General features: G+C 72.5%; 35 protein-coding genes and 3 pseudogenes. 8 read left to right on the plus strand and 30 right to left on the minus strand.

The window, feature by feature from the left end:
* From AB0D08_RS22185 to AB0D08_RS22285, 21 genes and pseudogenes are all read right to left on the minus strand, one after another.
* A pseudogene (locus AB0D08_RS22185) lies at window positions 1–447 on the minus strand (hypothetical protein); the annotation flags it as partial.
* Window positions 448–513: 66 nt separating this feature from the next.
* Entirely contained in the window at window positions 514–3,987 is a 3,474-nt protein-coding gene (locus tag AB0D08_RS22190; RefSeq protein ID WP_359890929.1) for a hypothetical protein, read from the minus strand.
* Between the two features lie 38 nt (window positions 3,988–4,025).
* Entirely contained in the window at window positions 4,026–6,260 is a 2,235-nt protein-coding gene (locus AB0D08_RS22195) for a hypothetical protein (protein ID WP_359890931.1), read from the minus strand.
* 71 nt (window positions 6,261–6,331) lie between these two features.
* Window positions 6,332–8,860, minus strand: a complete 2,529-nt coding sequence (locus tag AB0D08_RS22200) for a DUF6603 domain-containing protein (RefSeq protein WP_359890934.1) — start codon at window positions 8,858–8,860, stop codon at window positions 6,332–6,334.
* Window positions 8,861–9,262: 402 nt separating this feature from the next.
* The gene (locus AB0D08_RS22205) at window positions 9,263–9,529 is read right to left on the minus strand and encodes a hypothetical protein (RefSeq protein ID WP_359890936.1); all 267 of its coding nucleotides are present in this window, start codon (window positions 9,527–9,529) and stop codon (window positions 9,263–9,265) included.
* Between the two features lie 47 nt (window positions 9,530–9,576).
* Window positions 9,577–11,106: a hypothetical protein gene (locus tag AB0D08_RS22210; protein WP_359890939.1), complete on the minus strand. Its 1,530-nt coding sequence runs from the start codon at window positions 11,104–11,106 to the stop codon at window positions 9,577–9,579.
* 281 nt (window positions 11,107–11,387) lie between these two features.
* Entirely contained in the window at window positions 11,388–12,062 is a 675-nt protein-coding gene (locus tag AB0D08_RS22215) for a response regulator (RefSeq protein WP_359890942.1), read from the minus strand.
* Window positions 12,059–14,650: an ATP-binding protein gene (locus tag AB0D08_RS22220; protein WP_359890944.1), complete on the minus strand. Its 2,592-nt coding sequence runs from the start codon at window positions 14,648–14,650 to the stop codon at window positions 12,059–12,061. Before AB0D08_RS22220 ends, AB0D08_RS22215 begins: the two co-directional genes overlap by 4 nt.
* A gap of 144 nt (window positions 14,651–14,794) precedes the next feature.
* Window positions 14,795–15,424, minus strand: a complete 630-nt coding sequence (gene kdpC / locus AB0D08_RS22225; RefSeq protein ID WP_033822607.1) for a K(+)-transporting ATPase subunit C — start codon at window positions 15,422–15,424, stop codon at window positions 14,795–14,797.
* Window positions 15,425–15,443: 19 nt separating this feature from the next.
* Window positions 15,444–17,552 carry a potassium-transporting ATPase subunit KdpB gene (gene kdpB / locus AB0D08_RS22230; protein ID WP_033822606.1) on the minus strand — a complete coding sequence of 703 codons (2,109 nt, stop codon included), beginning with the start codon at window positions 17,550–17,552 and terminating at the stop codon, window positions 15,444–15,446.
* Window positions 17,552–19,213 carry a potassium-transporting ATPase subunit KdpA gene (gene kdpA / locus AB0D08_RS22235; RefSeq protein WP_359890947.1) on the minus strand — a complete coding sequence of 554 codons (1,662 nt, stop codon included), beginning with the start codon at window positions 19,211–19,213 and terminating at the stop codon, window positions 17,552–17,554. The genes kdpB (AB0D08_RS22230) and kdpA overlap by 1 nt, the downstream gene beginning before the upstream one ends.
* Window position 19,214: 1 nt before the next feature.
* Window positions 19,215–19,304: a K(+)-transporting ATPase subunit F gene (gene kdpF / locus AB0D08_RS22240; RefSeq protein WP_033822604.1), complete on the minus strand. Its 90-nt coding sequence runs from the start codon at window positions 19,302–19,304 to the stop codon at window positions 19,215–19,217.
* A 331-nt stretch (window positions 19,305–19,635) separates the two neighbouring features.
* Complete coding sequence (locus tag AB0D08_RS22245) at window positions 19,636–21,615, minus strand: APC family permease (RefSeq protein WP_149038374.1); 1,980 nt, start codon at window positions 21,613–21,615, stop codon at window positions 19,636–19,638.
* A gap of 266 nt (window positions 21,616–21,881) precedes the next feature.
* Window positions 21,882–23,759 carry an APC family permease gene (locus AB0D08_RS22250; protein ID WP_359890950.1) on the minus strand — a complete coding sequence of 626 codons (1,878 nt, stop codon included), beginning with the start codon at window positions 23,757–23,759 and terminating at the stop codon, window positions 21,882–21,884.
* A 244-nt stretch (window positions 23,760–24,003) separates the two neighbouring features.
* Window positions 24,004–24,816, minus strand: a complete 813-nt coding sequence (locus AB0D08_RS22255; protein WP_359890953.1) for an SDR family NAD(P)-dependent oxidoreductase — start codon at window positions 24,814–24,816, stop codon at window positions 24,004–24,006.
* A 349-nt stretch (window positions 24,817–25,165) separates the two neighbouring features.
* Entirely contained in the window at window positions 25,166–25,597 is a 432-nt protein-coding gene (locus tag AB0D08_RS22260; protein ID WP_359890955.1) for a hypothetical protein, read from the minus strand.
* A 119-nt stretch (window positions 25,598–25,716) separates the two neighbouring features.
* Window positions 25,717–27,849, minus strand: coding sequence for a potassium-transporting ATPase subunit KdpB (kdpB, locus tag AB0D08_RS22265; protein ID WP_359890957.1), 2,133 nt, complete (start codon window positions 27,847–27,849; stop codon window positions 25,717–25,719).
* 185 nt (window positions 27,850–28,034) lie between these two features.
* Entirely contained in the window at window positions 28,035–28,259 is a 225-nt protein-coding gene (locus tag AB0D08_RS22270; RefSeq protein WP_149038368.1) for a hypothetical protein, read from the minus strand.
* 433 nt (window positions 28,260–28,692) lie between these two features.
* Entirely contained in the window at window positions 28,693–29,196 is a 504-nt protein-coding gene (locus AB0D08_RS22275) for a universal stress protein (protein ID WP_359890960.1), read from the minus strand.
* A gap of 799 nt (window positions 29,197–29,995) precedes the next feature.
* A pseudogene (locus tag AB0D08_RS22280) lies at window positions 29,996–30,178 on the minus strand (hypothetical protein); the annotation flags it as partial.
* Window positions 30,109–30,480 carry a hypothetical protein gene (locus AB0D08_RS22285; protein ID WP_233289189.1) on the minus strand — a complete coding sequence of 124 codons (372 nt, stop codon included), beginning with the start codon at window positions 30,478–30,480 and terminating at the stop codon, window positions 30,109–30,111. The gene AB0D08_RS22285 and the pseudogene AB0D08_RS22280, both read right to left, overlap by 70 nt.
* A gap of 283 nt (window positions 30,481–30,763) precedes the next feature.
* Between AB0D08_RS22285 and AB0D08_RS22290 the strand changes: the two genes are divergently transcribed.
* The 3 genes from AB0D08_RS22290 to AB0D08_RS22300 all read left to right on the plus strand — a co-directional run bounded on the left by AB0D08_RS22290 (window position 30,764) and on the right by AB0D08_RS22300 (window position 32,234).
* Window positions 30,764–31,030: a hypothetical protein gene (locus AB0D08_RS22290; protein ID WP_082526825.1), complete on the plus strand. Its 267-nt coding sequence runs from the start codon at window positions 30,764–30,766 to the stop codon at window positions 31,028–31,030.
* Window positions 31,031–31,095: 65 nt separating this feature from the next.
* Entirely contained in the window at window positions 31,096–31,515 is a 420-nt protein-coding gene (locus tag AB0D08_RS22295) for a winged helix-turn-helix domain-containing protein (RefSeq protein ID WP_051813327.1), read from the plus strand.
* Between the two features lie 197 nt (window positions 31,516–31,712).
* On the plus strand, window positions 31,713–32,234 hold the full coding sequence (locus AB0D08_RS22300) for a universal stress protein (protein WP_051813324.1): 522 nt from the start codon (window positions 31,713–31,715) through the stop codon (window positions 32,232–32,234).
* Window positions 32,235–32,261: 27 nt separating this feature from the next.
* Here AB0D08_RS22300 and AB0D08_RS22305 read toward each other — a convergent pair whose 3' ends face one another.
* Window positions 32,262–32,678, minus strand: a complete 417-nt coding sequence (locus AB0D08_RS22305; protein WP_033822598.1) for a DUF3592 domain-containing protein — start codon at window positions 32,676–32,678, stop codon at window positions 32,262–32,264.
* 145 nt (window positions 32,679–32,823) lie between these two features.
* Window positions 32,824–34,788 (minus strand): amino acid transporter, encoded by a 1,965-nt coding sequence (locus AB0D08_RS22310; RefSeq protein ID WP_359890964.1) that lies wholly within the window; start codon window positions 34,786–34,788, stop codon window positions 32,824–32,826.
* A 259-nt stretch (window positions 34,789–35,047) separates the two neighbouring features.
* On the opposite strand from AB0D08_RS22310, the gene dnaE reads away from it, so the two are divergent.
* From dnaE to gnd, 3 genes are all read left to right on the plus strand, one after another.
* Window positions 35,048–38,602: a DNA polymerase III subunit alpha gene (dnaE, locus tag AB0D08_RS22315; RefSeq protein ID WP_033822596.1), complete on the plus strand. Its 3,555-nt coding sequence runs from the start codon at window positions 35,048–35,050 to the stop codon at window positions 38,600–38,602.
* A 601-nt stretch (window positions 38,603–39,203) separates the two neighbouring features.
* On the plus strand, window positions 39,204–40,652 hold the full coding sequence (locus AB0D08_RS22320) for a glucose-6-phosphate dehydrogenase (protein WP_359890967.1): 1,449 nt from the start codon (window positions 39,204–39,206) through the stop codon (window positions 40,650–40,652).
* Between the two features lie 4 nt (window positions 40,653–40,656).
* On the plus strand, window positions 40,657–41,673 hold the full coding sequence (gene gnd, locus AB0D08_RS22325) for a phosphogluconate dehydrogenase (NAD(+)-dependent, decarboxylating) (RefSeq protein ID WP_082526826.1): 1,017 nt from the start codon (window positions 40,657–40,659) through the stop codon (window positions 41,671–41,673).
* 239 nt (window positions 41,674–41,912) lie between these two features.
* On the opposite strand, the gene AB0D08_RS22330 is transcribed toward gnd, so the two are convergent.
* Complete coding sequence (locus AB0D08_RS22330; RefSeq protein WP_359890992.1) at window positions 41,913–43,373, minus strand: ice-binding family protein; 1,461 nt, start codon at window positions 43,371–43,373, stop codon at window positions 41,913–41,915.
* A gap of 593 nt (window positions 43,374–43,966) precedes the next feature.
* Here AB0D08_RS22330 and AB0D08_RS22335 point away from each other — a divergent pair.
* Together AB0D08_RS22335 and AB0D08_RS22340 are read left to right on the plus strand one after the other, a co-directional pair.
* On the plus strand, window positions 43,967–44,371 hold the full coding sequence (locus AB0D08_RS22335) for a hypothetical protein (RefSeq protein ID WP_359890969.1): 405 nt from the start codon (window positions 43,967–43,969) through the stop codon (window positions 44,369–44,371).
* Between the two features lie 728 nt (window positions 44,372–45,099).
* A complete protein-coding gene (locus AB0D08_RS22340; RefSeq protein WP_359890972.1) occupies window positions 45,100–46,191 on the plus strand; it encodes a glutamate--cysteine ligase in 1,092 nt (363 codons plus the stop codon).
* A gap of 80 nt (window positions 46,192–46,271) precedes the next feature.
* Here AB0D08_RS22340 and AB0D08_RS22345 read toward each other — a convergent pair whose 3' ends face one another.
* The 6 genes and pseudogenes from AB0D08_RS22345 to AB0D08_RS22370 form a co-directional block, all read right to left on the minus strand.
* Window positions 46,272–47,579, minus strand: coding sequence for a PP2C family protein-serine/threonine phosphatase (locus tag AB0D08_RS22345; RefSeq protein WP_359890975.1), 1,308 nt, complete (start codon window positions 47,577–47,579; stop codon window positions 46,272–46,274).
* A gap of 155 nt (window positions 47,580–47,734) precedes the next feature.
* A complete protein-coding gene (locus AB0D08_RS22350; protein ID WP_359890978.1) occupies window positions 47,735–48,445 on the minus strand; it encodes a glycosyltransferase in 711 nt (236 codons plus the stop codon).
* Complete coding sequence (locus tag AB0D08_RS22355; RefSeq protein WP_359890981.1) at window positions 48,442–49,101, minus strand: SAM-dependent methyltransferase; 660 nt, start codon at window positions 49,099–49,101, stop codon at window positions 48,442–48,444. Before AB0D08_RS22355 ends, AB0D08_RS22350 begins: the two co-directional genes overlap by 4 nt.
* Entirely contained in the window at window positions 49,098–49,922 is an 825-nt protein-coding gene (locus AB0D08_RS22360; protein WP_359890984.1) for a PIG-L family deacetylase, read from the minus strand. The genes AB0D08_RS22355 and AB0D08_RS22360 overlap by 4 nt, the downstream gene beginning before the upstream one ends.
* The gene (locus AB0D08_RS22365) at window positions 49,919–50,980 is read right to left on the minus strand and encodes an acyl-CoA dehydrogenase family protein (RefSeq protein WP_359890987.1); all 1,062 of its coding nucleotides are present in this window, start codon (window positions 50,978–50,980) and stop codon (window positions 49,919–49,921) included. The genes AB0D08_RS22360 and AB0D08_RS22365 overlap by 4 nt, the downstream gene beginning before the upstream one ends.
* 219 nt (window positions 50,981–51,199) lie before the next feature.
* Window positions 51,200–51,322, minus strand: a pseudogene (locus tag AB0D08_RS22370) (ribonuclease BN); the annotation flags it as partial.

Below are 51,322 nucleotides of genomic sequence, written 5' to 3' on the forward strand. Positions count from 1 at the left end.
GGAGTTCCCGGTGCGGGAGCGCTCGGTCACGGTGACAGGCGCTGTGCCGACCTTCCGGCTGACCGGGATGTCGGACAGCTGGATGGTGAACCCGCCGTCCGGGCCGATCGGCGCGTGACTGCCGGCGGGCGCGCAGACGAACTCCTTTGCCGTCGCGTCCAGACGAACGGTCCAGCCGGTGAGGCTGATCCTCGGGGTGATCTTGTTCAGGTCGGTGGCGAGATCGGGGGCCATCGTCCCGGCCGGGACCTTCACCTTGATCCACTCCACATCGGCCGGGGTACCGCTCTGCCGGGCCACCGCGATGACGACCTCCCCGATCTCCTCGGGGACCTGCGGGTTCTCCGGTGAGGCCTTGAGAGGGCTCGGGGTGGTGGTGATCTGGTAGGTCAGCAGCGGATCGTCGGCGGCGGCATCGGTGTTCCGGGTCTGGATCACGACGGACACGGGGCTCTCCTTCGGATTCGTGGGCCGCGCCGCCCCGTTCCCGGGACGGCGCGCGGCGCAGTGGCGTCAGTGCTCGGCGCGGCTGTGCGCGACGGCGTCGTCCAGGGTGAGGAAGCCGGAGCGGATCTCGGGTTCGGCGAGCGGGAGGTCGTACTGGTCCTGGGTGAGGATCGGCAGCTTCTGCCAGTCGCCGCCACGGTTCTCGGACCAGGTCCAGGTGCCGAGGACGCCGGCCGGGGCCGGCATCAGGACGGTCTCCTCGCTCTCGCCCTGCGGGCCGCGAAGCGCCGTGGTGGCGGCCAGCAGCGGGCCGGTGCGGAAGTTGACGGACATCCGGGCGATCGCCTGGTCGGTGAACTCCTGCGGGACGAAGACCCGCTTCGTGGCGAGGATGTCGGTGGTGGCGTGCACGGCCGCCCGGGGGTCCAGCAGCACGGTGGCGACCGCGGTGCTGTGGTCGCCGAAGTCCAGCTCCAGGCTGGGCAGGTCGCCGATCGGCCGCAGGTAGTCGCCTCCCCCCGTGGCCGGGTCGATGACCGTCTCGAAGTGCTCGTAGTCGTCGTCGAGGACGTACCCGACCAGGCCGTCGTCGCTCTGCTGCGCCTCGCCGAGGCGGATCGCCCACGGGTAGGTGGGAAGTCGGGAGGGGGACGGCTCGAAGAGGTTCTGCCAGCTGACGTCGGCGCGCAGCGGGCCGCGCAGGTTCATGGTGAGGCGGGTGCGGACCAGAGCGAGCGGGCGGCCGAGGAGGAAGCCGAGTCCGGGGTCGGCCGGGCCGTCCGGGTCGATGGTCTGCAGGGCGCGGTCGACGGTGGCGCGGAAGGCGTCGAAGGTCTGCGGGCCGCGGGCCTTCACCGCGTTGAGCAGCCGGTACGGGTGGGGGGCCAGCGCCTCCAGCTGTTCGAACCGGGTCACCTCGGAGCCGGGCAGGGCGGACCAGGACACCTCCCGCGTGCCGCCGGCGTTCAGGGTGACCCGGAGTTCGCCGAGTGCGGCTCCCTCCGGGGCGTACACGACGAGCGACTGGTCGAGGCGGTTGTGCAGCAGCCAGGCGCAGACGGGGTTGGTGCCGGGGGTGAGGTCGGTGTCCTCGTCGGTGGTGGCGGCGAGGAAGTCGAAGCCCAGCCGGGCCGGCTGGAGCAGGCGTGGGCCGAGTTCGACCAGGCGGTCGGAGTCGTAGTCGCTGACGGGGTGGGCCGGGCGCATGGTGTCGGGCATCTCGGGCGCGAAGTGCGCCGGGTTGGTGATGAGGTTGACGGAGCGTCCGAAGCGGTCGACGACGGCCAGGTCGAGGAAGGCGAGCTGTCCGGCGCGCAGTTCCTGGAAGGCGGAGACGGGGTCCGGGTCCCAGTCGCTGGCCTTGAGGGGGCCGGGGTCCGGCGGGGGGTAGTCGCCGTTGCCGATGAGGTCGGCGAGGTCGCCTGCGGGCTGGAGGCCGGCCAGGGGTTGGCGTTGGGCGAGGGCGGCGCCGAAGCCGTCGAGGGTCTGGGAGAGGTAGTCCGCCCCGCGGGCCTGGGACCGGACCTGCCGGACGGCGTCGGTGGGCAGCTGGTCGCGCACGCGGGCGTAGCTCTGCAGGGTGCCGTCGACGATGTGGCCGGCGCTGGGGGCGAGGGTCTGACGGCCGGAGACGACCAGCGGGGTACCGGGCTCTCCGGTGCCCTTCCAGCGGTAGCGGGAGCCGTCGATGAACTCCCAGTGCGCCGTGTCGCCGTCGCGCATCGGCAGCGGGAAGTACTCGGCCTTCCAGAGCAGGTACAGCGGCTGCCAGGGCATGGTCCAGGGGGCGGTGCCGTACTCGGGCAGGGTGCCGGTGACATCGCGGATCGCGCCGGTCTTCAGGGCGCGGTCGAGGATGAGGAACTCGGTGAGCAGTGCGGGGAAGCTCGCCGGCTGCTGCCCGGTGAGGTCGAGCTGGGCGGCGACGGCGGCGACGTCGGTGGTGCTGATGCCGGAGGCGCGGGTGACGACCCGTTCGGGGGTGCGGCAGGGCAGGGCGGTGTCGCGGGTGAGCGGGGCGTGGAGGTTGGCGCCCTCCAGGGTGAGGACGGGGTCGGCGCTGTACTCGAAGTCCTCGGCGGGCACCCGGATCAGGCGGCGGGCGGCGCGGGCGCCGTAGGCCGGGTAAAGGGCGTCGATGCGGGCGGCGAGGTCGGCTTCGCTCTTGCCCCAGGGCAGTTCGGCGCGCTGCCGGGCCACTTCGCGGGCGAGGGCGACGACCCGGCCGGCGGCGCCGTCCGCGTTGCCGGGGTCGAGTTCGTCGTCGATGCGGCCGGTGAACTCGTCGGACTTCTTCTGCAGGTGGTCGAGCCACCACAGGTGGTAGAGGTGTTCGCGGGCGGTGTCGAGTTCGGCTTCGGTGGTGTCGTGGGCGGCTTGGCGGCGGTTGAGGTCGGCGACGGTCTCGGCCTCCGCGGCGCGGGCCGCGCCGGAGATGCTGCGGCCGGTCTCCTCGCCTCGTTCGCCGATGAACCAGCGGTACCCGCCGGCCACCGGGCCGAAGGCGCTGTCGTGGGCGCGGCGGTCGGTGAGGATGTCGGCCTCGGGCCGGTCGCGCTCCTCCAGGGCGTCGATGCCGCCGAGCAGGAACGCCCGGAACAGCTCGGCCTCGTCGGTGGACAGGGCGCCCTGGCCGTCGGAGCGGGCGCCGAGTTCGGCGACGGCCTCGGCGATGCTGTTGGACACGATCGCGGTGACCTCGGCCGGCTTCGGGCAGGGCGATTCGGGGACGGGTCCGTTCAGGTCCCAGTCCAGGCCGAGCGCGGTCCCGGTGTGGACGGAGGTGCGGATGCCGCTGCCGGAGCCGACGGGCGGTGTCCACTGCAGGCGCTCCAGCAGTGCGGCGAGGTCCTCGGTGCCGGCCAGGATGTCGCTGCCGGGGTCCGCGTACCAGCCGGCGACGAAGTAGCTGAGCCGCTCGCGCGCCGGCAGTTCGGCCCCGGGGGTGTCGAGGAGGGTGTCGTGGAGGGAGAAGACGTTGCTGTTGTAGGGCTGGAACACCGAGAAGGTCGGCAGCCCGGGGCCGATCGCGGTGAGGAACGGTGCGTGGGCGTCGGCCGGTTCCTGCCAGGGGCCGGTGAGGTGGTGGCACTTGCCGATCAGGGTCGCGACGGGTTCTTCGCCGTCGGGGCCGGGGACGAAGTCGGGGTTCTGGAAGGAGACGGTGCCGTCCATGGGGTCGAGGTAGTCGCTCTCGACGATCCAGGCCTTGAGCTTGCGGGTGCTGTCGGCGTGGCGGACGACCAGCCACCGGTTGGGCACCAGGGGGAAGCCGCCGATGCCCTCCTCCTCGTCGTGGCTGCCGCGGGTGAGGGCGGCGGGCAGCTCCCACTGGAGGTAGACGCCGAGGCGGTCCTCCCGGCCGGTCCACTCCTCGGGGCTGGAGAACGGGGTGGGCTCGGGGGCGACGCCGTCGCCGATGTCCTTGTAGTTGGTGATCCAGCGGTGGAACACGTGCGGGGTGCCGGTGTCGCGGGTCTGCCGGTTCACGGCGAGGGCCGCGACCTCGACCGGCACGATGAGGGTGTTGTCCACGGACATGGCCCGGGTCCTTTCGTCGGTGCGGGGGCGGGCGGGGCTCAGGGCCGGGAGAAGGTCTGTGCCTGCGGCGCGTTGATCATCTGCAGGGCGAACTGTGCGGAGGAGATCCGGGGCACCCCGTGCGCCTGGGACAGCGCGGGCAGCAGCGCGTCGCCGGTGCCGTCGACGTTGAGGACGTCCCGGCCCCCGGGGCGCAGGAAGCGGGCGAAGCCGGCCGGTTGCGGGAACTCGCCCTTGGGGTGGCCGATCCGGTCCCCGGTGATCTCGCGGAGCTCGATGGTTCCGACGTCGCCGATGCCGAAGCACAGGCCGCGCGGCGGTTCGGCGAGCTCGAAGCGGTCGATCACCTCCGGGTAGAGCAGCAGGCGGGTCTCCAGGCCGAACACCGCGTCGCGGACGGGCTCGACGGCGCCGGTGCCCTGATAGGCGGCGACGATGGTGTTGGGCCAGTTCGGGACCAGACTGGAGTTGATCAGCACCGCGCACTTCGGGACCGGCCCGCCGCCGGTGGCGAGCGCGTTGAGGTCGGCGTCCAGGGTGTGGCCGACGCCGACGCTCAGCGCGCCGTCGACGGCCGCGCGCACCCAGCCGGGGTCGAGGTAGGCGAAGCGGATGCTCTCCGCGGGCAGGGCGCGGGGGTCGGGGACCAGGTGGGACAGGCTGAGCAGTTCCAGGCGGCGCAGCGCGTCCAGCCAGGCGGTGACCTTCGCGAACTCGTCGGGGGCGGCCTGGGTGAGCAGCGCGGCGACGCCCGGTTGGGCGAGGACGGCGCGCGCGTCGCCGATGCTGCGGCGGGTGCGGGCGGCCGTCCGGGCCGCGGTGCGGCGGCGGCCGGCGCGCAGCTGCGGTCCTGCCTGGTTGAGGGCCTGGACGAGGCGGGCGCCGCCGGCGCGCTCGTCGCCGTCCAGCAGGAGGCGGTCGAAGGCCTCGAAGGCGAGCGGTGCGGTGAGGTGACGGCCGGTCAGAGCGGTGACGGTACGGGTGGCGAGTCCGGGGTGGGAGGCGAGGCGGCGGGCCGCGCTGCGGGCGGCGGAGCGGAACGCCAGCAGGGCGGTGCGGAAGTCGGCGTCGGCGAGGGCGAGGGTGCGGCCGGTGGTGAAGGCGGCGGCGTAGGTGGTGTCGAAGACGCCGTAGTGCTGGAGGTAGATCAGTGCCTCGCCCGGGGAGTCCAGGCGGGTGGCGGCCGGGTCGGGGAGCTTCCGGGCGGGTTGGGCGGTGAGCGGGCCGCGGTAGAAGGCGAGGGTGCGTTCGCCGGTCTCCAGGCGTTGCGGCAGGGCGACGGCGCCGCCCGCCATCCGGTCCAGGGCCTCCTTCTGCGGTCCGGCCGGGTTGGCGGGGGCGGTGGTCGGGACGCGAAGGCGTAGGTCGTCGGCGGGGCGTGCGGTGACGCCGTCAGCGGTGGCCAGGTGCTGGGCGAGGTCGCCGAAGCCGATGCCGGAGTCGGGTTCGGTGGTGAAGGACCAGGAGGCGAGGGAGACCAGGCGGACGCCCTCTGCGGGGGCGGGGGTGGTCAGGTGCCGGTCGAAGCCTTCGAGCGAGACCAGGTGCACGACGTGGCGTCCGCCGGTGGCGGCGGGGAAGCGGTTGGCGACCAGGACGGCGTTGAGTTCGCCCTCGTCGGGTTCGGGGTCCGTACCGGCCCGGGTGGCGTCGGGGCGTCCGCCCTCGCGCAGGTGGGCGAGGTAGCCCATCTCGGCGGGCAGCGGCTTCACCGCGTCGAACAGGTCCTTGGGGACGAGGACGGTGGCGCACTGCTCCTCGTACTCGTCGGGGCGCAGGCTCTCCGGTGGGAGAGCGGGGGGCTTGCCGGCGCCGTGGCCGCCGTCGAGGAGCTGGCGTACGGTGCCGGTCTTGACGAGGCCCACGGCGTCGGGGTCCTCGGGCAGTTCGTCCTCGCGGAACAGCAGCAGGGCCATCCAGGGGACGGCGGGCGGCTGGTCCGGGCCGAGCGGGCGGTTCCAGGGCAGGCCGGGGGCGTCGAGGTTGATGTGGGCGAGGGTCTGGCTGTAGGTGCCGACGGCGTCGGGGACGGGGAACTGCGCGTTGATGCCGGTCGGGTCGAAGCTGAAGCGCGGCTGGACGACGTCGAAGGGCTGCGGGGTGGCGTCGATGACGCGGTCCGCGCCGTCGAGGTCCTCGAGCACCTGACGGTTGTCGATCCGGTACCGGCCGGCGTAGAGCGACGGGATGCGGTGGTCGAAGAACCGGGTGCGGTGCTCGGCACCCGGCGCGGTGGTGCGCGGCTGCGGGGCGGGTTCGGAGGTGGTGGTCACAGGGCGTGCCTTTCGACAGGACGCGGCGTGGGGCGAGGGGACCGGTCGGCGAGGGGTCGGCCGGGGGGCTGTCAGCCGGCGACGAGCATCGGCTCGGCGGTGAACGCGGTGCCGGCGGCGTTCGCGTAGGCGCTCAGGTCGGTGTCGAGCGCGCCGAGGTCGGTGTCGAGGGCGGCCAGGGCCTGGGCCAGGGCGGTGCGGTTGCCGCGGGTGGCGGCGGTGTCGATGCCGCTCTGGATCGTGGCGATGACGCCGCCGGGACGGGTCGGCGTCGGGCCGGTGGCCGCCTCCGCGGAGAGCGGCTGGTTGCCGTCGGGCCTGATCGGGTCGAAGGAGATGGCCTGCTCGTCGAGGAACCCGGTGGAGGTGCCGTGGTCGACCGGCGGCGAGGTCAGCCGGATCCCGAGGATCCGGTCGGGGATGATCCCGTCGTTCGGGGCGTCGGGCTGCCGGCCCCACAGGCCGTTGGGCACGTTGCCGCGCAGGACGGCGCGGCCCCAGGGGGTCAGGCTCGCGGCCTGGCCGTTGTAGGTCAGCCAGACGCGCAGTTCGCTGCCCTTGCCCCGGACGTGCATGGGCAGGATGTCCACCGCACTGTCGGTGGCGACCGGTGTGGTGCTGCTCCGGTCGAGGTAGACCTTGCTGACGGGGGCCTGGGTGTCGGCGGTGAAGGTGAAGCCGCCGTTGCTGACCAGCCACGGCTTGAGGTCGCCGCGGGTGGCCGGGGCGCCCTCGCCGGTGTACCCGGCGATCGCGGTGGTGCGGACCATGTTCTCCGGCGGCGGCAGCATGCCCTGGAAGCCGCCCCAGTCCAACGCCGGGGCCTGATTGCGGCGGCCGGCGCCGAACCCGATGGTGAAGGAGATGAACCAGAGGTGCACGGTGGCCTCGCCGCCGACCGCGGGGCCCCAGACCCGGACGCTGACGCCGACCTCGATCGAGATCCTGATCTTGACGAACCAGACCTTGATGGTCGCGGAGACCCCGACCCGGATGCCCATGCCGACGTCGAAGTAGAAGGGGTTCCACTCCAGCAGGGCGTCCACCCGGGCGGTGAGCCAGGCGCGCAGCATGCCGGACTGGAAGACGACGTCCAGGGAGCCGCCGGCCATCAGGGACTTGGGAGTGAACGCGGCGTAGGCGTTGCCGGTGATGTTGACGGTGGAGCCGACGCCCCAGGTCAGACCGGCGGGCTGCTGGCGGGGGTAGCGGGCGGGTAGTTCCCGGCCGGCCGGGATCGCGCCGAGCATGAATGCGAAGTCGCCGGCGTGGGCGTGGTTTCCGAACCAGAACTTCATGCCGACGCCGCCGCGCAGCTTGCAGTTCGGGTCGATCAGGAAGGTCTTCTCGGTGAAGGCCGCGCCGATGCTCAGCTCCCCGGCGGTCGGGCGCAGGGTTGCCTCGATGCCGATCTCCACCCGGGCGATCTTCTTGTCGCTCTTGGTGGGCAACTGCATCCCCGCCGCGCCGAGCAGGCTGATCGTCAGGTCGGAGCCGGTCTGCACCAGGGCCATGGCCCGGCCGCTGAAGGTCTCGAAGCAGTCGAAGGCCAGGCCCGCCGCGAACCAGAGGTCGCCCTCCTGCGGCCGCACCCACGGGTTGGAGCCGCCGATCAGCTCGCCGAGGACCTTGAGCGGGTCGACCTCGTCGTCGTCGGCGCCGATCTCGCCGGGGTTGTCGAGCGCGACCAGGAACGGGAAGCTGCCCAGCGCGTCAGCGGCCGGGACCCGTACCCGGCTGTTCCAGCCGAACCCGGCCGAGATGCCCCGCACCTGGAACAGCGGCGGCCCGAAACCGACCTGGCTGCCGAGCGAGCCGTACGCGAAGAGCGACGGATCGGCGCCGGTGCCGTCGGGCACGACGTACGCGCCCATCGCCGAGCCGTTGAACGCGCCAGTGTCGACCAGCAGGACACCGCCGACCACCGTCTTGTACGGCGGGGAGGCCGGGAGCGCGGTCAGCGCACCGGCGATCCGCAGCGGCGGGTTGTAGTAGTCGACGCTCAGGCCGTTGTCGCCGCCGGGCGTGCCGATCGGCGACCAGCCCCGCACCGACGGCGCCTCGAGGACCTTCATACCGTTTCGGCGGTGCGGGCCGGGGCGCGGGGTGAGGATGCCGTGCTCGGTGACCAGCGCCTGCGGGGTGCGGTCGCGGGCGCCGGCGTCCCGGTGCTTCACGTCGGGCAGCGCGCGGCCCAGGCCGTCGAGGCGTCCGGGGTCGGTGGGCGGCGCGGGCGTGCGCCTGGTCAGTCGCAGCGCCCGGCCGTCCGTCAGCGCCCAGGCCCCGGCGGGCAGTTCGATGCCCGCCGGGGTGCCGTCGACCAGGACCAGGCTGCGGCCCTCGCCCAGGTCGACGGCGGCCACCGTCCCGGTCACCCACTCGCCGTCGACGGTGAACGCGACGTCCACCGGCGCCGAGGACGCGGTCACCTTGGCCCGCCCGCCGACCGACAGGGCCCGCGGATCGCTCACCGCGCCGTCGATCCGCACCGTGCCGCCCGGGAAGACGAGCGCCGCGGCATCGGGGTCGGCGAACACGGACGCCGGGATCTCGACCGCACCACCCGCCGCCCGGTCGAGGAGTTTCCGAACGTCTTCCACGCGTGCTGTCACAGCGATCCCGCCCTCGGCTCGTGGGAAAGGGGAATGGCGGACACACGCACCGGCCTCGGTAACGGGCCTGACGTGTCCGCAGCCACGAGCCTAGCCAGGGCGGACACTTGAAGTAGCGGCATACATACCCACAGTGACCAACATGGCCGAAAGGTGGTGCACAAACTTCACCGGAGGCCGGAACCGCCCCTGGCCGTCCCCCGGTCTGCAGAAGCGTTTCAACCGGGCCCGGAAAAGGATCCGCGCCCACGGCCACCCGCCCTCGCAGGCTGCCGCCGCCCACCCGACACGAGACACGGCACCGGAATCCGGCCAATCAACGGACCCACCCGAGGGCGCATCGGCCGAGGTACCCACGCCCGGAACTCCCGAGGACCCGCCGAGCACCGATCACTCGGCCCGGCGTCTCCTCAGCTCATCGAGCCAGCCACGCACCTGCTCGTCGTCGGGGAGAAAGCCGCCCTCGGGGCCGGCCGGCAGGTCGATGCCGTGGAGCACTTCCAACGCCCATCGGGCCGGGTCGTCCCAGCTGAGATCGTCATCGGCCAGCCATCGGGCCGCCCACCGGTCGACGGCGTCCCGGCTCGTCCGCGCCTCGACGAGCGCAACAAACCGTGCCTCGATCTGGTCCAGGTCGGGCTGTCTGCCATGGGTCACGGGTCGACCGTAGCGCGCTCCGCCAATCGCCCCCGGCCCGGTTCCGCTCAGCGGTACTCGCGCAGGCGCGGGCGGACCCCCAGCACGCTCAGGGCGAGCGCCAGGACGAGTGCCAGGCCGCCCGGTGCCGCGGTGCCGGCCCCCAGATCGGCGTCGGCGTCGGCCACCGCCGTGTCGAAGGCCCGCTGGTTGACCGCCAGGACATCACCCAGGGCTGTGCTGAGGAGCTCGAAGTCCGCGTTGGACTGGCCGGGCGCCGTACCGGTGTTGAACGTCACCGCGGCTTTGAGCTGCCCCTGGTTTCGCAGGCCGCGCATGGCACGGTCGTCCTGCTGGTAGCGCTGGAACGCCGTCAGGGCGCGTTCGGCCGCGTCCTGCTCGCCCGGGAAGGTGATGTTGCGCAGTTCCGTCCCGAGGAAGCCGTCGAACGGGACCACCCGGTGGTCGGCCCGGTGGGCGTCGGCCCGGCGTGACAGCTCGTCGTTGTAGCTGTCGAGGGTGGCGCCCGGGAGGTGGGCGACGGCCTGGGTCTTGTCGAGGAAGGACTGCTGGTACGCGGCGGCCCGGGCCGGGTCGGTGAGGTAGCGGCTCTCGTCGGCGTTCATGTCGTAGGCCACCGCGCGGGCGCGGCTGAGGGCGATGACGGAGTCGTAGGCGTTGCGCTTGGCGACGACCAGGTGGCCGTCGGCCGCTGCGGAGAGGTGGAGGCCGGTCGCCAGTCCGAGGACGGTGAGCAGGGTCGTGGCGGCCAGCGGGAGGTTGATCCTTCGGCGGAAGCGGGCGGTCAGGGTCCGTTGCAGCGCGGCAAGCGCGGCGAGGGCGGCTGTTCCGGTGGCCAGGATCCACCACCGGCCGGCCGCGAGGTCGCCGCGTCGGGCCGAGTAGATGCGGTCGACGGTCGCGGAGTTGGCTGCGGCGACCTGGTCGGCGGCGGGCAGCAGTTGCTGGCGGAGCAGGTCGGTGGCCTGGCGGTAGGTGTCCAGGGCGTCCGGGGAGGGCTTGCCGGCCGGGGCGTGTGCCTGGTCCTCCAGCAGCTGGGCGCGCGCCACCAGGGCTTCGTAGCGGCCGAGTTCGCCGATGACGGTCTGGACGGCGCGCTGCCCGGCCGGGTCGCCGGCGGCGGCCTCGGCGGCGCGCTGGAGGTCGGTGCCGGCCTGGTTGCGGCGCTGCTCGTAGGTGTCCAGCGTCTGCTCGCGCAGTGCGGTGTAGTCCGGGTCGGCGCCGATCAGCAGGAGGTTGGCGGCCTGGGCGTCCATGTCGCTGAGTGCGAAGGCCAGGTCGGCGGCCCGGGTGGCCTGTGGGGCGGCCCGGTGGCCGATGGTGTCGGTGCCGTCGCGGGCGCCGCCGAGCACCGAGGCGGTGGCCGCGGCGAGGCCGAGCAGGGCGGCCAGGCAGAGGGCGGTGAGTGCGCGGACCAGGCGGGGCGTGTTCCACCAGGAGCCGCTCAGCGCGGGGATCCGGGCGCGGATGCCCGGCCCCTGGGCCGGGGCGCCCGCGGGATCCTCGTGGCCCTGTGCGGTGGTGGTGCGGGGGGCGCGCGGCCCGGGTGCCGGTCCGGCCGTACCCGAGTTCGCCACCCCGGGCGAACCCGTCTTCCACGGTACGGTCGTTCTCTCCGGTGCACCCGCTGTCATGGCCGCGCGTCCCCCTACCCTTTTCACCTGGCCGCCGGATGGTCATCGGTGGAAACCCACCTCGGGATGACAGCCACCGGCGTGGTCACGGCCCGCACCCCCCACGGAGCGGAGCCGATCCCTCGTCGCCGACGCTATGCCGCCGGAGATCGGCTTCCGGGTTCCCTGACGCTTCCTTGGCGCCGGGGGCAGTGATCTTGACGGCTCGTTGGCACCCGGCTGGTTCAGGGCCGGTACCGGTAGCCGATACCGGGCTCGGTGATCAGATGGCGGGGCCGGGCCGGGTCGGTCTCCAGCTTGCGGCGCATGTTGGCGAGGTAGACCCGCAGGTAGTTGCCGTGCTCCTGCTGGTCCGGTCCCCAGACCTCGCGCAGGATCTGCCGTCCCGGGACCAGCTTCCCCGGGTGGGCCAGCAGGATGGTGAGGATCTTCCACTCGGTCGGGGTGAGCCGTACCGGGCCGCCGGGGCCCGTGACGGCGCCCGCGACCAGGTCGACCTCGTGGTCGCCGATCACGGCCCGGGGCGGCGGCGTCTCGGCCGGCGGGCGGCGCAGCACGGCGCGGAGGCGGGCCAGGAGTTCGTCCATGACGAAGGGTTTGGTGAGGTAGTCGTCGGCGCCCGCGTCGAGCGCCCTGATCTTCTCGGTCGCGGTGTCGCGGCCGGACAGGACGATGATCGGTACGGCGCTCCAGGCGCGCAGGCCGCGGATGATGTCCATGCCGTCGAGGTCGGGCAGGCCGAGGTCGAGCAGGACCGCGCCGGGCATCTCGCGGCTCGCGAGGTCCAGGGCTTCGGCGCCGGTGGCGGCGGTGAGGACGGAGTAGTGGCGTGCGTGGAGGTTGATCTTCAGGGCGCGTAGGAGCTGGGGTTCGTCGTCCACGACCAGGATGTGGTTCATGCCGTCACCTCTCCGGGGTCCACGCCGCTCTCGGTCTCCGTCCCGGCCTCCGCCGCGCTCTCGCGGTCGGTCTCGCTCTCGGCCGCGGGAAGGGTGAGCAGCATGGTGGTGCCGCCGCCCGGGGTGTCCTCGACGTCGAGGGTGCCGCCCATGGCTTCGGCGAGGCCGCGGGAGAGGGCGAGGCCGAGGCCGACGCCGGCGGTGTTGTCGGTGTCGCCGAGGCGTTGGAACGGCAGGAAGACCCGGTCGCGTTCCTCCGCGGCGATGCCGGGGCCGCGGTCGATGACGCGGATCTCGACGCGGTCCAGGTGCCCGCTGGCGGTGACCAGTACGGGGGCGCCGGGGGCGTTGTGGCGCAGGGCGTTGGTGATGACGTTGGCCAGGACGCGTTCCAGCAGCGGCGGGTCGGCCAGGACGGCCGGGGCGGTGTCGAGGTCGAGCGGCTGGACGGGGGCGTCGGGGTCGGCGAGCGAGTCCATCGCGCGGGGCAGGACCTCGTCGAGGTGGACCGGCGCCAGGTGCAGGGTGAGGGCGCCGGCCTGGAGGCGGCTCATGTCGAGCAGGTTGTCGACCAGGCGGGTGAGTTTGACGAGCGACGCGTCGGCGAGGTCGAGGAGTTCGGCCTGGTCCTCGTCAGAGAACTCGACGTCGGGGCTGCGCAGCGAGCCGATCGAGGCGAGTGCGGCGGCGAGCGGGGTGCGCAGGTCGTGGCTGACGGCGGCGAGCAGGGCGGTGCGCATCCGGTCGGCGGCCTTGATCGGTTCGATCTCGGCGGCGACGGTGGCGAGCCGGTCGCGTTCGAGGGCGGCGGCGACGTGGGCGGCGAAGGCGGTGAGCACCCGCATGTCGGCGGCGGGCAGGCGTCGGCCGGTCAGGACCAGCAGCGCGTCCGGGCCGACGGGTACTTCGGTGCTCTGGCGGTCGGGCGCGGGTTCGCCGCCGGCGTCGCTGCGGGCGAGGACTTCGCCGCCGGCGCGGTCGAGCAGGGCGACGGACTCCATGCCGAAGGCGGTCCTGGACTTCTCCAGCAGGGCGGGCAGGGCGTCGGCGCCGCGCAGCACGCTGCCCGCGAGGGTGGAGAGGGTCTCGGCCTCGGCGGTGGCGCGGGCGGCGCGGCTGGTGAGGCGGCCGGCGTGGTCGACGACGGTGGAGACGGTGAGGGCGACGACGGCGAACACCACGAGGGCGATGACGTTGTTGGGTTCGGCGATGGTGAAGGTGTGGACGGGCGGGATGAAGTAGTAGTTGAGCAGCAGTGAGGCGATGAGGGACGCCATCAGGGCGGAGAACGCGCCGCCGAGCAGGGCGACCGCGACGACGCCGAGCTGGAAGATCAGCGCGACGGTGGTCAGGTTCAGCGAGTGCGGCTGGGAGAGCCCGGCGGTGAGCAGGAACGGCAGTACCAGGCCCGAGGTGAAGCCGGCGGCGGTGCGGCGCCTGGAGTGGCGCCGGCCGAGGGTGGGCAGCCGGCCGCGGCCGGTGAACTCGTGGGTGACCATGTGGACGTCGATGTCCTCGGAGGCGTCCACGGTGGTCTCGCCGATGCCGGGGCCGGTGAGGAAGCGGTTGATCCGGCCGCGGCGGCTGGTGCCGAGGACGAGTTGGGTGGCGTCGTGGGCGCGGGCGAAGGCGAGCAGGGCGGTGGGGATGTCGTCGCCGACCACCACGTGGTAGCTGCCGCCGAGCGTTTCGACGAGTCGGCGCTGTTCGGCGAGGTTGCCGGGTGAGGCGCCGGCGAGGCCGTCGCTGCGGGTGATGTGGACGGCGAGCAGGTCGCCGCCGGCGGTGCGGTCGGCGATGCGGGCGGCGCGGCGGATCAGGGTCTCGCCCTCGGGGCCGCCGGTGAGGGCGACCACCACGCGTTCGCGGGTCTCCCAGACCCGGTCGATGTGGTGGCTGGCGCGGTAGTCGCGCAGTCCTTCGTCGACCCGGCCGGCGACCCAGAGCAGGGCGAGTTCGCGCAGGGCGGTCAGGTTGCCGACGCGGAAGTAGTTCGAGAGTGCGGCGTCCACTTTCTCCGCCTTGTAGACGTTGCCGTGCGCCATCCGGCGCCGGAGGGCCTGCGGGGCCATGTCGACCAGTTCGATCTGGTCGGCGCGGCGGACCACCTCGTCGGGGACGGTCTCGCGCTGCGGGATGCCGGTGATCTTCCGGACCACGTCGTTCAGCGACTCCAGGTGCTGGATGTTGACGGTGGTGATGACGTCCACCCCGGCGGAGAGCAGTTCCTCGACGTCCTGCCAGCGTTTGGCGTTGCGGCCGCCGGGGACGTTGGTGTGGGCCAGTTCGTCGACCAGGGCCACGGAGGGCTTCCGTTCCAGGATCGCGTCGACGTCCATCTCGGTGAACTCGGTGTCCCGGTAGGTGCGGGTGAGCCTGGGCACCACGTCCAGTCCCTGGAGCATGTTCTCGGTGTGCCGGCGGCCGTGGCATTCGATGAAGCCGACCACCACGTCCGCCCCGCGTTCCTGTCTGCGCCGGGCCTCGTCGAGCATCCGGTACGTCTTGCCGACGCCCGGAGCCGAGCCGAGGTAGACCCTCAGCCGGCCGCGCCGTACGCGGGTGCCGGGGGTGAGGTCGCGAGACATGGGCGCTGCTCTTTCCTACGAGGGCGGCCTGGGGTGTGGTGGGTGGTGCGGTTGGGGCGGGCGGACATGCGGGTGACCGGCCCGGGGACGGGGGTGGTCCCCCGCTCCCGGGCCGGTCCTCCTATGCGGCCGGTCGGCGTGCGGTCACTTCTGCTCGCTGAGCGCCTTGTTGAGCAGGACGACGTTGACGCCGTCCTGGCCGAGGAAGCCGAGCGAACGGCCCTCGGTGTACTTCGCGACCAGCTTGTCCACCGTGTCCGCGGACAGGTTGCGGGCCTTGGCGACCCGGGCGACCTGCTCCTCGGCGTAGGCGACCGAGATGTGCGGGTCGAGACCGGAGCCGGAGGCGGTGAGCGCGTCCACCGGGACGGTGGCCGGGTCGACGCCGTCGAAGGCGGCGACGGCCGCGCGGCGGTCCTCGACGTTCTTCAGCAGGTCCTCGCTGTTGGGGCCGAGGTTGGAGGCGCCGGAGCTCTTCGGGTCGTAGTTGTAGGCGGACGGCCGGGGCTGGAACCACTGGGGGTCCGGCTGGGCCTGCTCGTCCGCGTCGTCGGGGTTCTTCTTGGGCAGGTTGTAGTTCTGGCCGAGGAGGCTGGAACCGATCTCCTTGCCCTGCGAGCTGACGATCGAGCCGTTGGCCTTGTCGCTGAAGGCGACCTGGCTGATGCCGGTGACCAGCAGCGGGTAGGCGATGCCGAGGATGACGGTCATCACCAGGAGCATCCGCAGCGCGGTGAAGTGGGTGCGTACGGAGGTGGGCAGTGGCTTGGGCATGGTTGCTGTTTCCTCCGTCTCAGCTCAGGCCGGGGATGAACTGGATGATCAGGTCGATCGCCTTGATGCCGATGAACGGCACCACGAGACCGCCGAAGCCGTACACCCCGAGGTTGCGCCGGAGCAGCGAACTGGCGTCCGACGGGCGGTACTTGACGCCGCGCAGGGCGAGCGGGATCAGGCCGATGATGACCAGGGCGTTGAAGATGATCGCCGAGGTGATCGCCGAGGTCGGGCTGTGCAGGCCCATGATGTTGAGGTGGCGCAGGCCCGGGTACACACCGGCGAACATGGCCGGGATGATCGCGAAGTACTTGGCGACGTCGTTGGCGATGGAGAAGGTGGTCAGGGCGCCGCGGGTGATCAGGAGCTGCTTGCCGATCTCGACGATCTCGATCAGCTTGGTGGGGTTGGAGTCCAGGTCCACCATGTTGCCGGCCTCCTTGGCCGCCATGGTGCCGGTGTTCATCGCCACGCCGACGTCGGCCTGGGCCAGCGCGGGCGCGTCGTTGGTGCCGTCGCCGGTCATCGCGACCAGCTTGCCGCCCGCCTGCTCCTTCTTGATCAGGGCCATCTTGTCCTCGGGGGTGGCCTCGGCGAGGAAGTCGTCCACGCCGGCCTCGTCCGCGATCGCCTTGGCGGTCAGCGGGTTGTCACCCGTGATCATGATGGTCCTGATGCCCATCCGGCGCAGCTCGTCGAAGCGCTCCTTCATCCCCTCCTTGACGACGTCCTTGAGGTGGATGACGCCGAGGGCCTTGGGGGCGGCGGTGCCGACCCGGGAGGCGACCACGAGCGGGGTGCCGCCGGCTGCGGAGATGCCGTCGACGAGGGTGGCGATGTCCTGGCCGACCGTGCCGCCGTTCTCGGTGACCCAGCTGGTCACCGAACCGGCTGCGCCCTTGCGGACGGCGTGCACGCCGTCGGCCTCGTCGAGGTCGACGCCGGACATCCGGGTCTGGGCGGTGAACGGGACCCAGGTGGCGTGGGTGAGCTCGCCCTGCGCGCGGGCTCGCAGGCCGTACCCGGTCTTGGCGAGGACCACGATCGAGCGGCCCTCGGGGGTCTCGTCGGCCAGCGAGGAGAGCTGGGCGGCGTCCGCCAGTTCCTCGACGGTGACGCCGGTGGCCGGCTGGAACTCGGCGGCCTGGCGGTTGCCGAGGGTGATGGTGCCGGTCTTGTCGAGCAGCAGGGTGTTGACGTCGCCGGCGGCCTCGACGGCGCGGCCGGACATGGCGAGCACGTTGCGCTGCACCAGGCGGTCCATGCCGGCGATGCCGATCGCGGAGAGCAGGGCCCCGATGGTGGTCGGGATCAGCGCGACGATCAGGGCGACCAGGACGATCATCGACTGCGGGGCGCCGGCGAAGGTCGCCATCGGCTGCAGGGTGACGACCGCTATCAGGAACACGATGGTCAGCGAGGCGAGCAGGATGTTGAGGGCGATCTCGTTCGGCGTCTTCTGCCGGGCGGCACCCTCGACCAGGGCGATCATGCGGTCGATGAAGGACTTGCCGGGCTCCGAGGCGATCTTCACCACGATCCGGTCGGAGAGCACCTTGGTGCCACCGGTGACCGCGCTGCGGTCACCGCCGGACTCGCGGATCACCGGCGCGGACTCGCCGGTGATCGCCGATTCGTCGACGGAGGCGACACCCTCGACGACGTCGCCGTCACCGGGGATGATCTGGCCGGCTTCGACGACCACGTGGTCGCCCAGCTGGAGGGCGGTGCCGGAGACCTCCTCCTCGGCCTGCGAGGCGGGCCAGTTCACCAGGCGGCGGGCCATGGTGTCGGTCTTGGTCCGGCGCAGCGTGTCGGCCTGCGCCTTGCCGCGGCCCTCGGCGACGGCCTCGGCCAGGTTGGCGAAGACGGTGGTGAGCCAGAGCCAGACGGTGATCGCCCAGGCGAACACCGAGGGGTCGGCGATCGCGGAGACGGTGGTGACCACCGAGCCGACCTCGACCACGAACATGACCGGGTTCTTGATCATGACGCGCGGGTCGAGCTTCTTCACCGCGTCGGGAAGGGACTTCACGATCAGCTGGGGATCGAGCAGACCGCCGGATACTCTGTGCGGAGCCTGCTCCTGCTCGACGGGAGCGGGCGGGGTGAGGGTGGACGACATCAGTGGAGACCTTCCGCGATCGGCCCGAGGGCCAGGGCCGGGAAGTAGGTGAGGCCGACGACGATCAGGACGACGCCCGACAGCAGGCCCACGAACAGCGGCTTGTGGGTGGGCAGGGTGCCCGGGGTGGCAGGGACGGGCTGCTGCTGCGCGAGCGAGCCGGCCAGCGCGAGCACGAACACCATCGGCAGGAAGCGGCCGAGCACCATGCACAGGCCCAGCGCGGTGTCGTACCACGGCGTGTTCACCGTGATACCGGCGAACGCCGAACCGTTGTTGTTGCTGGCGGAGGTGAACGCGTACAGCACCTCGGAGAACCCGTGCGGTCCGGAGTTCAGCATCCCGGCCCGCTCACCCGGCAGCGCCATAGCGACACCGGTGCCGATCAGCACCAGCGCGGGCGTGGTGAGGATGTAGAGGGAGGCGAACTTCATCTCCCGGCCGCCGAGCTTCTTGCCCAGGTACTCCGGGGTTCGGCCGACCATCAGGCCCGCCACGAACACCGCGACGATCGCCAGGATCAGCATGCCGTACAGGCCGGAGCCGGTACCGCCGGGCGCGATCTCGCCGAGCATCATGTTGAAGATCGTCAGGCCGCCGCCGAAGGGCGTGAACGAGTCGTGGAAGGAGTTCACCGCGCCGGTCGAGGTCAGCGTCGTGGACGCCGCGAACAGGCCGGAGGCCGCGATGCCGAACCGCTGCTCCTTGCCCTCCATCGCCCCGCCGGCCGCCTGGAGCGCGGTGCCGGAGTGCTGGGACTCGGCGAAGGTGATCAGTGCGGCCGAGGCCACCCAGAACAGGCCCATCACGGCCACGATCGCGTAGCCCTGGCGGTTGTCGCCGACCATCTTGCCGAAGGTGCGGGGCAGCGAGAAGGAGATCACCAGCAGCAGGAAGATCTCCAGCCAGTTGGTGAAGCCGGTCGAATTCTCGAACGGGTGGGCCGAGTTGGCGTTGAAGAAGCCGCCGCCGTTGGTGCCGAGCTCCTTGATGACCTCCTGCGAGGCCACCGGGCCGCCCGGGATCGACTGGGTGTCGCCGCCCAGCGTCACGATGTCGTGGAAGCCGTGGAAGTTCTGGACGACACCGTTCGCGACCAGGACCAGCGCGAAGACGATCGAGATCGGCAGCAGCAGGCGCAGGCAGATCCGGGTGAGGTCCACCCAGAAGTTGCCGACCCGGTCGGTGCGGTTGCGGGTGAAGCCCCGGATCAGGGCGGCCACGATCGCGATGCCGACGGCGGCGGAGACGAAGTTCTGCACCGCCAGGCCCGCCATCTGCACCAGGTGGCCCATCGCGGACTCGCCGCTGTAGGACTGCCAGTTGGTGTTGGTGGTGAAGGAGATCGCGGTGTTCCAGGCCTGGTGCGGCTCCATCTCGGGGACGCCGAGGCTCAGCAGCAGGTGGCCCTGGAGCCGGATCAGGCCGTAGAGGAACAGGATCGACAGGGCCGAGAAGGCGAGTACGGAGCGGAGGTAGACCGGCCAGCGCTGGTCGGCGTCACCGTCGACGCCGACCAGCTTGTACAGGCCGCGCTCGACTCTGAGGTGCTTGGCGGAGGTGAGGAGCTTGGCGATGTAGTCGCCGAGGGGGCGGTAGCACAGGGCCAGCGCGCCCACCAGGGCGAGGGCCTGCAGCCAGCCCGCGAGAGTGGAGCTCATGTCAGAACTTCTCCGGGTAGATCAGCGCGACGACGAGGTAGCCCACCAGGGCGACGGCGACGATGAGACCTGCGATGTTCTCGACGCTCACAGCTTCTCCACCCCCCGCGCTACCAGGGCGATGACGGCGAACACGGCGACCGTGATGCCGACGAAAACGAGATCGAGCATGGGCTCCACCAACGTGGTTCAGGACTTGGCCGTGACACACCCCGAGGGCCCGCACGACGCCGGCGGCAGACCGGCCATGTCAGCAAACCAGCCGGTCACAGCGGTGTGAGCGGCCCTGACGCGCTCCATACGGCCGGGTCGGCAACCTTGACGCGGCATTGACGCCCGTCCTACACCGGTCGGCCCCGATCTGGCCGGAACGTGCCGCCGGCCCCGGGCAGCGGTGCTGTCCGGGGCCGGCGTTCAGGGGGTCAGACCTTCTCGGTGACGGACCCGGAGCGGGCCGGCTCGCCCCTGCGGACGGCGCCGGGGGCGCGGCGGGCGGGGTGGTCGGCGCGCGGCGCGGAGGCGAGCTGCCAGGGCACGCTGATCACCATCACACCGGGCGTGAAGAGCAGCCGGCTCTTCAGCCACAGCGCGGACTGGTTGTGCAGCAGGTGCTCCCACCAGTGCCCCACCACGTACTCCGGGATGAACACCGCGACCGCGTCGCGGGGGCTGGTGCGGCGCACCGTGCGGACGTAGGAGACCACCGGCTTGGTGATCTCGCGGTACGGCGAGTCCAGCACCTTCAGCGGGACCTGGACCTCGTACGCGTCCCACTGGGCGCGCAGGTCGGCGGTGGCGTCCTTCTCGACCTCGACGGTGACCGCCTCCAGGGTGTCCGGGCGGAACGCCTCGGCGTAGCCCAGCGCCCGCAGGGTGGGCTTGTGCAGCTTGGAGACCAGCACGATGCCGTGCACCCGGGACGGGCGCACCGACTCGGCGTTCGGGTCCTCCACCGCAAGCTCCGAGGCGACGGCGTCGTAGTGCCGCCGGATGCCGCGCATCATCAGCCACAGCACGATCGCGGCGACCACCGCCAGCCAGGCACCCTGGGTGAACTTGGTGGCCAGCACGATCACCAGCACCAGGGCGGTGGTGACCGCGCCGAGCCCGTTGATCACCCGGGAGCGCTGCGCGGCGCCGCGCACCGCGCCGTCGCCCTCGCCGGCCAGCACCCGGTTCCAGTGCTTGACCATGCCGATCTGGGAGAGCGTGAAGGAGGTGAAGACACCGAGGATGTAGAGGTGGATCAGGCTCGTGACGTCGGCGTCGTAGAGCCAGAGCAGGCCGCCGGCGACCACGGCGAGCGCGATGATGCCGTTGGAGAAGGCCAGCCGGTCGCCGCGGGTGTGCATCTGCCGGGGCAGGTAGCGGTGCTCGGCCAGGATCGAGGCGAGCAGCGGGAAACCGTTGAAGGCGGTGTTGGCGGCCAGGATCAGCACCAGCGCGGTGGCGGCCTGGACTACGTAGAACAGGATGCTGTCGCTGCCGCCGAAGACCGAGGCCGCGAGCTGGGCGATCACGGTCTGCTGGCTGTACGTGGCGCAGTCCCCGGCGAGGCCGGTCAGCTGGCAGGCGTCGTCGACGTAGTGGACCTTGGCGATCAGGGCGAGCGCGGTGACGCCGACGAACATCACCACCGCGGTGATGCCCATCACCGCCATGGTGGTCGCCGCGTTGCGCGACTTGGGAGCGCGGAACGCGGGCACGCCGTTGGAGATCGCCTCGACGCCGGTCAGCGCCGTGCAGCCGGAGGCGAACGCCCGCAGGCCCAGGATCAGCAGGCCGAGGCCGGCCAGCGTGTCACCGCCGTGCTCGGGGGCGATCCCGAACGCCGCGCTCTCGGCCACGGGGGTGTCGCCGAACACCATCCGGACCAGGCCGGTGGCGATCATCAGCAGCATCGCGCCGATGAACAGGTAGGTGGGGGCCGCGAAGGCGTTGCCCGACTCCCGGACGCCCCGCAGGTTCATCGCCATCAGCAGGGCCACGAATCCGACCGCCATGGCCACCCGGTAGTCGGCCAGGCCGTTGAACGCCGAGATGATGTTGTCCACCCCGGAGGCGACCGACACCGCGACCGTCATCACGTAGTCGACGAGCAGCGAGGCGGCGACCACCAGCCCGGAGTTCGGGCCGAGGTTGCGGGACACCACCTCGTACGAGCCGCCGCCGCTCGGGTAGGCATGCACGACCTGCCGGTACGAGGCGACGACGACGACCATCAGCGCCACCACGCCCGCCGCGACCCACGGGGTGAGGTAGAGGAACGCGGTGCCGCCGACGGTGAGCACCAGCAGGATCTCCTGGGTGGCGTAGGCCACCGAGGAGAGCGGGTCGGACGCGAAGATCGGCAGGGCCAGCCGCTTCGGGAGCAGGGTCTCGCCCAGCTCCTCGCTGCGCATGGCCCGGCCGATGACGAGGCGCTTCAGCGCCTGGGGCAGATTGAACACACGGGCGAGCGTAGGGCTCCCGCGCGTGGCGGCAAGGCCGCCCGAAACGCCCCCGGTACGCTGTCGGCGCTTGGCATATCCGCAGGTCAGATGGGTTGACCTGGGCGCGCTACCGGAGCGTATCGGGGGCGTCAAGGGAGCCGTTAAGGGATCGTCAAGATATGCCGATCGGATCGGCGATATCTTATGAAATCGGGCAAATCACCCCGCGTGTGGCGCTACATCCGCAGCCGCAGCCGGCAGACCACCGCGTCGCTGTGCCGGCGCAGCGCCCGGTCGATCACCGCTCCGCGCTGGTTCTGCAGGGCCCGCTGCCACAGCCGGGCCGGCTCCACCTCGGGGATCAGCACGGTGATCCGGTCGTAGGCGTGCTCGGCGGCGAGCTCGTTGACGAAGGCCGCGATCGGCCGGCCGAGCCGGCGGTGGGCGTCGGGGACCTCGACCAGCGGGACACCGGGCTGCCACAGCTCCCAGTCCCGGCGCAGCGCCTCGGCGGCCCTGCGGTCCTCCGGGTCGGGCGCGGTGTGCACCACGGTGACGGCGAGCACCTCGTCGCCGAGCGAGACCGCGGCGCTCAGTGCGTCGCGGGTCAGGCGGGTGATGGCGTGCACCGGGACGACCACCAGCGAACGCTGCCGGGTGACCGGGCCGGGGACCTGGCCGACCTCCAGCCGGGCGCCGATCCGGACGTAGGTGCGGTGGATCAGCTCGAACAGCAGGACCAGCAGCGGCAGCGCCAGGCAGATGCCCCAGGCGCCCTCGGTGAACTTGGTGCCGGTGACCACCAGGGTGGCGACACCGGTGAGCAGGGCGCCGAAGCCGTTCAGCAGCGCCTTGCCCCGCCAGCCCGCGCCGCGTTCCCGGTTCCAGTGCCTGACCATGCCGACCTGGCAGATGGTGAAGCCGACGAAGACCCCGATGGCGAACAGCGGGACCAGGCTGTTGACGTCGCCGCCCGAGCCGACCAGCAGGGCGCCCGACACCACGGCGAGGAAGATCACCCCGTGCCGGTGCACCTGGTGGTCGGCGCGCAGGGCGAAGACGTGCGGCAGGTGGTTGTCCCGGGCGAGCAGGCGCATCAGCACCGGCAGACCGCCGAACGAGGTGTTGGCCGCCAGTCCGAGCAGGATCACGGTGGCGAACTGGACGAGGTAGAAGCCGAAGCCGTGGCCGAGCGAGGCGTCCGCGAGCTGCGCGAGCACGGTGACGCCCTCGACCGGCTGCAGGTGGAAGCGGCCGATCAGGACGGCCAGGCCGATCAGCATCACGCCGAGCAGCGCGCCGAGCGCGACCTCGGTGTGCTGGGCGCGCCTGACCCGCGGTGTCCGGAAGGACGGGACGGCGTTGGCCACCGCCTCCACCCCGGTCAGCGCCGAGCAGCCGGCGGCGAAGGCCTTGAGCAGCAACAGCGCACCGACCGTGGTGGCGCTCCCGGCCAGCGCGGAGGCGTGCCCGGCGGCGGCCTCGGTGCTGGCGGGCGCGTCCCGGAACAGGCCGACGACGATGATCGCCAGGATCGAGAGCACGAAGACGGCCGTCGGCGCCATGAACCAGCGGGCCGATTCGGCGATGCCGCGCAGGTTGACGGCGGTGACCAGGGCGAGGACACCCAGGCAGAGCCAGACCCGGTCGCCGTAGAGGCCCGGCACGGCCGAGGTCAGCGCGGCCACGCCGGCGGTGACGGAGACCGCGACGTTCAGGATGTAGTCGATCACCAGCGAGGCGGCGGCGGTCAGCGCGGCCCGCCGGCCCAGGTGCGCCTTGGCGACCGCGTACGAGCCGCCGCCGTCCGGGAACGCCGCGATCACCTGGCGGTACGAGGCCACCAGGACCGCCAGCAGTACGGCGATGGCGGCGGTGACGGGGAGGGTGAAGCCGAGGCCGTACCCGCCCGCGGCGGCCAGCACCAGGACGATCGACTCGGGACCGTAGGCGACGGAGGCCACCGCGTCGAGCGAGAGCGCCGCGAGGCCGCCCAGCGCGGTCAGCTTGTCGCGCTGCTGCTCGGGCTGCTGCTCGGGCCGGCCGCCGGTATCGGGCGGTTCCTCCCCGCCGACGGCTATGGCCGACTGCTGCGCATCGGTGGCACCGGACATCGAATGAACCTCCGTGGATCGAATGTGCTCCACGGATGCTGTCCCACCCGGGACGCCGCCTCCATCGGCCCATACGCGACCCTGACGCCCGCGAGTGGGCCCCTGACACGGTCTTGACACGCCCGGGTGCGCCGCTGCCCCGGGGCGCCGTCGGCCTTGCGGCCGTGAACGGACAGCGCCCCGGGGCAGCGACTTTCCCGGGCACCCGATGCCGGTGGCACACGGCACCGGGTGGATCATGGAACTACCGGCTGACGAGCTGGTCGGCGAGCTTGACCAGGCGGCGCAGCGAGCGCTCCTCGGTGGCCACCAGGGCGGTCGGGGCGATGTCGCCGCCGTCGTAGTACGCGCCGTTGGTGAGGCGGAAGTCCGGCAGGCAGAGCTTCGCGACCGCCGCCGCGCCCTCGGCGGCCGGGGCGCCGACCCGCCCGTACAGCGGCAGCAGGGCGGTGTCGCACAGGCCCGGGTTGACACTGACGGCCGTGATGCCGGAACCCTCCGGGGCCATCTCGCGGGTGCCCATGGTCAGCGCGAGCTGGGACTGCGCGTACGCGGCGACCCTGGAGTACTTCTTGACCCGGTTGGGGTCGTTCCAGTTCATCGACGCGGTGCGGTGCAGGGAGGAGGAGACGTTGACGATCCGCGCTCCGCCGGCCGCCGAGAGCGGCGCCCGGAGCAGCTTGGCGAGCAGGTGCGCGGCCAGGAAGTTCACCTGGAGCGAGATTTCGTGGCCGTCCTCGGTGAGGGTGCAGCGCTCGGGCGCCATCACCGCGGCGTTGTTGACCAGCAGGTCGAGGGCCGGGAACGCGGTCGTGACGGTGCCGGCGAGCACGGCGACGTCCGCGAAGCGCGTGAAGTCGGCCGCGAGCATGACGAGTTGGTCGCGGGAGGCGCCCGCGTCGACCAGCCGGTCCAGGGCGCGCTCGCCCTCGTCGGCGGTACGGGCGTGCACGATGACCGTGGCGCCGTGGGCGGCGAGCAGCCGGGCGGTCTCCCAGCCGATGCCGGAGGAGGCTCCGGTGACCAGGGCGGTGCGTGCGGAAAGGACTGCGGACATGACCCATCCAAGGGTTGCGAGGCACCCCGGGCGCCGGGCGCAGGCATGCGCCACCGGGGACCGGGAGTGCGGGAGGTGTACTGCGACTGACCCGTCGGGCCCGCGCCGGAAGCGGTGGCCGGACGGAGACGGCGCGGGCGGACATCGGTGGCCCGCCCGCGCCCGGCCGGGTCGACTGCGGGGAGGCAGGGCTACCGGACGGCGGGGATGAGCGCGACAGTGGCCGGCGCCCGCAGATGCGGCGGGCGGTCGTGGTGGCGTGTCGGGCGGTTCATGACGTTCATTCAAATGCCCCTGCTCCGGGCGGGCAAGGCCGGCCCGCCCGCTCTGACGCATCCTTGATGCACCGTCAGCCCTTAGGCCTCGGCACGCCGACCGGCACGGCCAGCACCGCTGTGCGGACCCGGTGCCGCGGCCAGGCGGCGGGCAGCGAGGCGGCCAGCGCCGCCGCGGCGAACACGCCGAAGCGGGTGGCTTCGACACCGGCGCCGGCCCACTCCAGCGTCGCGAAGCGGTGGACGACGAAGCCGTTGAAGAACAGCCAGCCCGCCCCCGCGACCAGCGGCGCCGCCACGGGACGGGAGACCGCACCGAGGACGGCGCACAGGGCGGCGAAGGCGCCGAGCGCGAACCCGGTGGGGTGCCGCTCCCCGACCACGGACAGGGCGAGCGTCATCAGGGCGCAGGCCACCAGCGCGACGGCGCCCGACATGCTGACCGCCAGGCGGTCCACCACCGGCCGGAAGGTGGACCGGCCCGGGCGGGAGTGATAGAGCCTCATGACCGAAGCCAAACCCACGTGCCGACGCGTGCCACCCTTCGTTGACGGTTCCCTGATGGCCGGGACGGGGATTCCAACGCGTCCCTGACGGGGCGCGGGGCGGCAGCGGGACCGCCGCGTCACAGGCCGGGGACGAACTGGACCAGCAGGTCGATGACCTTGATGCCGAGGAAGGGCAGCACCAGTCCGCCGAGTCCGTAGATCCGCAGGTTGCGTCCGAGCAGCTCGGAGGCGGACGAAGGCCGGTAGCGCACGCCGCGCAGGGCGAGCGGGATCAGCGCGACGATGATCAACGCGTTGAAGACGATCGCCGAGGTGATCGCCGAGGTCGGGCTGTGCAGGCCCATGATGTTGAGGTGGCGCAGGCCCGGGTAGGCGCCGGCGAACATGGCCGGGATGATCGCGAAGTACTTGGCGACGTCGTTGGCGATCGAGAACGTGGTCAACGCGCCGCGGGTGATGAGCAGTTGCTTGCCGATCTCGACGATCTCGATCAGCTTGGTCGGGTTGGAGTCCAGGTCCACCATGTTCCCGGCCTCCTTCGCGGCCGAGGTCCCGGTGTTCATCGCCACCCCGACATCGGCCTGGGCCAGCGCGGGCGCGTCGTTGGTGCCGTCGCCGGTCATCGCGACCAGTCTGCCGCCGGCCTGCTCCTGCCTGATCAGCGCCAGCTTGTCCTCGGGGGTGGCCTCGGCGAGGAAGTCGTCCACCCCGGCCTCGGTGGCGATGGCACGAGCCGTCAGCGGGTTGTCGCCCGTGACCATGACCGTCCGGATGCCCATCCGCCGCAGTTCCGCGAAGCGCTCGGCGATGCCCTCCTTGACCACGTCCTTGAGGTGGATCACGCCCAGTGCCCGGGCGCCGTGCCGGTCGTGGACCGCGACCAGCAGCGGAGTCCCGCCGCCCGAGGCGATCGCGTCGACGACCTCGAAGGCCTGCGGCGGGACCAGGCCGCCGTGGTCGTACACCCAGGCCGTGACCGCGGCCGCGGCTCCCTTGCGGACCAGGATCGCCGGGCTGCCGGGCCAGGTGAGGTCGACGCCGCTCATCCGGGTCTGCGCGGTGAAGGGGACGAACTCCAGCTGCCCGAGCTCGCCCTCGGCGCGGGCGCGCAGCCCGTACCGCTCCTCGGCGAGGACCACGACCGAGCGGCCCTCGGGCGTCTCGTCGGCGAGGCTGGACAGCTGAGCCGCCTCGGCGAGCTGTCCGTCCGCCACACCGTCGAGCGGGAGGAGGCGGACGGCCCGGCGGTTGCCGAAGGTGACGGTGCCGGTCTTGTCCAGCAGCAGAACGTCCACGTCGCCGGCCGCCTCCACCGCCCGGCCGGACATCGCCAGCACGTTCCGCTGGACGAGGCGGTCCATGCCGGCGATGCCGATCGCGGAGAGCAGCGCACCGATGGTGGTGGGGATCAGCGCGACCAGCAGGGCGACCAGCACGGCGGTGCTCTGCTCGGCGTGGGCGTGGATGGCGAGCGGCTGGAGGGTGACGACGCTGAGGATGAAGATGACGGTGAGGGAGGCGAGCAGCAGGTTGAGGGCGATCTCGTTCGGGGTCTTCTTCCGCTCGGCGCCCTCCACCAGGGCGATCATGCGGTCGATGAAGGTCAGCCCGGGCTTGGAGGTGATCCGCACGACGATCCGGTCCGAGAGGACCTTGGTGCCGCCGGTGACGGCACACCGGTCGCCGCCGGCCTCCCGGATCACGGGGGCGGACTCGCCCGTGATGGCGGACTCGTCGACGGCCGCGATGCCGTCGACCACGTCGCCGTCACCGGGGATCGTCCCGCCGGCCTCGACCACCACGAAGTCGTGGAGGACCAGCTTCTCGGCGGGCACCGACTCCTCCCGGAACTGCCGCAGGCCCACCCGCCAGGTTCGGAGCCGACGGGCCACCGTCCCGGCCCTGGCCTTGCGCAGGGACTCCGCCTGGGCCTTGCCGCGGCCCTCCGCCACTGCCTCCGCCAGGTTGGCGAACACCACGGTGAGCCAGAGCCAGAGGCCGATCAGCCACGAGAACACGCTGGGCGAGACGATCGCGGACAGCGTGGTCAGGGCGGAGCCGGCCTCGACCACGAACATCACCGGGTTCCTGACCATCACCCGGGGATGCAGCTTGCGCAGCGCCTCGGGGAAGGACATCACCAGCTGCTTCGGGTCGAACAGACCGCTCGCCGCCCGGTGGCGGCGGGCCGGGGGCGACGGTGGGGCAGGGCGGGTGGACTGGTCCCTCTCGGGAGCCGGAGCAAGCATGCTGGGAGCCTTCTGCGAGCGGCCGGTGGCGGGTCGGGCAGTTCGGCCCCAGCCAACAGGGCGACCGCGCACCGGATCCCGCCCCTGACACCTTTCTGACGGTCCGCCAGGAGGTGTTGACGCGGTCTTGGCGGGGGGCCGCCCGCCCGTCCGGTACAGGTGGGCCCGTCATCGCAGCAACGGAGTCAGTCCAGGTACCCCATGGACATCCGGCAGTGGCCTCCGGACGCGCGGCGCCCCTCCGCCTCGTCGGTCTCCGGGGCGCCGGTGCCGGCGGGCTGCGGTACGGGGACCACGGGCAGGCGCAGCAGGTCGCGCGGCCGCGTCGCCGACAGCAGTGCGGGCCCCGGCGTCGGGAGGCTGCCGGACGAGCCGTTGACCTCGACGGTGTCATACGTGCCGATGCTCATGGTCATTCGCTTCCTTCAGAACGCGGTCCCGCACTCCGGGCCGAGCCGGGCGGCCACGGCCCTGTTCCAGGGCTACCGGGCAGTATCTGCCGCTTCCAGTGGAGTCCCGATCCTCCCCCGCCGCAACGGGCATTGACGTGCGGGCTACGCCGATTCCCCCCGCCTTGACGACTCCTTGACACGGCGTCCTTCCGGCCCGGGCGGCATCGCTCCTGACCGGTGTCAACACGGTGTCAGAACCACAGTCATAGAGGTCGGGGAGCTGTCAGGCCCCGTCCCGGCCGGACGCCTGCCGCTTCCCGTCCGGCCGCACCATCCTGGTGGGCCACTGGTCCCGGCCGATCGCCACGGCGACGGGGACCCGCCCCCTGGCGGCCGTGCGGCCGTTGGGGGCGGGTCCCTGCCTCGATGTGGACGATGTGGGAGGTCGGTGTCAGGCAGCCAGGGACGTCACTCGCGACCGCTCGCCCGCCACGGCCTTCAGGGCCGGTGCCTCGGACGGCGGGACGGCGGTCACCGTGCAGGCGGCGCGCGCCACGCAGTGCCGGCCGACCGACGCGTGCAGGAACCGCCGCAGCCCGCCCCGGCGGCCGGTGCCGACCACCAGCAGGTCGTCGGGCCGGTCGGCGATCTCCACGAGTGCCGGTCCGGCCTCGCCCCGGATCACCACCGGTTCGACCCGCAGGTGTGCCGGGTAGCCGCCGAAGGCCCGGGCGAACGCGGCGTCGAGCCGGTCCGCCGCCGCCCGCTCCCACAGCTTCGACAGCGGCGGGCAGGGCCGGGTCCGGTAGGCGGCCTCGCCGCCGGGCGGGGTCCAGGCGATGACCGGGACCAGGACGGCGTCGCGGCGCTCGGCCTCCGCCACCGCGCGGCGCAGGGCCGCCGCGTTGCCCAGCGATCCGCTGACTCCGACGATGACGCGCGTGTCCTCGGCCATGATGCTTCGCTTCCCTCGGTCTTCGATGCAGGCCACCGGACCTGCGATTCGTTGGCACGGACCTCGGATTTCCGATGGACCTATTGATCGGCCCGGCCCGTTCCCTCGGATCCAGTAGACGCCCACGGTCGGCGAACGCCAGCGTCCTTAACGCCCCGGCTACGCGGCACCGGCCGTCCTTGACGCCCTCTTGACGCCCTCCCCACCCGCTCCCCCGGCGGTCGGGGCCATCGCGGCGGCGCTGATCACGACCGTCGCCCCGCCCCTGGCATCGGACCGTGCGGCTTGCCTTCCGGGCAGGTCGCCACAAGGGCGAGTAGGTCCGGTACTCGCCCTGCAAGGACGAGGTGGCTGCATCGGCCACGTCAGCCCGGGGGCCGTCTGCGCACTCCCGGAGGAAGTCGCTGACCCGAGTCCCCGCCCATCCCGCGGCGGCGGCCGCAGCCCAGAACCGCAGGCCGTCGTGGGGGTCCAAGGGACCGAGGAAGTCGAGAACGTGGTCGATCGTGGCCGCGTCCAGGGAGAGTCGCTGCATGGCCACGGCACGCAGAGCGCCGTCGACGAGCAGCGGCGTGCCGGTGTCCAGGCACCACCGCAGCGAATCGGCCGCGCCCCCGGGAGTGCTCAGCCGGACGATGGCATCGCCGAGCGCGACGTACACCGCCGTGGCCTCGAAAGGGCGCCGGGCGAGGTCCCGGAGCAGGCCGAGAGCGGGCCGGTGACCGCACGTCCCGAGCGCCATGACCATCTGGTACTGGGTCTCCCAGGTACGGGCGTCTCGAACCTCCGTCTGAAGAGCCTCCAACAGCGCAGGGCCCGCTGCGGGGTCGGCGAGCCGACGCAGGCGTGATGCGGCTGAACGCCGCTTGGGTGAGAGCCGGTGCCCGAGCTGCACCACGGCTTCATCAGGAGTCAGTGCCACTTCGGCCCCTTTGGATCTCCTGCTTCGTCGTGGCCGAACTGCTCGGCGATGTTGTTCCACATGAAGCCGTCCCGCCAGCCCGGCTTCCCGCCGGCCCAGCCGAGCAGTGCCCCGAGGACCTTCTCCTGAGAGACCGTCAGAGTCTGGTAGTGCAGCCCGGGCACCCCGTCCCGGAATTCGAGTTGGAAGGTGTTGTTCTCACGCAGCAGGACCTGGATGTACCAATTGCCGGGCTCCTCCTCGTTCATCCGCTCCAGGACCAGGTGAGCGTTCCCGCGTTGCAGGTTGGCCAGCATGGCCCCGATGGCCGGGTTGGACGGGCGTTTCACCACATGGCCGCGCTCGTCGGTCGCAATCAGCATGGCCGGATCCTCCAGCAAGGGTCTGACAGCGCCCAGCTGCAGGAGGCGGCTCCTCTCGGCCGGCACCTCGACGCCGGGGCGAAGTCGCGCGGCCGATGTCAAGGAGCCGTCAGGGGTTGTCCCGGGGCAGTCAACGAGCCGTCAGGACCACTCCCCCGCGCGCATCAACCGGCCTAACGTCGGCGGGAGGGGCACCAATCCGATCGCCCACGACCGCCCCTCCCGAGCCTCACCGTGTACGGCACCACCACACCTGACGGCTCTTCACCGAGGGGGGACTCCCATGGCAGTTCTCGGCGCCTCTCACACCCACGCGCCAAGGGCCTCCACCAGGGCGCGCAGCTCAGCGCTCGCCCTGCTCACGGCCGTCCTGCGACGGCTCGCCGACGGCCCGCTGGACAGTCCGGTGCTGCTGGCCATCGGCGGCCCCGCCGGTGGCGGAAGTGACGGCCGGGCCCGCCCGACGGTCCGTATGCGGGCGAGCTGGCGTACCGTCACCGCGGCGGACGGAACGCACCGGCTCGAAGCCCACTGGCGCCCCGACCGCTGAACTGCCCAACTACCGAGCGCACTGCCGGCACCTCGCCGTGTGGACGAAGCCGTAAGGAGGACGAGATGTCCCTGTACTACCCCCGGGTCTCCCACATCCACTCGACCTGGCCGGCCGTCACCGCCGCCGCGGCCACCGTCCTGCGGGCCGGCGGCGGTCCCGGGCCCGACCGGCCGCGGACCGCGGTGGCCGGTGTCGTCGTCGATCCCGTACGGCGCACCGCGGTCGCCGGCGGACGGCTGCTGAAGCTCACCTTCATGGAGTTCGAACTGCTCGCCCACCTGGTGGCGCACCCCCTGCGGGTCTACAGCCGCCGCCAGCTGCTGACCGGCGTCTGGGACCAGGAGCCGTTCGGCGACACCCGGACGGTCGACGTCCATGTGGCCCGGCTGCGCCGCAAGCTCGGGCCGGAGCTCCGGGACACCATCGCGACCGTCCGGCAGGTCGGCTACTGCTACGACCCCGGCAGGCAGGGACGACGGTGATCGACCGCGTCCGCTTGCCGCCGGGCGCCGCACCGGACGGGCGCCGCACCGGAGGTATCAAGGCCGCGTCAAGGACGGCGACCGGCGCGTAGTGCGTACGTCAAGGACCGCTGCCCTGGCGGGGCGGCAGGCGTCCAATGGGGGTGTGGGCCGGCGGAATCCCGCCGGCCGGAGAGCGGAAGAGGGAGCGGACTGCCATGGTCGAGGGCATTCGGGTCGTCGTCGGGGTCAACGGCTCGCTGAGCAGTCTCGCCGCCGTGTACCGGGCGGTGGAGGAAGCGGGCCGGCGCGATGCGGTGCTCGTTCCGGTGATCGCCTGGTCGGACACCGACCGCGACCGTCTGCGGCCGCTCTCCGAACTGGAGCATGCGGCGCGCAAGCGGCTGGACACCGTGTTCGAGCAGGCTTTCGGCAGCTACCCCAACGACGTGGTCATCCGTCCGCTGGTGGTCCGCTCCGAGCCCGGCCGCGCATTGGTGGCGGCAGCCGACCGGCCGACCGACCTGCTGGTGCTCGGCAGTGGCCACCGCGGCCGCGTCCAGCACGCCCTGCGCGGTTCGGTGACCCGCTACTGCCGCGCCCACGCGGTCTGCGACGTGCTGGTGGTCTCCCCGTCCGAGCTGCTGGCGAGCATGGAGCTCACGGCGCGCAGCGGGGCACCGCTGCCTTTCCTCGCCGGCCACGGCCGGGCTCCGCGGCACTCCGCCGTGTCCGCCTGAGTGCTCGGTGCTCTCCCCGGCAACGCGTCACACCGCCAGCAGGAACAGCACCAGGGCGCCGAGCAGCACCGCGGCGCCGAGAGCGACGAACGAGAGGTCCAGCCAGGCGCGTTCGCGTCCGCGGACCACGACCTGCCGGGGGTCGGCGGGGTCGTAGCTGATCCACACCTGCCCGCCGTCCGTCAGCGGCTGCGAGCGGCCCGCGGGTACCGGCGAGAAGACCTCCATGACGGTCTCGTCCGCGGTCACGAACTGCAGCAGCGGTCGCGCGGCCCCGGCGAGGTCCCCCGCCTGCGTCGAGCGGTACTTGACCAGGGCCTGCACGGGAATGCCGACGCGGCGCAGCCGGCGGGTGTCGCGCAGGCCCACCGCTCCCGCGAGGTAGGCGGTCAGGCCGCCGATCGCGGCGAACACGGCGAGCGGCGCCAGCAGGGCTGCGTCCATCGCGGGCCCCTCCCCGGTCGGGCGGTCGGACGGGTCGGACGGGTCGGACGGTGCGAGTCACCGCCTCTTCTCCCCAGTCTGCACCGGCGCGCGGCCCGGTGTCGTCGCCGGACGGTCCTCACGGCGGCGTCCGCCCAGGGTGCGGTCAGCCGACGTGCACGCGGGGGCGGCGGCTGCGGTCGGGCTCGGCCTCCCGCAGGACCTCCCGGGTGACCGGGGCGACCTCGCCCTGGCCGAACAGGAAGAACCGTAGGAACTGCGCGAACGGGTTGCCCTCGGTCCACTCGAAGTAGATGTGCGGCTGCTGCCCGGTCACGTCCCGGGCGTGCAGCAGCAGCGCGGCGAGCGCGTTCGGGATGCTGGAGTGTTCCAGGGTGAGGACCCGGTAGCGGTCGTGCAGCACCTCGCCGTGGACCTTCAGCTCGGCCTCGAAGTCGGACGGGTCCCGGACGGTGACCTCGACGAAGACCAGGTCGTCCTCGGGCGGGATGTCGTTGTCGGTCCGGATCTGCTGGAGCTTCTCCCGGTACTCGGTGAGGTCGCGCCGGTCCGGCTGGTTGGCGATCAGCCGCAGGGTCCGGTTCGAGCAGTCCCGCACGAACCGCTCGGCGACGTGGTCGAGGACCACGTCGGTGACCCGGAGTTCGAAGGCGCGGGCCAGTCGGGAGGCCAGCGAGATCAGCACGATGGCGGCGATGAAGCAGGCGCCGATCTTCACGCCGTCGGGCCGCTCGGCGATGTTGTCGCCGGTGGTGTAGACGAAGACCGCCGCGATGATCGCGAAGCCGATGGTCCAGCCGCGCTCGCCGGCCTTGTGCGCGGCGATGGTGACGGCGATGGCGGCCGAGGTGATCAGCACCAGGACGCCGGTGGCGTACGCGCCGCCCTGGGCGTCGACGCTGGCGTCGAAGATCCAGGTGATCAGGAAGGCGACCCCGGTGAGCACCAGCACCATCGGGCGCACGGCCCGCGCCCAGTGCGGCGCCATGCCGTAGCGCGGGAGGTAGCGGGGCAGCAGGTTGAGCAGGCCGGCCATCGCGGAGGCGCCGGCGAACCAGAGGATGGCGATGGTGGAGAGGTCGTAGACGGTCCCGAAGGCGCCGCCGAGGTACTCGTGGGCGAGGTAGGCCAGCGCCCGGCCGTTGGCCGCGCCGCCCGGCTCGAACGCGGCGGGCGGGATCAGCAGCGTGGTGATGAAGCTGCTGGTGATCAGGAAGATGCTCATGATCACGGCGGCGGTGGTGAGCAGCTTGCGGGCACCGCGGATCCGCCCGGTCGGCTGCTCCTCGGTGTCGCCCTCCTCGCCCTCGATGTGCGGCATCACGGCGACGCCGGTCTCGAAGCCGGACAGGCCGAGGGCGAGCTTCGGGAAGACCAGCAGGGCGACGCCGATCATGGCCAGCGCGTTGCCGTGCTCGGCGGTCAGCGCGTCGGTCCAGTCGGTGACCAGCCCCGGGTCGCTGAGCACGTGTCCCAGTCCGGTGGCGACCACCACCACGTTCAGGGCGAGGTAGACCGCCACCAGCACCACGGCGACGCCGATCGCCTCGCTGAAGCCCTTGAGGAAGACCGCGCCGAGCAGGGCCACCAGGATCAGTGTGATCAGCACCTGACGGCCGTGCAGGGCGCTGTTCAGGTGCGGGTTCTCCACCAGGTGCGCGGTGGCGTCGGCGGCCGACAGGGTGATGGTGATCACGAAGTCGGTGGCGGCGAAGCCCAGCAGCGCCAGGACGAACAGCTTCCCCTGCCAGAACGACAGCAGGCGTTCCAGCATGGCGATCGAGCCCTGCCCGTGCGGGCTCTCCTGAGCCACCCGCCGGTACACCGGCAGCGCCCCGCACAGCGTGACCAGCACCAGCACGATGGTGGCCAGCGGGGAGACCAGGCCGGCGGCCAGCGCCGCGATGCCCGGCTGGTAGCCCAGGGTGGAGAAGTAGTCCAGGCCGGTCAGGCACATCACCCGCCACCAGCGCTGCCCGTGCTCCGTGGGGGCGTCGGCGTGCGGGCCCGGGTGCTGCTTGGCCCGGTCCGATGTGCCTTCCAGCAGCCACGCCCGGAACCGCTGCCGCGCCGACGGCGCGGAACCGCGGGCACCCGAAGCTGAGCTCACCACCCTGCACTCCCGTCGACGGCCGCAGGCGGCCCGGCCGGCCGGGCGAGCGGCGACGTCAGGCTATGCGAGGCGTCCGCGTCGTCCGGGCAGGACACGGGCGTGTGCGGGGAAGTGGACCCGTTCCGCCGCGGTGTGCGGCGTAGGGAGTGCGTGAAGGACACCGGTCCGTCGGCCCGCTCCCGGCGAGTCGCGCTCCGCCGACCGTTAGGGTTGGGCCCTTCCTCCGGTCGCCCGATCTGCAAGGAGCCCCAGCGCAGTGTCCGACACCTTCGCCCATCTGCACGTCCACACCGAGTACTCGATGCTGGACGGCGCGGCCAAGAACGGCAAGCTGTTCGCGGAGGCCGAGAGACAGGGCATGCCCGCGATCGCGATGAGCGACCACGGCAACATGTTCGGCGCGTACGAGTTCTTCCACGCCGCCGCGAAGACCGGGGTGAAGCCGATCATCGGCATCGAGGCGTACGTCGCGCCGGGCTCGCGGTTCGAGAAGAAGCAGGTCTTCTGGTCGCCCGGCGGCCAGCGCCCGTCCGGCGCGGACGGCGAGGGCGGCAAGGACGTCTCCGGCGGCGGCCGCTACACCCACATGACGATGTGGGCGCAGAACGCCACCGGCCTGCGCAACCTCTTCAAGCTCTCCTCCCTCGCGTCGATGGAGGGCTACTACATGAAGCCCCGGATGGACCGCGAGCTGATCGCCGCCAACGCGACCGGCATCATCGCCACCACCGGCTGCCCCTCGGGCGAGGTGCAGACCCGGCTGCGCCTCGGGCAGTACGAGGAGGCGGTCAAGGCCGCCGGCGCGTACCAGGACATCTTCGGCAAGGAGAACTACTTCCTGGAGCTGATGGACCATGACCTGTCCATCGAGCGGGACGTCCGCCAGGACCTGCTGCGCCTCGCCGCGCAGCTGAACATCCCGCTGCTGGCGACCAACGACTCCCACTACGTGACCGCCGACCAGGCGGACGCGCACGACAGCCTGCTCTGCGTCGGCGTGGGCAAGAACAAGGACGACCCGAACCGCTTCAAGTTCCAGGGCACCGGCTACTACATCAAGACCGCGGCCGAGATGCGCGAGCTGTTCCGCGAGCTGCCGCAGGCCTGCGACAACACCCTGCTGATCGCCGAGCGGATCGAGTCGTACGAGGAGGTCTTCACCTACGTCGACCGGATGCCGCAGTTCGACGTGCCCGAGGGCGAGACCCAGGCGTCGTACCTGCGCAAGAAGATCGCCGCAGGCTTGAAGATCCGTTACGGCGACAACCCGAGCCAGGAGGTGCTGGACCGGATCGAGCTGGAGATGGGCGTCATCTCCCCGATGGGGTTCGACGCCTACTTCCTCGTGGTCGCGGACATCTGCCAGTACGCCCGCGACAACGGCATCCCGGTCGGCCCGGGCCGCGGCTCCGCGGCCGGGTCGATGGTCGCGTACCTGACCCGGATCACCGAGCTGGACCCGCTCGAGCACGACCTGCTGTTCGAGCGGTTCCTGAACCCCGAGCGCATCAACCCCCCGGACGTCGACATCGACTTCGACGACCGCCAGCGCGACCAGATGGTGCGCTACGTCACCGACAAGTACGGCTCGGCGTACACCGCACAGGTGAACACCTTCGGCACCATCAAGGCCAAGGCCGCCGTCAAGGACGCCAACCGCATCCTCGGCTACCCGTTCGCGATGGGCGACCGGATCACCAAGGCGATGCCGCCGGACGTGATGGGCAAGGGCGTCCCGCTGGCGGACCTGTTCAACGAGAGCCACCCGCGCTACAACGAGGGCACCGAGATCCGGGCGCTCTACGACAACGAACCCGACGTCAAGAAGATCATCGACACCGGCCGGGGCATCGAGGGCCTGATCCGGGGCACCGGCGTGCACGCCGCCGCCGTCATCCTCTCCTCGACCCCGCTGCTCGACCTGATCCCGCTGCACAAGCGGGACAAGGACGGCGTGATCATCACCGGCTTCGACTACCCGTCGTGCGAAGCCATGGGCCTGATCAAGATGGACTTCCTGGGCCTGCGGAACCTGGGGATCATCGACCACTGCATCAAGATCGTCAAGGCCAACCGCGGCACCGACATCGACATCGAGAAGATCCCGCTCGACGACCCCACCACCTACCAGCTCCTGGCCCGCGGCGACACCCTGGGCGTCTTCCAGCTCGACGGCGGCCCGATGCGCGCCCTGCTGCGCCTGATGAAACCCACCGAGTTCGCCGACATCTCCGCCGTCTCCGCGCTCTACCGGCCCGGCCCGATGGGCATGAACTCGCACACCAACTACGCCCTCCGCAAGAACGGCCAGCAGGAGATCATCCCGATCCACCCCGAGCTGGAGACCCCGCTGAGCGAGGTCCTCGGCCCGACCTACGGCCTGATCGTCTACCAGGAGCAGGTGCAGCGAGCCGCACAGGTGCTGGCCGGCTACAGCCTCGGCCAGGCCGACCTGCTCCGCCGCGCGATGGGCAAGAAGAAGAAGGAGGTCCTGGAGAAGGAGTTCATCCCGTTCCAGGCCGGCTGCCACGAACGCGGCTACTCCGACGAGGCGATCAAGGCCGTATGGGACGTCCTGGTACCGTTCGCCGGCTACGCCTTCAACAAGTCGCACTCGGCCGCCTACGGCCTGGTGTCGTACCAGACGGCCTACCTCAAGGCGAACTACCCGGCCGAGTACATGGCCGCGCTGCTCACCTCGGTGGCCGACGACAAGGACAAGATGGCGGTCTACCTGGCCGAGTGCCGCCAGATGGGCATCAAGATCCTCTCCCCCGACGTCAACGAGTCCGTGGTCGACTTCACCGCCGTCGGCAGCGACGTCCGCTTCGGCCTCAAGGCCGTCCGCAACGTCGGCGTACCGGTGATCGAATCGCTGGTCAGGACCCGCGAGGAGAAGGGCAAGTACGTCTCCTTCGCCGACTTCCTGGACAAGGTCGAGCTGGTGGTGTGCAACAAGCGCACCGTCGACTCCCTCGTCAAGGCCGGCGCGTTCGACTCCCTGGGCCACACCCGGCTGTCCCTGAGCACCGTCCACGAGAGCGCCATCGACGCGGTCACCGGCGTCAAGAAGCAGCAGGCGATCGGCCAGGACGACCTCTTCGGCGCCCTCGACGGCGGCGACGGCGCCCCGGCGATCGGCCTGGACTTCGAACTGACCGACCGCGAGTGGCCGCGCAAGCAACTGCTCAGCCTGGAGCGGGAGATGCTCGGCCTGTACGTCTCCAGCCACCCGCTCGACGGCGCCGAGCACATCCTCTCCCGCAACCGCGACACCTCCATCGCCGAACTCATGGGCTCCGGACGCACCGAGGGCGAGGTCAAGCTGGCCGGCCTGATCACGGCGGTCGACCGCCGGATCAACAAGGCCGGCAACGCCTGGGCCATCATCACGCTCGCCGACCGCGACGGCTCGGTCGAGGTGCTCTTCTTCCCCGCCACCTACAACCTGATGGCCGACCAGATGGTCGAGGACAACGTCATCTCGGCCAGGGGACGGCTCAACGAACGCGACGGCAGCCTGAGCATCTTCGGGCAGGAGATCACCACCCTCGACGTCTCCTCCGCCGAACTCGGCACCAAGCCCCCCGTCCAGATCTCCATCCCGACCAGGCGGATCACCCCCGACCTGGTCGCCGAACTCAAGCGGGTCCTCCAGGACCACCCGGGGGACGTACCGGTGCGCCTGCTCACGACCAACTGGGACAAGAACACCCTCTACGAGCTCGGCCTGCGGGTGACCACGGACCACGGCCTCGCCTCGGACATCAAGACCGCCCTCGGCACCCACGCCTGGATGGGGACGGTGTAGCGGCCGGCCGGGCGGGGCGGTCCGGGCCACGGCTCAGACCGCACCGCCCAGCTCCGGGCGGGCCCGGCGGAGGACGTCGACGGCCCGGTGGCCCAGCTGCAAGGTCGAGGTCACGGTCCTGGAGGTGGACGGTCCCCACGATCGCCAGCCGCATGCCGACCGAGCGGGTGAACACCCCGGGCGCCACGGTCGCCGAGGGCCCGAGCCGGGGCCGAGGTCACCGTCCACGACCCCGCCGCGATGGAGAACGCCCGCGGGGGCCCATCCGTGGTTCGCGTACGCGGACGATCCGGTCTCGGCGGTCACCGGCGCCGCCCTGCTGCCGCACCTGACCGACTGGCCGCTGTACTCCGAGGTCGACCGCGCCAAGCTGCGACGGCACATCACCGTCCCCGCGGTCGTCGACGCCCGCTGCGCCCTCGACCCCGACCGGAGGCGCTCTGAGCGATGATGGCCGGCCCGACGCCGACAAGGCGGCGATCTGTCAGAAATGTGACACTTCGGGCGATATCGTCCCTCCTGTGAGCAACTATCTACCTGAGCGGGTTCGGGCGGTCCTGTACGGTCTCGACGGTGGAGCCGGACTGCGGGGGGTGCGGGGATGAGCGCCGATGCCCTGGTGATCTTCGGCATCACCGGTGACCTCGCCCGGAAGATGACCTTCCAGGCGCTCTACCGGCTGGAGGCGGCCGGACTGCTGCACTGTCCGATCATCGGCGTGGCGCTCGACGACTGGTCGCAGGAGCACCTGGTGGCCGCCATGGGCGCGGCGCTGGAAGGCGGCGGTACGGCCGTGGAGGCGGCGGCGTTCGAGCGGCTGGCCCGGCGCGTGTCCTACCTGCGGGGCGACTTCACCGACCCGGCCACCTACCGGTCGCTGGCGGCCCGGCTGAAGGGCGCCGAGCGGCCGCTGTTCTACCTGGAGATCCCGCCGTCGCTGTTCGCCCCGGTGGTGGAGGCCCTGGCCGCGGCGAACCTCACCGCGGGTGCCACGGTGATGCTGGAGAAGCCGTTCGGTCACGACCTGGCGTCCGCCCGGGCGCTCAACGCACGGCTCCACCGGGTGCTCGGCGAGGAGCAGATCCTGCGGATCGACCACTTCCTCGGCAAGCAGCCCGTGCTGGACATCCAGTTCCTGCGGTTCGCCAACGCGGTGCTGGAGCCGCTCTGGAACCGCGATCACGTCGCCGCGGTCCAGATCACCATGGCCGAGGACTTCGGCGTCGAGGACCGCGGGGCGTTCTACGACCCGGTCGGCGCGCTGCGCGACGTGGTGCAGAACCACCTGCTCCAGGTCCTCGCCCTGATCGCGATGGAGGCGCCGGTCGGCCCCGGGTCCGACGCGCTGTGGGACCGGCGGGTGGACGTGTTCCGGGCCATGGCCGACGTCGATCCGGCCCGCTGCCTGCGCGGCCAGTACGAGGGCTACCTGGACGTCCCCGGGGTGAAGGCGGGCTCGACGACCGAGACGTACGTCGAACTCACGCTGGAGGTGGACAACTGGCGCTGGGCCGGGGTGCCGTTCTTCATCAGGGCCGGAAAGGCGCTGGCCGCCAGGGCCACCGAGGTACGGGTGGTCTTCAAGCGCCCGCCCCGGCTGGCATTCCTGGACGAGCCCGAGCACCCCGCCCCCAACGAGCTGGTGCTGCGGATCGACCCGGACCCCGGCCTGCGGATCGGCCTGCTCTCCAAGCAGGCCTCCGGGCAGTCGGCCGACAGCGTCCACCTGGGCCTGTCCTTCGCCGCCGAGCTCGGCAAACCCCCCGAGCCGTACGAGCGGCTCCTCAACGACGCGCTGACCGGCGACCGTTCGCTGTTCACCCGGCAGGACGTGGTGGAGGAGACCTGGCGGGTCATCCAGCCGCTGGTGGACCACCCGCCCGCACCCGTGCCCTACCGGCAGGGGTCCTGGGGTCCCGCCTCCGGCCCGGGCCGCACCACCTGGCAGCTGCCCTGGCTCTCCAGCGCGCACGACGCGAGTCACGACGCGAGTCACGACCCTAGTCACGACCCTAGTCACGACAGGAGTGCAGAACATGGCGACCGGTGAACCGATGCAGCTCGGCGTGGTCGGGCTCGGCCGGATGGGCGCCAACATCGCCCGCCGGCTGATGCGCGACGGCCACACCTGCGTGGTGTACGACGTCAACCCCGCGGCGGTCGCCGCGCTGGAGCAGGACGGCGCGATCGGCGCGAGCTCGCTGGCCGACCTGGCCGCGAAGCTGACCCCGCCCCGGGCGGCCTGGGTGATGGTGCCCGCGGGCGACATCACCGGCACCACCATCGAGGCCCTGGCCGCCGAACTCGCCCCGGGCGACACCGTCATCGACGGCGGCAACTCGTACTACCGCGACGACATCGCCCGCGCCGCGGCGCTGGCCGACCGCGGTGTCCACCTGATCGACTGCGGGACCAGCGGCGGCGTCTGGGGGCTCGACCGCGGCTACTGCCTCATGATCGGCGGCGAGAACGAGGTCGTCGAGCGCCTGCGCCCGATCTTCGCGACCATCGCCCCCGGCACCGGCGACGCGCCGCGCACCCCCGGACGCACCGGCGCGCCGAGCACGGCCGAGGAGGGGTTCCTGCACTGCGGCCCGAACGGTGCGGGCCACTTCGTCAAGATGGTCCACAACGGCATCGAGTACGGCATGATGGCCGCGCTCGCCGAGGGCCTCAACATCCTGCACAACGCGGACGCCGGCAAGCGCCACACCGACGCGGACGCCGAGACGGCGCCGATGGAGCACCCCGAGTACTACCGGTACGACATCGACACCGCCGCGGTCGCCGAGGTCTGGCGGCGCGGCAGCGTGATCGGGTCCTGGCTGCTCGACCTGACCGCGGCCGCCCTCGTCGAATCGCCCGGCTTCGAGGGCTTCGCGGGCCGCGTCTCGGACTCCGGCGAGGGACGCTGGACCTCGATCGCCGCGATCGAGGAGGGCGTGCCCGCGCCCGTGCTCACCACCGCCCTGTACTCCCGCTTCTCCTCGCGCCACCTCGACGACTTCGCCGACAAGGCCCTGTCCGCGATGCGCAAGGGCTTCGGCGGCCACGACGAGAAGACCGGCTGACCGCACCGCGCGCCTGCGGGTCGCGCACCCAACGAGCCCTGGCCGACGGTCGACACCGGACCCGCCGGGGCTCGTTCGCGACCACCCGGACCACCACCCGGACCACCGGCCGGCGGACGGCACCCCCCGGATCTGCGCGCTCAACGGTCGTGCCGCTCCTCACCGCGCAGGCCTGAGCCCCCGGGCAGTTGCTTGGGTCCGGGGGCTCAGGGCGCTCGTCGGCTAGGCGCTCTCGTCGGCTAGTGCCGTCGTCCGGCTCCGCCGGCTCGGTTCATTCTCGTCCGGACGGCCAGGAGGATCCCACCCGCAGCCAGCAGGATCGCCCCCGCGGCCGCGATACCGGTGGCTCCGCCGGAGCCGGTCTCGGCGAGACCGGCACCGTGGCCCTGAGAGGGGACCTTCGACGGGGCGGCCGCCGAAGCCGTCCGGGACGGGACGCCCGGCGAGGGGCTGTTCGACGCCTGGCCGTGGTCGCCCTTCCCTTCGGCAGCGCCCCCGCCGTGGTCACCACCGCCACCGTGCTCGTCTCCCCTGCCGTGCTCCCCGCCGTGGTCGCCGCCGCCGTGCTCACCGCCGCCGTGGTCGCCACCGTGGTCGTCGCCGCCGTGCTCGTCACCACCACCGTGCCCGCCACCCGGGCCACCCGGGCCGGCAGGACCAGCGGGCCCAGCGGGCCCAGCCGGACCAGCAGGACCAGCGGGCCCTGCCGGGCCAGTCGGGCCGGGCGCACCGGGAGAACCAGGGGCACCAGGAACACCCGGGGCGCCCGGAGCACCGGGAGCGCCAGAAGCACCGGGGGCACCGGGAGAACCGGGGGCGCCAGGAACACCCGGGGCGCCCGGAGCGCCAGGAGCACCCGGAGCGCCAGAAGCACCGGGGGCACCAGGAACACCCGGGGCGCCCGGAGCACCCGGAGCACCCGGAGCACCCGGAGCGCCAGGAGCACCCGGAGCACCGGGAGCGCCAGGAGCACCGGGGACACCCGGGGCGCCGGCCGGGCCGGTGGGACCGGTGGGACCGGCCGGGCCGGTGGGGCCGGTGGGGCCGGCCGAGCCCGTCGGTCCGGGCGGGCCGCTCGGTCCGGGCGGGCCGACGGTGCAGGCGGCCCGGGTGATGGTGTTGGTGTCCAGCGTGACCGCGCCGTTGCGTGCCAGCGCCCGGCCCTCGATCACGGTGTTGGTCTGCGCCGCGATCGATGTGAGAGCGAGGATGTTGCCCTTGAAGAAGGAGTTGGTCCCGATGGTGGCAGAACTCCCCACCTGCCAGAACACGTTGCAGGCCTGCGCGCCGTTGATGAGGCTGACGTTGCTCGCCGAGCCCGTGATCAGGGTGGAGGCGATCTGGAAGATGAAGACGGCGTTGGGGTCGCCCTGGGCGTCGAGCGTCACCGTGCCGTTGAGGGCCAGTGACGACGTGGACTTGTACACGCCGGACGTCAGCGTCAACCCGACCAGGTCACCGGAGACGAGTGCGGTGGGCGCCCGGCCGGCCGCGTCGTTGTACGCGATGACCAGGTCGGACTGGGCCTGAAGGGCCGCCGCGTCGGCCACGTGCTGGACCCCGTTGAGGATGCCGGGCGGGAAGCCCGTCACCGACGAACCCGGGCTGAGGCCCAGGTCGCCGTTGATGACGCTGGGGCCCGTGTTGGTGACCGTCGAACCGCCCAGGACCGCGTAGCTGGTGTCGGTCCCCAGGGTCACCGGCGCCTGGGCGGCGTACGCGGGGTGGGAGATCAACGTGCTGGTCACCAACAACGTCAATCCGGGCAGGAGATAGAGGGCTTCCTTGAATCCGGTGCGTCTACGCCCGCTGTTGGGAGGGGCGGACAGGGTGGCATCCGATGCCATAGGACATGACCTTTCGTATCGCCGTCGCGTTCGGCAATCCCTGGGGGGACTCCGGGTGGCTGTGAAGAGATCTGGTCGGGTGTCAGGACAGGTCAATCGCACCGGAAACCAGGGGCGCCTGGCCCGTCCCGGATTCAGAGAGCGTGCGTACACCGAAAATCTGATGACCTGACACTCGACTGCGTACACACCAATGGCACCATAGGATCGGAGGCCTATTAAGAATCCAAATGAGTGGTGTCGCTGTCAGATTGTCGCAACATCACCTGCTTGCCGCTGGCGTGTCGTCAGCGGCACGGGCCACGGGGGTGGACGCACCTGAAGCGCCCCCCGGCATCGCAGGGACGAATTCGTCGGATGCACCCGGGACAGTGCAAGGGCGCATCGTTTTTGCAGTTCGCTTCGTTGGGACGAATATGGACACCCTGGAGAATTTGCGTGGTGAAGTGTCGGCGCCTCCCGAGGACGGCGGCACCGACACGGTGGCCGGGCGCTGCCGCGCAGGGGGCGGTCTGGCCAGGACGTCGCTCGGCGAGCTGCGCCGGGAGCTCGGTTACGGGCGGCTCGGCAGGCACGTCCTGGCGGAGATCGCCGAGAGCCTGACCACCGAGGGACTCGGCTGGTTCCCGGCCTGGCGGCTGTCGCCGAAGGAGAACGACGAGCCGCACAAGGACCAGGAGTTGTGGGTCTACGTCCGGGACGGCGGCTTGCGCTGCCAGGTCATCGGCGTCATCCAGGCCCCCGATTCCTGCGACGTCCCGGCCGTCCTGGACGGCCTGCTGGCGCGCAGGCCCTCGGCACTCAGCGCCGAAGGCAAGCTGAGCCTCATCCGCGAGATCCTCGGCGTCTGACCCTGAAGGCCCGCGGCGGGTGCACGGCGCCGGCTGCACCTCCCCGGTGCACCGGCTTCCGACGAGCGGGGGACTCCGGCGGCCTCGCGTCGGTGGCCGGGGCAGACCTCGCCGCTGTCCGGGCCCGGCGGCCGGTGCACTCCCGATGAGGTCGCACCTTGCGCGGCCGGGCCGGCACCTCTGACCGACGGCGGGACTGGACTCCTCCGCACCACTCCTGTGCCACAGGACGTGGGCCGGGCGCCGCGCCGATGAGCGACCGGTCCGACCAGGGCCCGGGCCGGTGAGAGCGGGTGCCGCCCGGCGCGGTGCGGGGTTCGTCCCCGCCGGTGCGGGGCAGACGCGGAGCTGCAGGCCATGGACCGTAGCGTCCGTAGTCGCTCGAGGAAGACACGAAGCAGTTCGAAGACGCCCTCGGCTGAGAGGAGCCCGGTTCTCATGGGCACTGTTTCCGTACCACCCGACCCTGACGTCACCCCTGTGCCGCCGCCAGGGCCTCCACGGCCGCCGGAGCCTGCGCCGGTCGCGCCTCCGGTCTCTCCGGACCCACCGGCGCCGCCGGGCCGGCCCGTCCCGCCGCCCGACCCGCCCCTCCCGCCCCGCCGCCCGGGTGAGCCCGAGGGGCCCGGGACGCCCGAGCCCCCGGACTGACCCGGACTGACCCGGACCGGCAGGACTGCCTCTCGCGTTCCACGGTTGCGCCGGTCTCCCCGGGGTATCCGACAGGCATGCTCACCCTCGGCGTGGAGGAGGAGTACCTCCTGCTCGACCCGGTGGCCGGTACACCGGTCGCCCGGGCCTCGCAGGTGCGCCGGGCAGCCGATCTCCAGCCCGCGATGGACCGGGGCGAGGTCCAGCGGGAGCTGCTCCAGGCGCAGCTGGAGATCGCGACCCCGGTCTGCCGGGACCTCGACGAGGTGGGCGGCCACCTCCTGCGGATGCGCCACGCCCTCGGCCGGGCGGCGGCCCGGGACGGCTGCCTGCTCGCCGCGTGCGCCGGGGCGCCGTTCACCGACCGGCTGCCGGTTCCGGTCACGGACACCGCCCGTTACCAGGTCATGCACAGCGACGCACCCCGCCTCACCGACGAGCAGCTGATCACCGGCATGCACGTCCACCTCGGCATCCCCGACCGTGCGACCGGCGTCCTGCTGCTGAACGGCTTGCGGACGTGGCTCCCGCTGCTGGTGGCGCTCGCCGCGAACTCGCCGCTGGCGCAGGGCACCGACACCGGATTCGCCAGCTGGCGCACGCTGGTCTTCAGCCGCTGGCCGGTCAGCGGGCCGCCGCCGCTGTTCGAGGGCGTGGCCGACTACGATCGCCGGACCCTGGCCCTGGTCGAGGACCGGCTGATCCGCGACAGCGGTCAGATCTACTGGCACATCCGGCTGTCCGAGCGGTTCCCCACCGTCGAGCTCCGCGCGATGGACGTGCAGCTGCGCGCGGACGAGGCGGTGATGCTGGCCGGCATCGTCAGGGCCCTCGCCGCCCGGCTGCTCGCCGACGCGGCGGCCGGGAACCCGGCGCCCGCGGTGCGCCCCGAGGTGCTGGATGCCGCGGTCTGGCACGGGGCGCGGTACGGGTGCGCCGGCGAGGTGTTCGACCCGTTGCACGGCGGGCTGCGGGCGGCCGGCGATGCGGCCGCCGCGCTCCTGGAGTTCATCGCGTCGGCCGCCGGGGAGGACAGCAGGCACATCGCGCCGGTGCTGGATCGCGTCCTGCGGGAGGGCAACGGAGCAGCCCGCCAGCGGCGCGAGCTGCGTCAGGGCGGCCGCGCGGGCCTGATCCGCATGATCGGCGACCAGACCACGGGTGTCTGACCGCTTGGCCACCCGGCCGCCGGGCCGGCCCGGTCAGCTGTCCCCGGGAGGCGGGTCGGGTTCGCCGACCCGTGGCCGGGTCAGCCGGCCGGGGGCCGGTCCCGGGTGCTGCCCGGCCTTCCGGGAGGGGTGCCGGCGCTGTCGTCCCAGCCGGCCGTGGCGAGGTGGTCGGCGCTGCCGCCCCGCCACTCGACCAGGAAGAGCGTCGCGTCGTCGCTGGTGGCGCCGCCGCGCGCCTGCTTCAGGGTGTGGGACAGCGCCCGCACCGTCGACCGAAGGCCGACGTGTGCACGCCCCACCCGCGTGACGACGTCGATCAGCTGCTCCTCACCGAACTGCTCACCGCCGGCCAGGTGCTCCTCCACGAGCCCGTCGGTGAAGAAGAGCACCCGGTCGCCGCGCTGCAGCAGCTGCTCGCTGATCCGTGGCTGCTCACCGCCGAATCCGACCGGCAACGTCGTGGGGCCCTTGAGCTGCTGGACCACGTCGTGGTCGCGGATCAGCAACGGCGCCGGGTGGCCGGCGTTGACCCACTGCAGGCGTCCCGAGGCGACGTCGAGCTGCATCATGTGCGCGGTGACGAACTGCTCGGGTCCGAACTGGCCGGCGATGGCGGTGTCCATGAAGGCGTACGTCTCGGCCAGCGCGATGCCCGAGCGCCGGGAGTGCCGGTAGGCCCCGATGGCGACCGTCGCCATCACCGCCGCGTCCAGCCCGTGGCCCATCGCGTCGATCACGGCCACGTGCAGGATGTCGCCGTTCAGCGCGTAGTCGAAGCTGTCACCGGCCACCCGGTAGGCGGGTTCGAGGATCCCGGCGACCTCGACCTGCGGGGTGGACATCGTCAGCGGCGGCAGCAGCGACCACTGGATCTCCGCGGCGGTCGTCATCGGGACGAGGCGACGCGCCTTGAAGAACTCGTCGGTGTACCCGTTCTTGGTGACCAGCATGTCGGCCACCAGACCGGCGAGCCGCCGCAGCAGCCGCCGGTCGTCGTCGTCCACGGTGTCCAGCGTCAGGGCAAGGACCCCCACCTGGTCGCTGCCGTCGAGCAGCGGAAGGTACATCCGCACCCCGTCGGGCTGCACCACCTCCACCGCCGCCGCGCGCAGGAACGCCGTGCCGGCGGGGGAAGCGTCGATGGGCTGGGGCTCCCCCACCCTCAACCGCCGCCCGCGCAGCGGGACCAGCATCAGCTGCTCGTAGTCCTGCAGCAGGATCGAGACCTCCCGGCCCCCGACGATGCCGACCTCGTCGGCGATCAACGGGGCGATCAGCTGGGGCGGCATCTCGTGCGCCCGGTCCAGCAGCACACCGAGCAGCCGCTCACCGAACCCCTCCGACCGGTCCACCACGACCCGGCCGGGCTCCCCATCAGCCTGTGCCATAGTCGCCCACTCCATCACACCCCCGACCTGCCCCCGGGACAACACGCAGGTGACAGGCCGTGAGCGCGGCAGGACCCGGCGCCGGGCGGGGTCCGCACCAGGGGCGTGCACCATGGTGCGCTTCGGCGCGCTGCCCGGTCCGGCGGCGGCGGTGGTCACGGGGTGATGGTGTCGAGGCCCTGGAGGAAGTCACCGAATCCTCCGCGGGCGCGGGGATCGCGCCGGGCGGAGGTGGCGACGGGGTTCCGGGTGGTGCGCTTGACGGGGTGGCCGGCGGCTTCCAGGGCGGCGACCAGGGTCCGGTCCTCACCGACGGCCAGCGGTTCGAATCCGCCGGCCGCGCGGTAGGCGTCGGCCCGGACGGCGAGGTTGGCGCCGTGGACGTGCGGGTGCCAGGCGGCCGCGCGGTCCTGCCGGTGGTGCCGTCGGAAGGCGGCGGCGGCGCCGTCCGGGTGGCCGGTCCAGTCCGTGACGTGGACGGTTCCCACCACCGCGTGCCAGCCGGCGGCGGCGTGGGCGAGTTGCCGGGCGAGCCAGCCGGCCGGGACCACGGAGTCCGCGTCGGTGTGGGCCAGCCACAGGCTTCCCGGCCCCGACCCGGCGGCGAGGGTGGTGTCCAGGGCGTGGTCGCTGCCGACCGCGCGGGCCGCGCCGACGTTGGCCTCGGTGATCTCCAGCAGTTCCGCGCCATTGCGGCGGGCGATGTCCGCGGTGGCGTCCGTGCAGGCATCGGCCACGACGATCACCCGCACCGGCAGACCCCGCACCTGTGGATGCCGGGCGGCCCGGCGCAGCGCCGCCAGGCAGCCGCCGAGGAGTTCCGCCTCGTCGCGGGCGGGCACGATCACGGCCAGCGCACGGATCACGTCAGCCCCTCGGCGGCGGCGACCGACAGGTGCTCGGCCGGTGTGCCGGGCTGCCGCGGCCGGATGAACACGTCGAGCATGAAGTCCGGTTCGCTGTGTGCGGCGATGCGGACCAGGGCCGGGTGGGTGCGCGCCTGCTCGTGGACGTCGTCGCCGCTGCGGGCGTGCTCGGCCACCTGACGGCGCCAGTGGACGAGCAGCAGGGTGCCGCCCGGTCCGAGGGAGCTCACGGCGCGCTCCAGGAGACCGGCGCCGGCGGCGGCCGGGAAGTAGTACAGCAGCTCGGACAGGACGACGAGGTCGAAGCTCTCCTGCGGCCCGGGCCAGTCCTCGGGCAGCACGCGGCGCTCGACGCGTACGTGCGGCAGGTGGGCGAGCCGTGAGCGGGCCTGTGCCAGGGCCCGCTCCTCCCGGTCGCAGGAGAGCAGGGCCCGGCAGCGGCCGGCCAGTCGGGCCGACAGGACGCCGACAGAGCAGCCCGGCTCGAACGCGCTGGCGTACTCCCGTTCGGGGAGGGCCGCGAGTGTGAGGGCGTACTTGCGCTGCTCGTACCAGCGGTCGGCGAGCTGCCACGGGTCGGGCCGGGCGGTGTACATGCGGCTGAAGTACTCCTGCGGCGTACCGCCGTCCTGCTGCGTGCCGTCGGGTGCGCTCATCGCCAGAGCACCTCGAAGTCCCGCCGGAAGTGGGCGAGTTCGGCGGGCGGCAGGATCGCCTCGTCGCCGGGGCCGTCGCCGAGCGGCCGGACCTGGCTGCGGAAGCACTCCAGTGCGGTGCGCTTGCGGTCCCGGGCGGCGGGCGGCAGCGCGACCCGGACCGCCCGGTGCCACGGCAGCCGTGCGTCGCCGGGGACGGCCCAGTGCCACGCCCACACCGGGTACTCCCACACGGGCACCTCCCGGGCCCTGCCCGCCGCGAGCGCGGCCCGGCCGGCCGCCTCGTGGTCCGGGTGCAGGTCACCGCTGAACGGCGCCACGCACAGGTCGCAGTCCGTCAGCAGCTCCGCCAGCTCGCCGGTCACGATCCGCTCGTTCCGGGCGACCCCGCCGTCGGGGACGCCGAGGGCCACGCTCTGCACATCGGCGCCCAACCGGCCGAGCGCCTGGTGCAGTTCCCGGGTCCGGACGGCCGCGAGGTCGCGGGCGACCGGGGCCCTGCTGTGCGGGTGGGAGGCCTCGCCGTAGGTGACGGACACCAGGCGCAGCCGGACGCCGGCGGCGGCGAGGACGGCGATCGTGCCGCCGAGGCCGAGCACCTCGTCGTCGGGGTGGGCGGCCACGATGAGGATCCGGCGCGGGCGCCCCGGCGGGGCGGGCGGCAGCTCGGTGAGCGGATCGAGGGCGGGCAGGGCCCGCAGTCCCGGCCAGGCCTGCCAGTCCCGCTCGGGGGTGCCGGCCGCTCGGATGGGGTCGGCGGGTGCCGACCCGGTCGGCCGGGTCGCGCCGGCGGGTGACGGCGGGAACGGGTGATCGGTCACACGTCCTCCCAGTCCGATCGGGCTGCTCGGGCGGCTCGGCCGAGTGCGGCGAGGTCCCGTTCGGCGTGGTGCTGGCGGAGGTAGACGGTGAGGTCCGCCACCGCGCGTGCGTGGGTGACGTCGTGGCCGAGCGGCGCGGCGCCCAGCGCCCGGCCGACCCGGGCGAGGACGTCGCCGCCGGCGTCCTCGACGGCGGCGCGCACCCGCATCGTGCGCAGCAGGGCAGTGCCCTCCCGGTCGCCCGGGTCGGTGTCGACGGCAGCGGCAGCGCTGTCGAGCAGGGCGTCGACGGTGGCCAGCCGGGCGTCGACCGCACCGAGGTGGGCCAGCGCGTGCGGGTCCAGATCCCATGTTCGTGCGGCGGTCAGCAGTGTGCGGGCGACGGCGCGGGCACCGCCGAGCCAGCACGCTGCGACGCCGATCCCGCCGTGGTGGAAGCCGGGCCGTTCCAGATAGGCCCCGGGCTCGCCGACGGGCACGGCGCGCACGGCGTCGAGCTCCACGTCCAGCGTGTCGCTGCCCGCCATGCCCGGCCCGGGCCAGCTGTCCGGCCGCGGCACGACGCCCGGCTGCTCGACCTCGAGGGCGAACAGGCGCCGCCGCTCCCCCTCCCGCGCGGTCACCAACGCATGGGTGCACACCCTGGCACCCGAGCAGAACGGCTTCACCCCGGACAGCCGCCACCCGCCTCCCTCCCGGTACGCCTCCAGCGTGTAGCCGGGGGGCTCCGCCGCCCACACCCCCCACCGGGCCCCGGCACCGCTCACCGGAGCCGGCCCGGCGCCCGGGGCGCCGAGCTCGGCGAGAATCGCCACGGCGTCCGTATGGCCCTCGACCAGCCGGGCCAGCGAGAGGTCCCGCTGCGCCCACCGCGTGAGTGCCTTCCAGCGGGCGCGGGTCCGTCCGCCGCCCGGCAACGGAAGCTCCAGCTCTCCGCACGCCGCCATCCAGGTGAATTCCTGCGCGACCCAGTCGCGGTGCTGCTCCGCATCCCGGTCCGGGTCCGACGGCCCGGCCGCAGGGAACCGCGCCCCGGCCGGCAGCGCGCCGGTGCTCACTCGGTGTCGTCCCGTCGCGGATCGGGCTGGCGTGGCAGGCGCACGGGCCAGGGCGGCAGCGTGGACGGCCGGAACGACGATCTCGCGGTCACGGTGTACTCCTCGGGTCCAGGGGCGCGCGGCGCGGGCCCCGCTTCGACTCTGCATCGCGCCGGGGACGGCCGCGCGTCCGACCGAGGAACAGCGACCCGCCGCGATCGGACCGCCCCGGGGCCGGATTCACCTCGGTCGCTTCAGCGCTGCGGCCGCGCGGGGAAGTTCGTCGTGGACCAGCCGGCCCGCCAGCGCGCCGCCGTACACCACGACACCGACGCCCACCAGCCACGATTGGACGACCAGGAC

This window comes from Kitasatospora sp. NPDC048540 (assembly GCF_040651175.1).
Taxonomy (GTDB): domain Bacteria; phylum Actinomycetota; class Actinomycetes; order Streptomycetales; family Streptomycetaceae; genus Kitasatospora.

Bases quoted from the DNA above. Each gene is read 5' to 3' on its own strand.
- AB0D08_RS22305 (WP_033822598.1), bottom strand. From the start codon at position 32,678: ATGGACGCAGCCCTGCTGGCGCCGCTCGCCGTGTTCGCCGCGATCGGC.
- AB0D08_RS22345 (WP_359890975.1), bottom strand. From the start codon at position 47,579: ATGGCACAGGCTGATGGGGAGCCCGGCCGGGTCGTGGTGGACCGGTCG.
- kdpA (WP_359890947.1), bottom strand. From the start codon at position 19,213: ATGAGCTCCACTCTCGCGGGCTGGCTGCAGGCCCTCGCCCTGGTGGGC.
- AB0D08_RS22285 (WP_233289189.1), bottom strand. From the start codon at position 30,480: ATGCTGATTGCGACCGACGAGCGCGGCCATGTGGTGAAACGCCCGTCC.
- AB0D08_RS22275 (WP_359890960.1), bottom strand. From the start codon at position 29,196: ATGGCCGAGGACACGCGCGTCATCGTCGGAGTCAGCGGATCGCTGGGC.
- AB0D08_RS22255 (WP_359890953.1), bottom strand. From the start codon at position 24,816: ATGTCCGCAGTCCTTTCCGCACGCACCGCCCTGGTCACCGGAGCCTCC.
- AB0D08_RS22215 (WP_359890942.1), bottom strand. From the start codon at position 12,062: ATGAACCACATCCTGGTCGTGGACGACGAACCCCAGCTCCTACGCGCC.
- AB0D08_RS22300 (WP_051813324.1), top strand. From the start codon at position 31,713: ATGGTCGAGGGCATTCGGGTCGTCGTCGGGGTCAACGGCTCGCTGAGC.
- AB0D08_RS22220 (WP_359890944.1), bottom strand. From the start codon at position 14,650: ATGTCTCGCGACCTCACCCCCGGCACCCGCGTACGGCGCGGCCGGCTG.
- AB0D08_RS22260 (WP_359890955.1), bottom strand. From the start codon at position 25,597: ATGAGGCTCTATCACTCCCGCCCGGGCCGGTCCACCTTCCGGCCGGTG.
- AB0D08_RS22320 (WP_359890967.1), top strand. From the start codon at position 39,204: ATGAGCGCCGATGCCCTGGTGATCTTCGGCATCACCGGTGACCTCGCC.
- AB0D08_RS22270 (WP_149038368.1), bottom strand. From the start codon at position 28,259: ATGAGCATCGGCACGTATGACACCGTCGAGGTCAACGGCTCGTCCGGC.
- AB0D08_RS22190 (WP_359890929.1), bottom strand. From the start codon at position 3,987: ATGTCCGTGGACAACACCCTCATCGTGCCGGTCGAGGTCGCGGCCCTC.
- AB0D08_RS22295 (WP_051813327.1), top strand. From the start codon at position 31,096: ATGTCCCTGTACTACCCCCGGGTCTCCCACATCCACTCGACCTGGCCG.
- AB0D08_RS22245 (WP_149038374.1), bottom strand. From the start codon at position 21,615: ATGCGCAGCGAGGAGCTGGGCGAGACCCTGCTCCCGAAGCGGCTGGCC.
- gnd (WP_082526826.1), top strand. From the start codon at position 40,657: ATGCAGCTCGGCGTGGTCGGGCTCGGCCGGATGGGCGCCAACATCGCC.
- AB0D08_RS22250 (WP_359890950.1), bottom strand. From the start codon at position 23,759: ATGTCCGGTGCCACCGATGCGCAGCAGTCGGCCATAGCCGTCGGCGGG.
- kdpC (WP_033822607.1), bottom strand. From the start codon at position 15,424: ATGCCCAAGCCACTGCCCACCTCCGTACGCACCCACTTCACCGCGCTG.
- kdpB (WP_359890957.1), bottom strand. From the start codon at position 27,849: ATGCTTGCTCCGGCTCCCGAGAGGGACCAGTCCACCCGCCCTGCCCCA.
- AB0D08_RS22290 (WP_082526825.1), top strand. From the start codon at position 30,764: ATGGCAGTTCTCGGCGCCTCTCACACCCACGCGCCAAGGGCCTCCACC.
- AB0D08_RS22355 (WP_359890981.1), bottom strand. From the start codon at position 49,101: ATGAGCGCACCCGACGGCACGCAGCAGGACGGCGGTACGCCGCAGGAG.
- kdpB (WP_033822606.1), bottom strand. From the start codon at position 17,552: ATGTCGTCCACCCTCACCCCGCCCGCTCCCGTCGAGCAGGAGCAGGCT.
- AB0D08_RS22340 (WP_359890972.1), top strand. From the start codon at position 45,100: ATGCTCACCCTCGGCGTGGAGGAGGAGTACCTCCTGCTCGACCCGGTG.